A 53,585-nucleotide genomic window follows, 5' to 3' on the forward strand; every position below is an offset into this window, starting at 1 on the left:
TGAAGGCGGCCGCACCGTCGGTGCCGGCGTCGTTACCAAGATCACCGCCTGAGGCAGTTAGATCATCATGGCAGCTAGTCAGAATATTCGTATCCGACTCAAGGCGTTCGATCACCGTTTGATCGACAAGTCCGCCCGCGAGATCGTCGAGACCGCCAAGCGCACGGGGGCCCAGGTTCACGGGCCGATTCCCCTGCCGACGCGCAAGGAGCGGTACACGATCCTGATTTCACCGCACGTCAATAAGGACGCACGGGATCAGTACGAGATCCGTACGCACAAGCGGATGATGGATATCGTGGAGCCGACGGAGAAGACCGTCGACGCGCTCATGAAGCTCGATCTGGCTGCGGGCGTGGACGTCCAAATTAAATTGCAGTAAGACGAGACAAAGCGGGCTCGGTCTGTTATAGTCCGCGCCCCTGGAGAACGAAGCCCGCTGCCACGCGGGCTTCGTTCACTGGATATAACCAAACTTGAACTGTCGCCCCCTCTAGCGAGTGGCGATAAGCGAGAAGGTATTTCAAACATGGCTATTGGATTGGTGGGTCGCAAGCGCGGCATGTCTCGCGTGTTCGACGAAAATGGCGTATCCGTGCCCGTTACGGTCGTCGAAGTCGAGCCGAATCGCGTTGTACAGAAGAAAGACGTGGATACAGACGGCTATCGTGCCGTTCAGGTCACCACGGGTGAGCGTCGCGCGAGCCGTGTCACACAGGCGCGTGCCGGCCATTTCAAGAAGGCGGGCGTAGAAGCCGGTCGCGGGCTGTGGGAGTTCCGGGTCGACGGGGAATGGCCGACCATTCCCGGCGCCGCTCCGCAGCCGACCGGTGACGACGAGCAGCCCGCCGAGGCCGAGCAGGTCGAGATCGAGGTTGGTGGCGAGCTGACCGTCAGCCTGTTCTCGGAAGGGCAGATCGTCGACGTGGTTGGCCGTTCGATCGGCAAGGGCTACGGCGGCGTGATCAAGCGTCACAACTTTCGCTCGCAGCGCATGACGCACGGCAACTCGAAGGCGCACCGTGCGCCGGGCTCGATTGGTCAGAACCAATCGCCGGGCCATGTGTTCAAGGGCAAGAAGATGTCGGGCCAGCTGGGTAACGTGCGCACGACCGTGCAAAACCTGCGCGTCGTTCGTGTCGACGCCGAGCGGAACCTCATCCTGATTCAGGGTGGTATTCCGGGTGCCAAGGGTGGCGACGTAATCATCGCGCCCGCGGTCAAGAAAGCCGGCTAGCGCGGCAGTCAGACAGGCATAAGTCATGGAACTCAATCTAGCAACAGGTGGCAAGTCGGTCTCCGTCTCGGACGAGATCTTTGCACGCCCGTTCAACGAAACGCTGGTGCATCAGATCGTCACGGCCTATCTGGCCGGTGGTCGTGCAGGCACCAAGGGCCAGAAGAACCGCGCCGCGGTTCGGGGCGGCGGCAAGAAGCCGTGGCGGCAGAAGGGTACCGGTCGTGCTCGCGCCGGTACGATTCGCAGCCCGATCTGGGCTGGCGGTGGCGTGACCTTCGCGGCGGTACCGCGGGATCATTCCCAGAAGGTCAATCGCAAGATGTATCGCGCCGGCATGCGCTCGATTCTGTCGGAGCTGGTGCGTCAGGAGCGGCTGAGCGTCATCGAGTCGCTTGCGCTGGAAGCGCGCAGCACGAAGGGTCTGCTCAAGGTGCTGGCGGATCAGGATATCGAGCCGCGAGGGCTGCTGGTGGTCAATGAGGTCGACGACAAGATCGGCTATTCCGCCAACAATGTGGTGGGGCTGGATGTTGTGACCGTCAGTGGACTGGACCCGGTGGTTCTGGTCGGCGCGGACAAGGTCATCATTACCGAGGAAGCCCTGCGCACGATCGAGGAGCGTCTGGCATGAATCAGGAACGTATCTTTCAGATTCTTCGTGCTCCGCACATCTCCGAGAAGGCGAGTGTGGTCGGAGATGCGAATAACCAGGTGGTCTTCGAGGTGGCTCGCAGCGCGAGCAAGCCGGAGATTGCCGCGGCAGTCGCTGCGCTGTTCGACGTCAAGGTCGAGGGTGTGACGACAAGCAATGTGAAGCCCAAGCAAAAGCGGTTTCGCGGTCGCCCCGGTGTTCGCGCCGGCTGGAAGAAGGCTTATGTGACGTTGGCCGACGGCGAGGAAATCGATTTCCTCGACGGCGCCACGCAATAAGCGCTAAGGACAGGTAAGCATTATGGCCCTCAAGAAAGCCAAGCCGACATCCGCGGGACGCCGGTTCGTTGTCAGCGTGAAGAACAGTGCGCTGCATAACGGCAAGCCCGAATCTTCGCTGGTAGTGAAGAAGAGCAAACAGGGTGGTCGCAACAACAACGGTCGCATCACCGTGCGTCATCGCGGCGGTGGCCATCGTCAACATTACCGCCTGGTCGACTTCAAGCGCGACAAGGATGGGGTGCCGGCCAAGGTCGAGCGGCTGGAATACGATCCCAATCGTAGTGCGAACATCGCCTTGCTGCTGTACGCCGATGGCGAGCGCCGCTACATCATTGCGCCGCGCGGCGTTGACGAGGGTGCCGCGATCATGTCCGGCCCGCAGTCGCCGATCCGCCCGGGAAATGCGCTGCCGCTGGCCAGCATTCCGGTCGGGACGACCGTCCATTGCGTCGAAATGCGCCCCGGCAAGGGTGCGCAGATGGCGCGCAGCGCCGGGGCGGCGGTTCAGCTGGCCGCCCGTACCGGTGAGTACGCCGTGATTCGCTTGAAGTCGGGCGAAACCCGCCGTGTGCACGTCAACTGTCGCGCAACGGTCGGCGAAGTCGGCAACTACGAGCACAGTCTTCGTCAACTCGGCAAGGCTGGTGCGAAACGCTGGCGCGGTCGTCGTCCGACGGTGCGTGGTGTGGCCATGAACCCGGTCGATCATCCGCACGGTGGTGGTGAGGGTCGTACCAGCGGTGGCCGCCATCCGACGAGCCCGTGGGGTTGGAAGACCAAGGGCTTCAAGACGCGATCGAACAAGCGTACCGACGGCATGATCGTTCGTCGCAGCAGCAAGCGTAAGAAGCGGTAAGCCGAGTTCACAACAGGCACAGGAATAGCTATGCCACGTTCTATTAAAAAAGGCCCGTTTGTGGACCTGCATCTTGCCAAGAAGGTTGAGCAGGCCTCGGGCAGCAGCACCAAGCGGCCGATCAAGACCTGGTCGCGTCGGTCCATGGTCACGCCCGACATGATCGGCTTGACGATCTCCGTGCACAACGGACGTCAGCATGTGCCGGTGTTCGTGTCGGAAAACATGGTTGGCCACAAGCTCGGCGAGTTCTCGCCGACGCGGACCTTCAAAGGTCATCTGGGCGACCGCAAGGGATAAGGCGAGGACACGAATTATGGAATCTTTCGCCAAACTGCGTTTCGCGCGCATTTCGCCTCAGAAGGCGCGGCTCGTCGCTGACGAAGTTCGCGGCATGCCGGTTGAGCGCGCACTTGAGACGCTGCAGTTCTCGACCAAGAAGGCGGCGCATATCGTGCGCAAGCTTCTGGAGTCTGCGGTTGCCAACGCCGAGCACAACGAAGGCGCGGACATCGACGAGCTCAAGGTGTCGGTCATCATGATCGATGAAGGGCCGACGATGAAGCGGATGAAGCCGCGTGCTCGTGGCCGCGCGGACCGGATTTTCAAGCGTACGAGTCATCTGACGATTCGTGTCGCGGACAAGTAATCGGACATAAGATATGGGTCACAAAGTACATCCGATCGGGTTCCGGCTGGGCATCACCACAGAGTGGAGCTCGCGCTGGTACGCCGAGAGCGCCGGCTATCGCGACGCGTTGAACACGGATCTCGAGATCCGCGATTTCATTCGCGAGAAGTTGTCGCACGCATCGGTCAGCCGTATTCAGATCGACCGCCCCGCGCGCTCGGCTCGTATCACGATTCATACGGCGCGTCCGGGCATCGTGATCGGCAAGAAGGGCGAGGACATCGACAAGCTGCGCGCCGAAGTCTCGGCCCGCATGGGTGTGCCCGTTCATCTGTCGGTCGAAGAGATTCGTCGGCCTGAGCTGGACGCGCTGCTCGTGGCCCAGAACATTGCGCAGCAGCTCGAGCGCCGCATCATGTTCCGGCGCGCGATGAAGCGCGCGGTGGGGAACGCCATGCGCCTGGGCGCAGGCGGTATCCGTGTCAACGTCGCGGGACGTCTCAACGGCGCGGAAATCGCTCGCTCGGAGTGGTACCGCGACGGACGCGTGCCGCTGCATACGCTGCGTGCCGATATCGACTACGGTCTGGCCGAGGCGAAGACGACCTACGGGATCATCGGCGTCAAGGTCTGGATCTTCAAAGGCGAAGTGTTCGACACCGAGCCCAAGATTGACGAAAAGCCGGCCGAGTCCGGCGCGGCTGCGGGGTAAGCTGAGATGTTGCAACCCAAACGTACGAAATTCCGCAAGGTCCAGAAAGGCCGCAACCGCGGTCTGGCCCAGCGCGGCAATGAAGTCAGCTTCGGCGAGTACGGCCTGAAGGCCGTTGAACGCGGACGCCTGACCGCGCGTCAGATCGAGGCGGCTCGTCGGGCCATGACACGCCATATCAAGCGTGGCGGGAAAACCTGGATCCGCGTGTTTCCCGACAAGCCGGTTACCAAGAAGCCTATCGAGGTTCGTATGGGTAAGGGCAAGGGCAACGTCGAATACTGGGTGGCCAAGGTTCAGCCGGGTTCCATGCTGTACGAGATGGAAGGCGTGAGCCGCGAGATCGCACAGGAGGCATTTCGCCTGGCGGCTTCGAAGCTGCCGGTGAAGACGGCCTTTGTCGAACGCAAGATTCTGTAGAGGCGGCCATGAAAGCGAAGGAATTGCGCGAGAAATCGCCGGAAGAATTGAACAAGGAGCTGCTGGCGCTGCGTCGTGAGCAGTTCAACCTGCGCATGCAGCAGGCCACCGGTCAGCTGACGCAGACGCACCAGTTCGGGGCGATCCGTCGCGATATCGCGCGGATCAAGACCGTACTCCGCGATGCGGCCAAATAGGAACAGTTGAGCCATGAGCGAAACCAGCGAAATCAATAACACGGCGACCGAGCGCAACCAGCGTCTGCTGGCCGGCAAGGTGGTCAGCAATGCGATGGATAAGACCATCGTCGTGCTGATCGAGCGTCGTACGCAGCATCCGCTGTACGGCAAGTACATTCGTCGCAGCACCAAGCTGAAGGCGCACGATCCGGACAACACGTGTCAGGTCGGGGATTTCGTCGAAATCGCCGAAGGTCGTCCGGTGTCGCGCAGCAAGGCCTGGTCGTTGCATCGCGTGGTCGAAAAGGCCGGCGAATTCGACACCGCAGGATAAACACTAGCCATGATCCAGACAGAATCGGTACTCAACGCAGCCGATAACAGCGGTGCCCGCCGTGTCCAGTGCATCAAGGTACTGGGCGGGTCGCATCGCCGTTACGCGCGTGTCGGCGACATCATCAAGGTCAGCGTCAAGGACGCCATACCGCGGGGTCGCGTCAAGAAGGGCGACGTCATGAACGCTGTTGTCGTTCGTACGCGCCATGGCGTGCGCCGTGCGGACGGGTCCCTGATCCGTTTCGACACGAACGCCGCCGTGTTGCTGAACCAGAACAACGAGCCGGTCGGCACCCGTATCTTCGGGCCGGTCACTCGTGAGCTGCGCGAGAAATTCATGCGGATCATCTCGCTTGCGCCGGAGGTGCTATGAGCTCCAAACGTATTCGCACCGGTGACGAAGTCGTCGTGACGTCGGGCAAGGATCGCGGTCGCCGCGGTACCGTCACCCGTATTCTGGGCGACAAGATCATCGTCGAAGGCATCAATCTCGCGAAGAAGCACGTCAAACCCGACCCGAACGCCGGGATCCAGGGCGGCATCGAAGAAAAAGAGATGCCGTTGCACGTGTCGAACGTGATGCTTTACAACCCCGACACCAAGAAGGGTGAGCGGGTCGGTTTCAAATTCCTGGGCGAGGGTGCCGAGCGCCGCAAGGTGCGCATCTTCAAATCGTCCGGCGAAGTCGTCGACGCGTAGGCAGACAGTCATGGACAATGCAGAACAGATTCCTGCGCCCCGTCTGAAAGCGGTGTATGCCGAACAGATCGTGCCGCAGCTGGTCGAGAAGTTCGGCTACAGCAGCCCGATGGCGGCCCCGCGCATCGTCAAGATCACGCTCAACATGGGCGTGGGCGAAGCGGTCTCGGATCGCAAGGTCATCGAATCCGCGATGGGCGACATGGCCAAGATCGCCGGTCAGAAGCCGGTGATGACGCGGGCGCGCAAGTCGATCGCTGGCTTCAAGATCCGCGAAGGCTGGCCGATCGGCTGCAAGGTAACGCTGCGTCGGACGCAGATGTACGAATTTCTCGATCGGCTGGTCAACGTGTCGCTCCCGCGTATCCGCGATTTCCGCGGGCTGAATCCGCGGGCGTTTGATGGTCGCGGCAATTACAGCCTCGGGGTGCGCGAGCAGATCGTGTTCCCGGAAATCGACTACGACCGCGTGGATACGCTGCGCGGCATGGATATCGTCATCTCGACGAGCGCACGTAACGACGAAGAGGGACGGGCGCTGCTGGACGGGTTCAACTTCCCGTTTCGCAAATAGCACCGGCCCGGAGACAACTATGGCAAAGAAAAGCATGATCGCCCGCGATCGCAAGCGCATGAAGACGGTGGCGAAGTACGCTGCCAAGCGCGAAGCGATCAAGGCTCGTATCAACGACCCGGAAGCTACGCCGGAAGAGCGGTTCGCCGCTTCGCAGGAGCTTCAGGCGTTGCCGCGGGACGCAAGCCCTACGCGTGTGACGCGTCGCTGCCTGGCCACTGGTCGGCCGCGTGGCGTGTATCGCAAGTTCGGGTTGTCGCGCAACAAGCTGCGTGAAGCAGCGATGCGCGGCGAAGTGCCCGGCCTCGTCATGTCCTCCTGGTAAGCCACAGCAAAGGTATCGGTACGCATGAGTATGACTGACCCAATTGCCGACATGTTGACCCGTATTCGTAACGGGCAGTCGGCAGATAAGGAAAGCGTCGAAATGCCGGCCTCCAAGCTCAAGATGGCGATTGCCAAGGTGCTTGAGGATGAAGGCTATATTTCCGGCTTCGAACGTGTCGAAGAAGACGGCAAGGCGCAGTTGCGCGTCCGTCTGAAGTATTTTCAGGGCCACGGCGTGATCGAGCACATCGAGCGTGTGTCCAAGCCGGGGCTGCGCGTCTATCGCAGCAAGGGCGAGATCCCCGACGTCGTTGGCGGACTGGGTATCTCGATCGTGTCGACATCGCAGGGTGTGATGACCGACCGGGCCGCGCGTGAAGCCGGCCATGGCGGTGAAGTTCTCTGCTTCGTGTCGTAGACGCGCTGAGCAACGCACAGGAATTCGAATATGTCCAGAGTAGCGAAAGCCCCAGTGGCGCTGCCCAGCGGTGTGGAGTGCAATGTCTCGGCACGCGATGTCCGCGTCAAAGGCAAGAACGGCGAGTTGTCGTTCCGGCTGCCTGATGGCGTGGACCTCGAAGTGGCCGACGGTGAAGCACGCGCCAAGCCGACCGGTCGTAAACTGAATATGGCCATGGCCGGCACCGTGCGAGCGGTCGTCGCGAACATGGTCAAGGGCGTCAACGAAGGGTTCGAGCGCAAACTCGAGCTTGTGGGCGTCGGTTATCGCGCGCAGGCCTCGGGCGATACGCTCAACCTCTCGCTGGGCCTGTCGCACCCGGTGGCTTACAAGATGCCAGCGGGTGTGAGCGTTGCTACGCCGAGCAACACCGAGATCGTGCTGACCGGCGCTGACAAGCAGGTCGTCGGCCAGGCGGCCGCGGAGATCCGCAACTACCGCCCGCCGGAACCCTACAAGGGCAAAGGCATTCGGTATTCGGACGAGCGCGTTGTCCGCAAGGACGCGAAGAAGAAATAAGCGCGTCGGGTCATCAACGGCCGGCAACAGCCATAACGGATTGAATTAATACGCCATGCACAAGAAGACGATTTCGCGACTGCGCCGTGCCCGCCGGGCGCGCATGCACATGCGGACCCTGGGCGCACACCGCCTGTCGGTACACCGCACGCCGCAGCATATTTATGCCCAGATTTCGGCGCCGGATGGATCACGCACGCTCGTGTGTGCGTCGACGGTCGAGAAGTCGCTGCGCGAGGACCTGGGGCAGACCGGCAATTGCGATGCGGCACGGGCTGTCGGTCGCGCGATCGCCGAGCGAGCCAAGGCGGCCGGCGTGGAGAAGGTGGCCTTTGATCGTGCCGGGTTCGCCTATCACGGTCGCGTGAAGGCGCTGGCCGACGCAGCCCGCGAAAGCGGCCTGCAGTTCTAACGGGATTATTGAAATGGCAACACGTAACGAACAACGCACCGAAGGCGATCTGCTCGAGAAACTGATCACCGTCAATCGCGTGGCCAAGGTGGTCAAGGGCGGCCGACAGTTCGGTTTCACCGCGCTGACCGTGGTGGGCGACGGCGAAGGGCGCGTCGGCTTTGGCTATGGCAAGGCCCGCGAAGTGCCACTGGCTATTTCCAAGGCTATGGAAGCCGCGCGCAAGAGCATGATCCGCGTGCAGCTCAAGGACGGATCGACTGTCCAGCATGCGATCGTCGGTTGGCACGGCGCGACCAAGGTCATCATCCGCCCGGCCTCCGAGGGTACGGGTGTGATCGCCGGTGGCGGCATGCGCGCCGTGTTCGAAGTGGCCGGGGTGGGCAACGTGCTCGCCAAGAGCTATGGCTCGCGGAATCCGATCAATATCGTGCGTGCGACCATCAACGGTCTGCGCAACATGCACGATCCGGAGTTCATCGCGGCCAAGCGCGGCAAGTCCGTCGAAGAAATTACCGCTTAACAGGGGCGTGTGATGGCCAGCAAGCAGATCAAGGTTACTCTCATCAAAAGTCCCACCGGCCGTGTGGCGCGTCACCGCGCCTGTATTCGCGGCCTGGGTCTGCGTCGGATGCATCATACGGTCAGTGTGATGGATACGCCGGAAAACCGCGGCATGATCAACAAGGTCGTTGACATGCTCGCGATCGAGGAGTCGTGAAATGAAACTCAACGATCTTCATCCTGCCGAGGGCTCCCGCCCGGTCGGCAAGCGCGTGGGTCGCGGCCCCGGCTCCGGCCTCGGCAAGACTGCCGGGCGTGGCCACAAGGGCCAGAAATCGCGTTCGGGCGGTTACACGAAAATGGGCTTCGAAGGCGGCCAGATGCCCCTCCAGCGGCGTGTGCCCAAGCGCGGCTTTCGCAGCCCCGTGGATGCCACCGCCGAAGTGCGGCTGGACAGCCTGAGCAAACTCGAGGGCGAAGTCGATCTGGCTGCGCTGAAAAAAGCAGGCCTGGTGCCGCGTGATGCGCGCCGTGCGAAGGTCATCGCCTCGGGCGAGATTTCTTCTGCGGTAACGCTCAAGGGCGTGGCGGCCAGCGCCGGCGCAGTTAAGGCGATCGAAGGCGCCGGCGGCAGCGTTTCCGAATAACATGGCAAAGCGGCCCAACAACGCAGCGGCCGGCGCGGGCAACATGCCCAACGCCGGGAGCCTTACGGAAATCCGTCAGCGCCTGCTGTTCCTGGTGGGCGCCTTGATCGTGTTTCGTATCGGCACCTTCATTCCGGTGCCGGGGATCGATCCCGCACAGCTGGCACGGCTGTTCGAGCAGCAGTCCGGGACCATTCTCGATGTCGGCGTAATGTTCACAGGCGGGGCGCTCAAGCGTCTGTCGATCTTCGCGCTCGGCGTGATGCCGTACATTTCGGCGTCGATCATCATGCAGTTGATGACGGCGACGATTCCGTCGCTCAAGGATCTCAAGAAGGAAGGTGAGGCTGGCCGGCGCAAGATTACCCAGTACACGCGCTATGGCACGGTACTGCTGGCCGGCTTCCAGTCGATCGGCACCGGTGTGGCGCTGTGGAATCAAGGGATTGCGCAATCGGGTACCAGTGAACTGAGTTTCATTTTCACCACCGCGGTCTGCCTGACCACAGGTGCGATGTTTCTCATGTGGCTGGGCGAGCAGATCACCGAGCGCGGCGTCGGCAACGGCATCTCGATGATCATCTTCGCGGCTATCGTTGCTGGTCTTCCGTCAGCAATCGGCGGCACACTGGATCTTGTACGGACCGGCGAGTTGAGCGTGTTCTTCGTCATCGCCCTGTTCGTAGGGGCAATGGCGGTGCTGGCCTTTGTCGTGTTCGTCGAACGCGGGCAGCGACGGATTCCGGTCCATCATGCCCAACGTCAGCGTGGGCGACGGATGTATGCCGCGCAGACTCAGCATTTGCCGCTGAAGTTGAACATGGCGGGCGTGATTCCGCCGATCTTCGCGTCGAGCATCATCCTGTTCCCGGCAACCATCGTCCGTTTCCTGGGCGAGGGCGGCACTGTGGCGAACTGGGTCTCGAACGCGATCGCCCCAGGGCAGCCGCTTTACGTGCTGTTCTATTCGGTCATGATCGTGTTCTTCTGCTTCTTCTATACCGCTTTGGTGTTCGATTCACGAGAGACCGCCGACAACCTCAAGAAGTCCGGCGCCTTCATTCCGGGTGTTCGCCCCGGGATTCAGACCGCGAACTATATCGACACGGTGCTGACACGATTGACCGTGGCAGGCGCGGTGTATGTCACCGCGGTCTGCCTGTTGCCTGAGCTTCTGATCCTGCAATACAACGTCCCCTTCTATTTCGGTGGCACGTCACTGCTGATCATCGTGGTGGTCGTGATGGATTTCATGGCTCAGTTGCAGGCACACCTGATGTCGCATCAGTACGAAGGCCTGATGAAGAAGAACAATCTGAAATCGCAGGGCCGCGCCGGCATGCTCCGCTAACACTCGGAACGACGCGGTTTCAAACAGATACATAGCCAAACTGGTTGCCGCGGGCAGCCAAGTGGATGTCAGAGGTAGGACATGAAAGTTAGAGCTTCGGTTAAGAAAATCTGCCGCAACTGCAAGGTGATCCGGCGCAATGGTGCGGTGATGGTCATCTGCGCGACCGACCCGCGGCACAAGCAGCGCCAGGGTTGATCTGGGTTTCAGACAGCAACTGTTGTAAACACTGAACAGAAAGGCTATATTGGGCGGCTTTTCCGGCGTAGGGCGAACTCGGCGAGCTAGCCTGAGCCCTGCGCCCGCCCGATAGCTGGGAGAACAAACGAATGGCACGAATCGCTGGAGTCAACCTCCCGATCAACAAGCATGCGGTCGTGGCGTTGACGTCGCTCTACGGCGTCGGGTTCACGCGGGCGCGTGAAATCTGCAGCGCCGCCGATGTTGCGACCGACACCAAGATCAAGGATCTCACCGAAGGTGAAGTCGAGGCGCTGCGCTCCGCCGTGCAGCAGTACACGATCGAAGGCGATTTGCGGCGTGAGGTGTCGATGAACATCAAGCGCCTGATGGATCTCGGTTGCTACCGCGGTCTGCGTCATCGTCGTGGGTTGCCTGTCCGCGGGCAGCGCACCAAGACCAATTCGCGCACGCGCAAGGGCCCGCGTCGGCCCATTCGCCGCTAGTCTTCTTCTCGATCGAGAGTCAATAGGTAACGCTTTATGGCGACAGGGACCTCTTCCTCCACCCGCACGCGCAAGGCGCGCGCGCGTCGTAACGTCACGGACGGCATCGCCTTCGTGTATGCGACGTTCAACAACACGATCATCACCATATCCGATCGTCAAGGCAACGTGTTGGCGTGGTGCACGTCCGGTAGCTGCGGTTTCAAGGGCTCGCGGAAGAGCACGCCGTTTGCTGCCCAGGTCGCCGCAGAGCGCGCCGGTGAAGGCGCCGCTCAGTGGGGTGTGAAGAACCTGGAAGTGCGGGTCAAGGGGCCCGGCCCCGGTCGTGAGGCAGCCGTGCGCTCGCTCAATGGTTCGGGCTTCAAGGTCACGAGCATCATCGACGTGACGCCGATTCCGCACAACGGCTGCCGGCCGCCCAAGAAGCGCCGCGTCTAGTCGACACGGCGTAGCCAAGCGAACAGGTAAAGAACATGGCGAAATATACGGGACCGAAATGCAAGCTGTCGCGCCGCGCGGGGACTGACCTGCTGCTCAAGGGCCGCGGCCGCTCGCTGGAAGGCAAGTGCAAGATTGATACGCCGCCGGGTGCGCAAGGTACGCAGCGTCGGCAGCGACTGTCGGACTACGCACTCCAGCTCCGCGAGAAGCAGAAGCTGCGGCACATGTACGGCGTGCTGGAACGGCAGTTCCGGAACTACTACAAGAAGGCCGCCTCGCAGAAAGGCGCAACCGGCGTGCTGCTGCTGCAGCAGCTGGAATCCCGGCTCGACAACGTCGTTTACCGCATGGGCTTCGCCTCGACGCGCGCCGAAGCGCGTCAGCTGGTCAACCACAAAGCGGTTGCGGTCAACGAGTATCCGGTGAACATTCCGTCCTATCAGGTCAAGGCGGGCGACGTGGTCGCCATCCGCAACAAGGCCAAGCACCAGCCGCGGATACTCGAGTCCTTGCAGGTCGCCTCGCAGCTCGGTCTGAGCGATTGGGTCGAGGTGGACGAAAAAGGCCTCAAGGGTACGTTCAAATCCGTGCCCGATCGCGATCAGGTGCTGCCTGATATCAACGAGAACCTGGTCGTCGAGCTTTACTCGAAGTAATTGGCGCTGTCCTAGACAGCAAGAGGTATTTGCATTATGCAGTCCAGTGAATTGCTGAAACCGCGCCTGGTCGAGGTGGAGCGCGCGAGCGATCGCCGCGCCAAGATCGCGCTCGAGCCGCTCGAGCGCGGATACGGCCATACGCTCGGCAACGCGATCCGGCGTATTCTGCTGTCGTCGATTCCCGGCGCAGCCATCACGGAAGTAAAGATCGACGGTGTGCTTCATGAGTACACCACGGTCGAAGGTATGCAGGAAGACGTCATCGACGTGCTGCTGAACCTGAAGAACGTCGCGGTGCGGATGCACGCTCGCGACGAGGCCGAATTGCATCTTCACAAGAAGGGTGAAGGTCCGGTCACCGCCGCCGATATCACGACCGAGCACGACGTCGAGATCGTGAACCCTGATCTGGTGATCGCGCATCTGACCAGCGGCGAGCTGCGGATGAGCATGAAGGTCCGCCGCGGACGTGGCTACGAGCCGGCTCAGAGCAAGTCTGAGCCCGGCGAAGAAGATACTGGTGCCAGCGAGATCGGTGCGCTTCGTCTGGACGCGTCGTTCAGCCCGATTCGTCGGGTGAGCTATGCGGTTGAGCGCGCACGTGTCGAGCAGCGCACCGACCTCGATAAGCTGGTGCTGGATATCGAGACCAACGGTAGCGTCGAGCCCGAGGACGCCGTCCGTACGGCCGCAGCGACGTTGTACGATCAGCTGTCGGTCTTTGTGGACCTCGAGGCTCAGGAGGAATCCAGCCGCAAGGGCGAGACCGGCAAGGTCAACCCGGCGCTGCTCAAGCCGATCGAAGACCTCGAACTGACGGTTCGTTCGACCAATTGTCTCAAGGCCGAGGATATTCACTACGTCGGGGATCTGGTCCAGCGCACGGAGACCGAGCTGATGCGTACGCCCAACCTCGGCAAGAAATCGTTGACCGAGATCAGCGAAGTGCTCGCCGAGCACGGCCTCAAACTGGGTATGGCAGTCGAGAACTGGCCGCCGGCCGAACTCGAGAAGGCCTAGCCTGTCTCGCAGCACTAGATCAAGGAAGTAAGCAATGCGTCATCGCAAGAGCGGTACCAATCTGGGGCGTGAGTCGTCGCACCGCGCCGCCATGATGAAGAACATGTCCTCGTCGCTGTTCAAGCACGAGCTTATTCGCACGACCCTGCCCAAGGCCAAGGAATTGCGCCGTGTCGCCGAGCCGTTGATCACGCTGGCCAAGACCGACAGCGTGGCCAACCGTCGCCTGGCGTTCGCACGGCTGCGCGACAAGCAGGCCGTGGGCAAGCTGTTCGGCGAGCTGGGCCAGCGGTATGCGCAGCGTCCGGGCGGTTATCTGCGGATTCTCAAGTGCGGCTACCGGCCGGGCGACAACGCGCCCATGGCGTATGTCGAGCTGGTCGATCGGCCGATGGTCGACGATGCCGACGAAGACGAGGCGGCGACTCAGGACGCGTAATGGATCGTCCGGATAGTTTGTCGAGAAAAGCCGGCCTAGCGCCGGCTTTTTTTTGCCCGGCCTCCGTATGGCCTAGTTCGCGGGCCGCCACCGGTGCCGGGAGCGCGGCCCGCATGGCAGGTGTTCTGCGCAAGGGCGGTTGCTCGGCTCAGGCGTCGACCTGAACAAGCTCGGGGTTCGCGCCATCGAGTCGGAGGGCCGTTAACGTGCCGCCCCAGGCCGCGCCGGTATCGATGCCCCAGACATGATGCTCGGGCCAGGCCACGTGTTCCAGCGCAGACCAGTGTCCGAATACGATACGCTCGCCGGCGGTTGCCCGCGGGCGGGCTGCGAACCAGGGCGTCAATTGAGCCGGCGCTGCGGCGAGCGTTTTCTTATAGGCCATGTCGAGCCCGCCGTCCGGCTGAACGAACCGTTGTCGAGTCAGGGCATTGGCGATGTAGCGCAAGCGCTCGATACCCGAGAGTGAAGGGTGCCAGCGTTCCGGGGTGTTTCCAAACAACTGGGCCAGGAACTCGCGATGTTCCGACCCCCGCAAGGCAGCCTCGAGCTCATGGGCGTGTCGGACGGCGTCCTGCATATCCCACTCGGCTGGGATGCCGGCATGAACCATTGTCCATCCCAATGATTCGTCGCGATGTATCAGGGGCCGGTGACGAAGCCAGTCCAATAGTTCGTCGCGATCCGGGGCGCACAGGAGGGCTTTGAGCGAACCGTTCGCCTTGTCCAACGCGTCCGGCCGCTGGGCCAAGGCCAGCAGGCTGAGATCATGGTTGCCCAGCACTACGGTCGCCTGGTTTCCCAGGCTCCGCACACGGCGTAGAACGTCGGCAGACGCGGGTCCTCTGTTGACGAGGTCCCCCACGAACCAGAACCGTACGTCGGACGTGTTCGCTTCCAGGCGTTTCAGCAATCGGACGAGCGGTTTCTCGGCGCCGTGAATATCGCCGATAGCATAAGTACGCATCAGGCTATTGTAACCGCCGAGAGCTTGCTGCAGATGTCAGCGGCTCAAGAATCTCTTTCGTGAGAACAACGGTATCGAATCTGATGACCCCTTTGGGCCTAAGTTTTGCCATCGCGCCAATCAAGTCAGCGTCGCACTCATTAGGGCTTTGTCGGTGAGCCTGACACGGCACTGACGGGAGGCTCTGCACGTCCTCAAGTTGGTGGAGTTGCGTGGACCCATAACTAAAGATCTTGTTGCCGAAAGCCCTTAACCCGTCGGGGATCGGGCCGATAACGCAACATGAACAGAGCACGTCCGTGATAACAGCATACTGACGATATCTCTGAGCGAACTAACTAGGGAGCGGAGTGATGAGAATTTGCGAATTTTTGCTGTACTGGATCAATTTCAGCCAGTTCGGTTCCAAAGAGCGAGGCGCCACGTTAATCGAATATGTGTTGATCGTCGCCGTGATAGCAGTCGCAGTCTTCGCCGCTAGCCAAGCGGGTTTAGTAAGCGCCATCCAAGGCGTTTTCACCGATGCGCAAGACTGTATCGGTGGCACCTGCTCGTAAGCTTTCATCGCGCGAGGCTGGCGCGACTTTAATTGAGTTCGCGTTGGTTCTGCCGCTGTTGTTGCTACTTGTTCTGGCTACGCTCGGCTACGGCATCGCCTTTGCAACCCAACAAGCGGTGAACTTCGCGGCCCAGCGCGGAGCGGACGTGGCCGTTGTCGTGGATCCGGAGGCATCGGACTTTGCATCGACGGCCCAGGGTCTGGCGGAACGGCGCGTTGCCTTGGCGCTTCGTTATTTTCCGGGGGTTAGCGCCGACAGGTTCGCGCTCGAGGTGGTTGATTGCGACGAAAGCGGGTTGCCCGATGCGACGCGTGCAGAGTCGGCGTTCTGCGTGGCTGGCGATCCGGCGGATTCCGGGCGTCGCATCGTAGGAATTGCCCTGGCTCCGCGATTTCAATCCTTGTGGCCGGGTTTCCCGAATCTCGGTCGGGTGGGCATGCCGGAGTTCGTTCGGGCGAGTGGCCAAGCATTCGTAAGCGGGCCGGCGGGCGATGCGCCGGGAAGTTGATCGCAACGGTCGCCAGCGTGGCGCGGCGCTGATCGAATTCGCGCTCGTCCTGCCGCTGTTACTGGCGATCGCGGTCGGAATCGTCTACTACGGCTATGCGTTCGTGCTCCGATCTGCGTTGGAGGAGGCTGCGCGGAACGCTGTTCAGGAGGCGGTCGCGGTCGATCCGCTGCGGGCCAACTACAGCCGGTCGTTGCTGTTGAAACGGGCACAGGACGTCGCGCGTGCGTCGGTCGATTGGCTGCCGGCGTCGGTCCGCACCGCGATCACCGTTACGGAGTCCGCCAACTGCGCGAATTCAAACGAGTTCGGGGTTGAGGTAACGCTCCCCGCGGCCGATACAGACAATCAGGTGTTGCCTCAGCTCGACCTGGGCAGCTTTCGTATTCCACCGTTGCCGACCACGATCCGTGCGGTCGCCTGTGCAGTGATTTGACGATGATCAACCGACCCATCGAAGGTCAACCTGTTCTGCTGGTGACGGCAGCACAAGACATGGCCGCCTCATGAGTTCCTCGGCACTGCGCACGTTCGCATTACTGCTGCTTGTCGTGGCTGCGGTGTTCGGCGTGCTGGCCTATTACATGAATGGGCGTCTGGCGGATTCGCCCGATACCTCGGCCAACGAGCCGATGCCTGCGGCGGAGCAGACGCTGGCCGTGGTGGCGATCCGGCCATTGTCGGCCTATCGCAAGGTGACTGCCGAGGACGTGGCGCTGGTGCCGATTTCGGTCGAGCCGCCGCAATTCTTCACCGATCCGGCGGCTGTGATCGGACGTACCCCGATACGCGGCGTGGCCACGGGCGCCCCGGTGACCGAGACGGCGTTCGGCGGTGGCAGCACGCTGGCCGGGGCGATTCCGCCGGGAACCCAGGCCATGTCGCTGTCGATTTCCGACGTCATTGCCGTGGGTGGCTTCGTACAGCCCGGTGACTTCGTCGATGTGCTGGTGTACCTGCGCTCCTCGGGCGAACAGGTCGCCGACAGCCAAGCGCGAATTCTGCTCAGAAAGGCGCGTGTACTGGCCTATCAGGAACAGCTCATCACCGAGGATGCATCGAACGACCAGGGCGGGGAACGCGGCCGTCGCGAACGCACCGCCGTACTGGCCGTGCCGCAGGCCGAAACCACGCGGGTGATGCTCGGCGCGAGCCTCGGCGAGCTGCGTCTGGCGCTGCGAGGAACCGAGCGGCACGTAAATGAGGGCGATGATATGGACAGCTTGGTCGCACGTGGTGAACGGCCTGCGATGCCGGAAGCGATCGCGCCTGCCAGCGTTCGGGTGCCGGTCGACAATGAAAGCTCGGGCGACGGTGGTAACGGTGACGACCAGCTCGAGCCGCAGGTCGTCACGCTCTCCGAGTTGGCCCGTATCGAGAACCAACAGAAGACGCCGGCCCGGGCGCCGGCGCCCAGGCGCCGTTCGGTGCAACCGCGAACGGCGACGATCGAGTTGTTCGAGGGGGCGAAGTCGAGCCGGATCAGTCGACCTTATTGATTTGATGGCAGGCGTGGCGGGGCGCTGCAGCCGGCAAGGGAAATGGCATGAGGGGTAAACGATACGTGGCGGTCATGGCCGCCTGGCTGATGCTGGCCTGGGCCGGTAGCGGCTTTGCGCAATCAACGCGCGGCACGGTGACCAGCGCAGAGTCGGTGCGTGTGGGCGAAGGCCAGCAGAAGCTGGTGCGTTCGCCCGGCGTGATCGAGCGGGTGGCCATCGGCGACCCGGAGAAAGCCAACGTCAATGTGATCGACACGCGCGAGGTCATGCTGACCGGCATCAAGCGCGGCGATACCAGCCTGATCCTGTGGACACGCGGGGAGACACGGCCCACGCGCATTCCCATCGTCGTCGGTGCGGATGATCTGCCCGACGTATTGCGCGCCGACAAGCGCAGTCATCTGCGCACCCAGGTGCAGACCGATATCCGGATCGCCGAAGTCAGCCGCAGTGCGCTTCGCCAGATCGGGTTCAACTTCATCAGCAACGCAGCCGGCGAATCGGCGGTAGGGGTATCGCCGCCCGGCGCCTCGGCGGGGATCGGCGGAATCGGCAACGACCTGAACCTGCTCTCCAGTACCGGCTTTCAGCCGATCGGCGATGCGTTCAATCTCGTGTTCACCGATAGCAACAAGGACGCTGCGGGCCTTTTGAGCATCCTTGAGCGGCGCGGGCTGATGCGTACGCTGGCCGAGCCGTCGCTCGTGGCGATGAGTGGCCAGACGGCGTCGTTTCTGGCCGGCGGCGAATTCCCGATTCCGGTCACGCAGGGCGGCGGTTCGGGCGTCGGCAACAACGCGGTGACGATCGAGTTCAAGGAATTCGGCATCCGGTTGTCGCTGACCCCGACGGTGCTCGAGCAGGACCGGATTGTGCTGAAGGTCGCCCCGGAAGTCTCCGAACTGGACTTCGACTCCGGTGTGACGCTGCAAGGCATCACGGTGCCCGGCATCCGGGTGCGTCGTACCGATACCACCGTGGAGCTGGGCGACGGCGAAAGCTTCATTCTGAGCGGTCTGGTCGACCAGAACCTCGCCGCCAACGTGGACAAGGTGCCGTGGCTCGGCGATCTGCCGTTCATCGGCGCCTTTTTCCGCAACACCCGCTACAACCGTCAGAACCGCGAGCTGATCATGGTAGTCACGCCGCATCTGGTGTCCCCGCTGGCGCGCGGTACGCGCGTGCCCATGCCCGGGGAGGAATACGATCGCTATGACCCGGGCAGCGCCGAGCTGTTCTTCAAGGAAACGGGTGAATTCGAACCGCCTGCCGGCCAGACCGGCTTCTCGCGCTGAGAGTGCCGGCTGTGACCACCCAGGCACTGATGTTCGCCGGCACGGCCCACAGCCAGGCGTGGCTGCGAGCCTGCCTTGACGATGCGCTGATTGTTCTGCCGGCCGATGCGCGCCAGCCAGACGCGGTGGTGGCCGAAGTGCAGGCCACGCCCGATGTCTCGCTGGTGTTCGTCGAGCTCGATCTCGCGGATCGGGCTGAACATATCGCGCTCGTCGAGGCGCTGGTTTCCGCGTATCCGCGCCTGCCCGTTGTGGTCGTCAGTGGCCATGACAGTAGCGACGCAGTGCTGTCGGCCATGCGCGCCGGCGCCGAGGATTTTCTGGTCGTCGGGCGTGATGACGACCGTGTCGCTGATCTGATCGAGCGGGTGCTGGCACGCAGCCGGCAGACGGCGATACCGGCCGAGCCGGTCCGTGGTCATGGGCGGGTCGTATCCGTGGTCAGCGCCGCCAACGCTGCCCAGCTGGCATTTGTCGCCGGGCACATCGCCTTCGTCCTGCAGGCCGAGCGAAAGCCGGGGCAGCGGGTGCTGCTGCTCGATCTGAGCCGGCCGGGGGGCAATGCCGCGATCCTGTTCGACGGCGGTCAGAATTATACGGCCATCGATATTCTGGGCGACGTGGAACGTTGCGACGAGACACTTATCGAGAGCGCGTTTCAGAAGCTCGACAACGGCGTCTATCTGCTCGGGCTGCCGGAGGCGCTGGCCGACCACCAGCTGGCCGAAGGGCTGGGCGAACTGGACCGACTGCTCGAAGTGCTGCGTGGGCTCTTCGACTATGTCGTGGTCGATGCCGATCGCGGGCTGGGCGTGGCACCCCTGGCCACGGTGATCGGACGCGCCGATCATGCGCTGCTGTTGTCCGATCAGTCGGTACTGGCCAGCCGGCAGAGCAAGGCGCTGCTTGCCCAGCTGCACGCCGAGTCGGATGTACTCGATCACCTGCAGCTGGTGATCAACAACTATCGCTCGGACATCGGCATGGCACCCGAGCAGCTGGCCGAGCTGCTCGGTCTGCCTCTGGCGGCCACTCTGGCGGGTCGCACCACCCAGCGGCTCAAGGCGATGAACAGCGGTGAGTCCATGTTCGAATCCGCCCCGAACGATGCGTTCTCCCGCGGCGTACAGGCGCTGACCGCAGCGCTGGTCGGGCTGGCGCCGCCGCGTAGCGGCCACGGTTTTTCGCTGGGCGGGCTGTTCGGCCGGCGCCGACGCGGATGAAACCTGTGGCATACACCGCTGCCCTCGTCTTGACGGCGGCTCATGTCGGGGTTGAGCGGCGAGGGCGCTCATGACCGATACCAACTTCCGGCTCACCGATCGCTACCAGCAGCTCAAGAGCCAGCTGCATCTGCATCTGATCCGCCTGCTGGAGGATCGGGGCATCCAGATCAGCCAGTGGTCGGATGCCAAGGCGGCCGAATTCATTCGTGGCCAGGTGCGGGCGTATGTGAACGAAAACCGGGTGCCGATCAACCAGGCCGAAACCCATCTGCTGGCCGACGACACGCTCGACGAACTGGTCGGGTTCGGACCACTGCAGCAGCTGATCGAACAGGACGATGTGGACGATATCGTGGTCAATGGCCCCCGCAGCGTCTATACCGAGCGCAACGGCAAGCTGGTCAGTGAAGCGGTTCGTTTTTCCAGCGATACGCATATCCTGCGCGTCGCCCAGCGCATTCTCGCGCCCCTGGGCCGGCGCCTGGACGAATCCACGCCGATGGTCGATGCCCGTCTGCCCGACGGCAGCCGTGTCAATGCCATTATCCCGCCGCTGGCCCTCGACGGGCCGTGTCTTTCGATTCGACGTTTCCGCAAGCAGGCGCTGACCGAAGACGAACTGGTCGCCAGTGGGGCGGTATCGCAACCGGTGCTGGATTTTCTGCGTGCCCGGGTGGCCGCGCGCGACAACATCATCGTCGTCGGCGGGACCGGTTCGGGCAAGACCACGTTCTTGAACATGATCAGCCAGTGGATCGCCCCCGGTGAGCGCATCCTGACCATCGAAGACGCCGCCGAGCTACGGCTCCATCACGGCCATGTCGTACGCCTGGAGACGCGCCCGCCCAACCTCGAAGGCGAACGCGCCGTATCGGCGCGCGATCTGGTACGCAACGCGCTGCGCATGCGTCCGGACCGAATCATCGTGGGTGAAGTGCGCGGTGACGAAGTGCTGGACATGCTCCAGGCCATGAATACCGGGCATGACGGGTCGATGACCACGCTGCATGCCAACAGCCCGCGTGATGCGGTGCACCGACTGCAACTGCTTGCCGGGTTTGCGGGCTTTGCCGGCGATGAGCGCAGTTTCCTGCATCAGGTCGCCTCGGCGATCGACGTGGTCATACATGTCGCACGGCTGGCTTCGGGGCAGCGCCGAGTGATGTCGGTGCAGCGGATCGGTGACGTCGAGCAGGCGTCGTTGTCGCTCGAGCCGGTGTTCGTGTTCGATGCGGAGCAGGACCGGCACACGATGGTCGGGGCTGCCACATGACCGCCTGGGTCTACGGCGCGCTGGCGCTCGCGATACTCGCCGTGGCGCTCTGGATCTATGCCGAGTCCGGACGCGTTTCGGAACGCGAACGCTTGGCCCGGCGTCTCGGCGATACCGATCCCACAACGGCCGACGCGCCGGGCGAGGCCGTCGGTCGCGGCGACCCGACGCGGCTGCGCAACCCGCTGATACGCCTGATCGCGCGACACTGCTGGGCGGCCGGCATGGAGGTCGACAGCCAGCGTATCGCGATGGTGATTCTCGTTGCCGGGGCGCTGGCGTTACTGCTTATCGTGGTGTTCGGCCTGATTGGGCTTGGGCTGGTCGGTATCGGCATTATGCTGGGCTGGTTCTCGATCGCCCGGCGCCGGCGTACGCGTCGGCGCCGTATCAACACCCAGCTGCCCAACTTTCTTGGCTATCTAGTGCGGGCGTTGACCGCGGGCAACACGCTGGAGGAGGGGATACATAGCGCGGCCATGGAGAGTGCGGAGCCGATCCGCAGCGTGTTTCTGAGCGTGTCGCGCCAGGTTCGGCTGGGCGCGAGTATCGAGGACACGCTGGCCGAAGCCGCCGCAATGCACGATCTGCGCGCGCTGCATATACTGGCGATGAGTGCACGGGTGAATCGACGCTACGGCGGGTCCATGCGTCGCGTGATAGCCAGCCTCATCGAAACGATACGTCAGCAGGAGGCTGCTGCACGCGAGCTCAAGGCGCTGACCGGCGAGACCCGGTTTTCAGCCTATGTGGTCGCCGCCATACCGATCGCGATCAGTCTGTTCTTCTATCTGCAGAATCCGGCCTACTATGCGGCCATGCTGCAGAGCTCGGGTGGGCGCCTGGCCGTGGTGCTGGCACTGGGGCTGGAAGCGCTCGGGCTGGCGATCATCTGGCGTATGATGGCCCGCCTGCAGGAGCCTGAAACATGAACCTCGCTGCGCTCGTCGTGGCGATAGCGGTGGCCAGCGGCGTGCTGGCGGTCGGCATGCTGTTCCTGGCGATCCTGACCGGCGCCCAGAATGCGCGTCTGCGCCGTCGCTACCAGGGCGAGCGCCTGCGTCACGAAGGCCGCGTGCGCGACAATCGTCAGCTGTGGATGGAGGGCATGGCCGAGAGCGGCCAGCGGATCGACCGACTGCTGAAAAAGCCGGACGAGACCCGTCGACTGCTGGCGCAGGCCGGCTGGCGGGACGTCCACGCAAGACGGTTGTTCTACGCCGGACAGTTCCTCCTGCCCACTCTCGTCGCTCTGGTGGCCTTGCTGGTGTTCGGTGGCCTCGGATTGCTCGCCGGTTCGGCGCGCTCGCTGCTCGGCCTCATGGTGCTCATCATTCTGGCGTTGCTCGCACCCCGCTGGTATCTGCGTGCCAAGGCGGCTCGGCGACGTGAACGCATCCGCGCCGAGGTGCCGCTGTTCATCAACCTGCTGGTGCTGCTGTTCGAGGCCGGACTGAACCTGCGCCAGGCGTTGTCGAGCCTGGTGCGCGACGGCGCGCCCACCATGCCCGCGCTCGTGGACGAGCTGGCCCCGCTCCTGCGCCAGATCGAAGCCGGGGCCGACGCGGACCTTTTGCTCATGGAAACGGGCAAGCTGCTGGCGATCGACGAACTGGACACGGTGCTCGGCATCCTGCGCCAAGTCGAGCGCTACGGCGGCGAGATCCGCGAACCGCTGCTCGAGGCGTTGGACGTGCTGCAGGCAAAGCGGTCGATGGCACTGCGTGAGCAGGTCAACGTCATGTCGGGCAAGATGACGGTCGTACTCGTGACCTGTTTCTTTCCGCCGCTGCTGATCTTCATCGCCGGACCGGCCTTCATGTCGATTGTGGCGACGCTCGGAAATCTCTAGATGCCTGTGACCGAACATCGTCTCGCCGCATTCTGTCTATGCCTGGTCGTGCTGGTGCTGGCCGGCTGTGCCAGCGATCGCAGTGCCTCGCCTCGTGTGGCCGGCACCCCGCTGGCGCAGGCACGCGGGGCCGACGAAAACGCCAAGCTGTATACCGATCTGATACGACAGCTGATTTCGCAGGATCGACTGTATGCCGCACTCGCACACCTGCAGGCACGCGAGCAGGAGTTCGGCGTCGACGATGAGCTGAGGCTGCTGCGTGCCGACATCCTGCGCAAGATGGGAGAGCGTGAATCGGCCGAGGCGCTGTACAAGAAGTTGCTGGACACTGACTACGACGCACAGGCCAATCACGGCCTGGGTCTGATCTACGCGAATGACGACATCGCCCGAGGTACACGGTATCTGCAGCGTGCGGTCGATGCGGCACCGACCAATGCCCAGATGCGAAACGATCTCGGCTATGCCCTGCTGCGCGAAGGCCGCATGGGCCAGGCGCGCATAGAACTGACCACTGCCTATCAGCTGGACCAGGACAACGAATTAAACCGTAACAATTACATTCTGTTATTGTTGAGCGAAGGGCGAAATACACGGGCCGCCCGAATCGCTGCAGCCAGCGGCGTGTCGGACGCCACGATGGCGCAACTGCGCACGGAAGCGGGCCAGTTGACACCGTCCGCGGCGATCACGCCTGCGGGCAAGCCTCGGCCGAGTGATACCCCCGGCGCGATCGGGACTGGCGCGCCGGCGCCGCCCGTGCGGCAGACCTCGCCTTCGGCGGCGGGCGTCGGCGGCGGAGGCGGTTGAGACATGACCGGCCCGCGGTTGGGTCGGCGCGACGAGGGGGTTACATGAAAATTCATTGGCTTGGCCGTATGATCGCGATAGCCGGCGCAGTGGCCTGTGCGCCGGCGCTGGCCGCGGACGTCACTGACGTCGGGCCCACGGTACACAGCGCATTGGAGATGCAGCGCAGTGGACAGCAGTCCGCTCCGGTGCGGCCGATGCTCAAGGATGTCGCCGATCGCACCTATGAGCGTTACCTGGAAAGTTTCACCTACCCAATACCTGAACAGTTCGATCGCGACGCTTCGTTTTCTGCAGACGGCAGCGGTTAGCCGGATTCGGTCCGTGCGGCACCCGGCACTCTCGGCATGTCCGTGACCCGGTCTCTTTCTATCGCTCGCCTGCTCGCCGTGCTGCTGGGCGCGGTGTGTCTGGGTTTGATCCTCTGGGCGGGCGCTCAGGCGAGTACGGCGCTGGTCGAAGCGCGTACGGCCAAGCTGTATGTCGCCGAACAGGGAATTGCCCAGGCCACCGCTCCTCTGATTCAGCAGGACCGGATCCCCAACAGCCTCGTACGCAGGGTGCAGATGCTGGTCGACGATCCGGCGCTCAATCTTTCGTTTGTTACCGTTCGCAACGCCGCCAATATCACCTTGGTTTCGCGTGGCCGCCTTGGCGAGACCGGGCTGAGCTGGGTGCCGGTGGGCAGCGGTCAAGCCTGGCGCGGGTGGCTGTACAGGCTCGGCTCGGCTGAAGCCAACCGAGCGGTGATGCGTGACGGCGAGCGAGTCGGCGTGGTCCACTTCGGCGTGCCGTGGACCGGCGTTTTCTACCGGGCCGGTTTCCCACTGTTCATCTGGGCCACGGCGTTGCTGGCGGGCGCAATCGGCCTTCTGGGCGCGGCATTGAGACTCACGAGCCCGACAGCCTCACCCGCGGTAACCGCTGCGTCGCCGCACGGCCGGCCCACTCGGTCTTCCAGGAAACTGTCGGGCGGGATGTCGCGCTTGTCGCCTCGTCGACGTCGTAACGAGGCCGAATTCGAACCGATCGCGCCGACGAGCGGTTACGGCGCCGCGTCGCCGTCTGCGCCCGAACGGCATCCGGTAACGGAGCCGGCGCCGGCCGACGCCTACACCGCCGGTAGGGCGGTCGGTGCGACAGCGCCCGCGCCGCCGCCGCCGGTGCCGTCGCCGTCCCGCACTGGGCCTGCCCAGGCAGCCGTGCCAGTGCAAGATGCCGTGCCCGCCGCACCCTCAAACGTAGCGGGTCCCCGGGCCGCCTCGTCGCCGGTCTTCGAGGCCCCGCAGCTGGATGCACGCCCGACGCTGGGCGACAGCACGCTCGATCTGCGTTTCTTTCCGATCTGGCGGGGGGCCGGGGCCGATCGCGAGCTCGCTGGCGCACGCGCGGCGATGGCCTGGCGCGCCGGCGACGCGGAACTGGTTGATCCGGCCACCCTGACCCGTCTGGCCGAGCGGGAAGGCGCGTTGCGTGCATTTACCCAATGGATCGCCAGACGCTTGTCGATGCTGCACGGCAATTGGCGAACATTGGAACTGCCCACCGTGCCGATCGTGCTGCCGATCCCCAGTGCCATGCTCGGGTTCGCTGATGCCGAGGCGGTCTGGCGAGATGCGCTCAGACGCACTGATCGCGATCCGGACGACCTCGTGCTCGCGCTGGAGGACACTGCATCGGCGACGCGTGCCGCGCTGCCTCTGCGACGTTCCTTGCCGTTGCGCGAACGGGACCGAATGGCCTTGCCGCATGCATGCGATCTGCTGTCGCTGAGCCCCGAACGCGTCAACGACGACGATACGGACTGGTGCCGCTTCTTCGATACGATCGAGGCGTCGGTACTGTTCGGGCCGGTCGACGATCCGGAGCGCTATACCGAGATGCTAGGCCACGCGCGAGTGCTGTGGTTCAGCGAGCGCGACAGCGAGGTCAGATCGCCCCGGTCGTTCGCACGATTGCTGGCACGACATCCGGTGGCGGCTTTTTGACCGACGGCCCGTGCGCCGATTCAGCGCTCGGTGCGAGCGATGGCCGCATTGCTCAATCGGGCGAAATCGGATGCGGCCAGACGCTCCGGCCTGAGCGTCGGTTCGATATCGCAGGCGACGATCTCGTCGGCGCTCAGATAGGCGCGTAGTGCGTTGCGCAAGGTCTTGCGGCGCTGGCTGAACGCCGCGGTCACCATGCGATCGAACAGGTCGATATCGTCAATCGCAAACGCTGGCGGGCGAGGCGTGAGTCGTACCACGGCCGACATCACTTTCGGTGGCGGAGAAAAGGCGCCCGGGCCAACATCGAACAGATGCTCGGCCCGAGCGCGTGCCGCGATGCCCACGCTCAAGCGACCATAGTCGCGACCGCCGGGTGGGGCAGTCATTCGATCCACCACCTCTTTCTGCAACATGAAATGCATGTCGGTGATGGTCTGCGAATAACCGAGCAGGGCGAACAGCAATGGCGAGGAAATGTTGTAGGGCAGGTTGCCGACCAGTCGCAGCGGGCCGCCGCGCGCGCGGGCTAGTTCGGCATAGTCCAGGCGCAGCGCATCACCCTCGATCACTTCCAAGCCTGGTTGCGTCTCTGCGCGCCGGTTGAGCTCGGCCACCAGATCGCGATCGATTTCGATGACGCTGAGCTGTTTCACGCGTTCGAGCAAGGGCGTTGTAAGCGCGCCCTGTCCGGGGCCGATCTCGACCAGCCGATCGTCGTGTGCCGGCGCGAGCGTGGATACGATCCGGGCGATGACGCCCGGGTCGTGCAGGAAATGCTGGCCGAAGCGCTTACGCGCCATGAGCGACGGCTCGGCTCATATGCAGTGCGGTCGCGATCGCGGCCTGCAGGCTGCCGGTATCGACCGCCGGCGTACCTGCCAGTTCGAGGGCTGTGCCGTGGTCGACCGAGGTTCTTACGATCGGCAGTCCCAACGTGATATTGACCGTGCGGCCAAAGCCCAGGTGCTTGATCACCGGCAGCCCCTGGTCGTGATAGAGGGCGATCACCGCGTCGGCATCGGCGAGCCGATGCGCCGTGAACAGCGTATCCGCGGGTAGTGGGCCCACCAGATCGAGGCCTTCCGCGCGCAGGGCATCCAGTGCCGGCCGGATGGTGTCGATTTCCTCGCGGCCGAGATATCCGTCTTCACCGGCATGCGGATTGAGCCCGGCGACCAATACTCGCGGCGCCGGGATACCGAAGCGTGTACGCAGCGACTCGACCGTGACACGCGCGGTATGGGTGAGCGAGTCACGGGTGATCGCAGCCGGGACGGCGGATAGCGGGATATGCACCGTGACCAACGCGACGCGCAGACTGCCGTCGTCGGTGGCCAGCATCATTACGGGCCCATCCCGGCCACAGCGCTCGGCCAGATACCCCGTATGGCCGGAAAACACGATACCGGCATCGTTGATGACTGCCTTGTGGACCGGGCCGGTGACAAGCGCCTCGCAGTCCCGGGCCAGACAGCGCTCGACGGCCCGGTCGAGCGTGGCCAGTACATACGCCGCGTTGCGCCGGTCCAGCTGTCCGGGCACGGACTCGACCGCGCAGTCGATGGGCTCGACGATCAGATGGCCCGGACGGTGGGCATGAGCGGGGGCATTGTAGTCGGGTGCAGAGATCGTTAGGGGCAGACCGAGCTGTTGCGCTCGCGCGCTCAGAACAGATGGGTCGGCGATAGCAATCAGTTCGCAGGCATGCGCCTGCTGAGCGACACGCACCGCCAGATCAGGGCCGATGCCGGCCGGTTCGCCGGGCGTTAATACGATGCGCGGTGTTGCAGTCACGAACAGCTCGCTAGCGGGGCCAAGGCGTGGTCGCGGAACCGCTCGGCGCCCTGGTGTATCGAGATGGCGCCGACCGTGGGCGTAGGTGAGGGCGTATCAGCCGCCGGTCGTCGGCTGATAGTTGGGCATGCGGATATCGACATAGGCTTCATCGCGTAGCTTGCGTAGCCACAGCTCGCCTTCTTCGCCGGACTTCTGCTCGCCGAGCGCCATGCGCGCCTGATTGCGCATGGCTTCGCGGGTCTGGTCGCGCTGGCGTCGATCCTCGACCTTGATCAGCTCATAGCCTTCCTGGGTCTGGAAGATCTGGCTGACTTGGCCGTTGTTCAGCGAGGCAAGCTGACGCCGGCTGTTCGGGTCCAGCCGCGCCGGCTGCACCCAGCCGAGTTCGCCCCCCTGGTTGGCGGTCGCATTGTCGTCGGAGTATTCACGTGCCAAGGCCGCGAAATCGTCGCCTGCGGCCAGGCGCTCCTTGATCTGGCGTGCCAGTTCGCGGGTGCGCTGATCGTCGCGGATTTCGTTGGGCTTGAGCAGAATATGCCGGGCCTTGATCTCGTCGACCATCACGCGCTGGCCGCTGTCCAGCGGGGACTGACCGTCACCGCGCAGCGACTGGTTCTCCAGATACCGATCGACATCGTCATCGGTAACCACCACCTTCGACATGACTTCCTGGCGGCGCAGCTTCGAAACCATGAGCTCCTGCTGGACCTGCTCACGCAGCTGCGGCACCGTCATGGACGGATCGGCGGCCACGGCCTGATTGAACTGGGCCATGCTCATGTTGTTCTGCTGGGCAATGCGGGCGATGCCCTGGTCGATCTCCTGGTCGCTGACCTGGATGTTCTGTTCCTTGGCGCGCGCGACCTGGAGCTTGGTCATGATCAGCTGATCTAGGATCTGAGAGCGCAATACGTTCGGCGGCAACTGGTCGGCACGTCCACCGGAGCGTGCACGAACCTGGGCCACCGCCGAGTCGAGTTCGCTTTCGAGTACGACGTCGTCGCCGACCACGGCCACGATGCGGTCGATCGTCTGCGGGCCCTGCGGCGCCGCAGGCGCGGACTGCCCGGGCGACGACAGCAGGGAGAAATCGCTCAGCGAGCCCTGGGCAAACGCCGGGGCGGCGGCCAGTGTCAGGGGCAGCGCAGTCAGGGCGAGTCGGCGAAGGATAGTGTGTGTCATGGGAACCGGATGGTATCAAACGAGCTGTCGGAGCGACGACTGTTGTCGTTTGCGTCGTAGACGTCGTTATCGACGAACGAGCGCACGGTGTCGCCGAACTCGCCCAGGCCGTTGAGCACGAACTGGAACATGATGGCGTTATCGAACGAGCCATCGTCGTTGCCGACATAGCGGCGCCAGGCCACGCGGCCGGCCCAGCAGCACGACGGGCGATACTCCAATCCGGCCAGCGTCTCGACGTTTTGACTGCGTTCGAGCGAATAGTTCCAGCGCCCGAGTACATCGAGGTTGCCAGTCACCGGCGCGCGCACGCCTACCGCCGTCTGCTCCAGGCTTTCGTACTGGCCGGGGATGATGTCGATCTCGTTGTCGGTGCGGTCGGCGCGGCGCAGCGGGCGGAAGTCGCGATAGCGACGATACGCCAGGTCGAGCTGATAGCCGGTGTCGGTGGTGTAGCTGGCCGCGGCGATTGCACGATTGACCCGGCTGTCGTCCGGATCGTACTGGATAGTCGTCTGGGTACGGATATGCCGAGTCGGGCGCAGTTCGACGCCCGCCACGTAGTCGGAGCCGCGTTCGCCGTAGCCGATCTCGCCCGAATTGGGCACGTTTACGCGCAGATCGCGAAAACCGGTCACGCGGCCCAGGTCGAACTTGGCCACGGTGCGCCCGTCGTCGGGCGAGATGATTCTGGAGGTGAGTCCGATCGTGAGCTGATTGGCATCCCCGATACGGTCGTCGCCGACAAAGCGATTGTCGGCAAACAAGCGGTCGTAGTGCAGATCGGCGACGCCGGAATCGAAAACGGGGATGTCGTCCTGGTTTTCATAGCCGGTATACAGATACTGCAGACGCGGTTCCAGGGTCTGGATCCAGCCGTCGCTGAATGCCCGTGCAAACCGTAGGCCGGTCTCCGCCCTGAACTGAGGGATGTCTCGGTAGAGCACGTCGTCGTTGTAGTCCGCGGCGTCGATACGGGTGGAGTCGTCGAACCCGCGCAAACGGTACTGAGTGATGCGGTAATTGGCCTCGCTGTCGGCATACCAGCCGCCGCGATCGATGCCCCACAGCAGACGCGGCTGTGCATCGATACGGTAGGCGTCGATGTCGTCATCGCGCTTGAAGTTGGAAAATTCCGCGTTCAGACCCGCCCGGAAGGGCGATGACGGCGAGAGCAGTTCCAGCCGTGCCTGCGGCAGCCGCCGGTAGGGATCGTTGTCGAAGGCGCGATCGAAGTCGTCGTTGTCGTCCTTGGTGTTCTCGAGCGTCTGGAAGTCCTGGGCCAGCAGGGTGAAACGCACGCCGGTGTCAGCCATGGTCAGACGCACTGCCCGCTCGAGCTGCGAGCTGGAGGTGCGCGACAGATCCGAGCTCAGATCGTCGAAGTACTGGTCGTCGCTGACCTTCGTATAGTTGGCCTGAATGCCGACATACGGATTGAACCGGCCGATATGTTCGTAGTGGAACAGGCTGCGGTCACTGCCGTATTCGTTGTCGCTAGGCAGGTATTCGCCGTCGAACTCGCCGGCGTGGTGTCTGTACAGGTAGCGGAACTGACCGCCGAGCTGCAGACCGCGATCGGCGAGAATGCGCGGCACGATGGTCGCGTCGTAGTTGGGCGCGATGTTGATGTAATAGGGCACAGCCAGCTGAAAGCCGGAATCGCTGGTCGAGCCGATGGTCGGCGGCAGCACGCCGGTATGGCGCTTGTCGTCGATCGGGAAATTCAGATACGGGGAATAGAACACCGGCACGCCGTAAAAGCGCATGACGGAGTTGAACGCTTCACCGCGGCCTTTCTCGCGATCGAGTTCGATCCGGTCGGCCGACAGCAGCCAGGCTTTGGTTTCGCCGGCACAGGTCGTGTAGTCGGCATCGGTCAGCTCGTAGTTGCCGCCGCCCAGGGCGGTCACGGTGCCGGCCTTGCCTCTCCCGCCGTTACTGGTGATCGAATAGGTCGCGGCGTTGAACTCGCCGGTCTCGTCGTCGATCTGGACATCGCCGTTGTCGGCGGTCAGATAGATACCGGGCCGGTAGTAGCGCAACCCATCGCGAGCCTGGGCACGCCCGGTATTGCGATCGTAACGAACGAACGGGGCCTCAAGCGCCTGGCCATCGCGTTCCAGACGAACGTTGCCGGTCGCTTCGGCGACCTCGTTCTGGAGGCTGGCCTGGTCGGCGACCAGCGTCGACTCCGCGCCGGCCTCGGGCAGGGCCATCGGCGGCGGCACCACGGGGCACCCCATTTCCGCTGCAATGCTAGGCTCTGCCACCAGCACGCCGGTCAGCACCAGCGATGCTCCGAAGATAATTCGCCGGCCGACCGGGTTCGGGCGGCACCCACGGCCACCGAGACGACCGGAATGATCAATCAGGATACGAATCACGGCGGAATACTGGACCGGTTGGCGCGACGACGCATGACACGATCGAACCATCGCGGCGCCGCAATAAGCGATTGTGTTCGCAAGCGAACCCCCTGTCGGCTCCGATTATGCGCACGCACGCGCCCCCCCGCAATGCGCGAAGCGTCGGACACAGGTGCGGGTGGACTGCCGGGCCTGCTGTCTTGAGCGGCGACAGCGATCCCCGTCGGACCGCGCTCCAAGGCTGGGTGGAGACGCAATTGGGCGAGCGGCTCGATTGGACGGTGGCCTCGGCCGATGCGTCCTTCCGTCGATATTTCCGTGCCAGCGCGCAGCGCGACGGCCAGCCCGTCTCCTGGATCGCCATGGACGCGCCGCCCGAGCGTGAGAACAACGCCGCGTTCGTGGCCATTGCCGGGTTGATGGCCAAGGCCGGTCTGAACGTGCCGCGGGTGCTGGCCCACGAGACGTCGCAGGGCTTTCTGCTGCTGACCGACCTGGGCACGCGCACCTATCTGGATGTGCTCGACGACGACAACGCCGATGCCCTGTTCGGCGCGGCGGTGGGCGCGCTGCTCGACTGGCAGGCCGCCAGCCGAGCGTCGATGCTGCCCGACTACGATCGAGCCACGCTCGCCGCCGAGCTGGCGTTGTTCACCGATTGGTATCTGCCGTATCACCTCGATCATGCGCCGACCGCTGGCGAACGGGCCGATATCCAGACCGCGTTCGAGTTCATCCTCGACAACGTCTGTGCCCAGCCGCGCGTATTCGTGCATCGTGACTTCATGCCGCGCAATCTGATGATCAGCGACCCCCTGCCGGGTGTACTCGACTTCCAGGACGCGCGCTACGGCCCGGTGACCTACGATATCGCCAGCCTGTTCCGCGATGCGTTCATCAGCTGGCCGGCCGATCGGATCGACGGCTGGGTGCGCCACTACTGGGACGCCGCGCGGCAGCGCGGGATACCGGTGGGCCAGGATCATGCGCAATTCGTCACCGATCTGACGCTCATGAGCGCCCAGCGGCACCTGAAGGTGCTCGGTATTTTTGCGCGTATCGCCTATCGCGATGGCAAGCCGCGGTATCTGGCCGACACACCGCGTTTTGTTCGTTATCTTGAGCCGGCCGTGGCCCGTTTCGACGCGCTCGCGCCACTGGGCCCGCTGCTGGCAAGGCAGCCGGCATGAAGGCGATGATCCTGGCGGCCGGCCGCGGCGAGCGCCTGCGCCCGCTCACCGATATCACCCCCAAGCCGTTGATCGACGTCGGCGGCGTGCCCTTGATCGGCCACCATCTGCGCGCGCTGGCGCGTGCCGGCTTCGCCGAGGTGGTGATCAATGTCGCCTGGCTGGCCGATCGGATCGTCGACGCGCTCGGCGACGGGGCCGACTGGGGGCTGTCGATCCGCTACAGCTACGAAACGCCGGGAGAACTGGATACCGGCGGCGGCGTGCGGCGCGCGCTGGCCCTGTTGGGCGACGCCCCGTTCGTGCTGATCAGTGCGGATGTCTATAGCGATTTCGACTATGCCGGGTTGCCGGTCCTCGCACCGGACATCGACATGCACACCGTGCTGGTCGTCAACCCGCCGCATCACCCGGCGGGCGATTTCGCGCTGGCCGGCGGGCGTGATGGGGGAGTGCTGACGCTGGGGCCGCCGTGCCTGACCTATGGCGGTATCGGCGTCTACAGGCCCAGCCTCTTTAAGGGTGAAGAGAGCGCGCGTTTCGCCCTGGTGTCGGTCATGCGTCGCGCGATCTCGGCCGGTCGCGCCACCGGCCAGCGCCATGCCGGCGTGTGGGTGGACGTCGGGCGTGCGAGTGCATTGGATCACGCGCGGGCGCTGGCCGGTCAAGCCGGGTTTTCAGCGTGATGCCGCGGCACTGTTAGAATCCGGCGGTCCGCGCCGTCTTGGCTCGGGCGGCTGCGGTCTCCGCGGCCGGTTCGTCGATCATCGAAACGGAGATGCCGAATGTCGGCCAGTCGCCATAATTGCCATTGCCGCGGGTCGGTACGCGCGTTGTCATACATGTGCCTCGCCGGTCTCGCCCTGGCGATCGTCGTGCTCGCAGGCTGTGCCAGTGCGCCCACGGGCGCGCCGAGCGCGCCGGACGAAAGCGTGCTGCAGCCGGCCGAACAGGCCCTGGCCAAGGCCCGTGCCGCCCAGGCCGACACCTTCGCTCCGCGTGCCGTGGACGCCGCCCGCCGGCGTATCGCCACTGCGCGCGACATCCTCTATACCGCCGCACTGGCACGCCGCCCGCTGACCGATGAGGAAAGCGGCCGTGTCGATCAGCTGGTCGACGCCGCCGAACTCGATGCGCGTTCGGCCTTGGTCGAAACCCAGGCCAAGGCGGTCGAGACCAAGCTCGACGAGCTGCGTAGCGGCGGTGGCAGTGCGCCTGCGAGTCATGCCGGCGGCTCCGCCGGTGCCATGGGAGTTTCGCCGTGAAGCGTGTGATCGTATTGAGCCTCGGACTGTTGCCGCTGGTGACGGGCTGTTCGATCTTCCAGGCCGATCCGGTCCCGCCGAGCCCGGCCCTGGTCGGCGTCAGTGGGCAGGATGCCGCCTGGGCGAGCCAGATCAAACGGCGCCCCGATGGCGCCAGCTTCGAGCCGTTGGTCGATGCGCGTGAGGCGGTCGAGCAGGCCCGCAGCCAGCCGCAGGTCGAATCCTTTGACGCGCAGTCGCTAGCCGACGCCGAACAGGCACTGGCCAGCGCCGAGGCTGGTTGGCAGCCGCTGGCCGAGGCCAAGCGTCGTCCCGCGGACAAGCTCGCCGCCGTCGCCGACGACGCCCATCGGGCACAGCGCCTGGCCGAGATCGCGCGCTATACCGCGGTGCGCGAAATCAAGCTCAAGGAGTTGCTCGCGCTCAACGAGCAGATCGAGCAGCAGCAGGCGCGTACGGCGCCGGTTCGTGGTGGCTCGGGCATCGCGCGCGGCGCCGCCGGCGCGGACAACCTCATCGGCCAGCGTGTCGTGCCCGATCGGCTGGGTGATATCGAATTCCAGACCGGAACCGCCCGCTTGACCGGTCCGTCACAGGCCGTGGTCCAGCGTCTGGCGGCCTTGATGAAAAACAATCCCGACTACGGCGTCGCCGTATTCGGGCATACCGACAACATGGGCCCGTCAGACGCCTCGCTTGAACGTTTCGTCCAGGCCAATCCCGGACTGGAGGAGCAGGCGCCTACCCGCGAGCAGCAGGTGCGTGCATTCAACCTCGCGCTGTCAGCCGCGCGGGCGCGTGCCGTTGCCCAGACGCTGGTCAACGACGGCGTGGAAGCTCGGCGTATCGGCGCCCGGGGTTTCGGTGATACCCGCCCGGTAGCCGCCAACAACACGGCCGACGGCCGGCGTGCCAATCGCCGTATTGAGGCGATCATCGTGCCAGGGCCGGACAGTCAGGCGGCCCGACAGGGCGGCTGACCGGAATCACGCGGACGGTCCGTTGTCCGACCGGGCCGCCGTCGGCCGAGCGCCTGCGCAGGCCGATCGACGGTGGACAGGTTTGACCGGCGTCCGCCAAGGCGCGCACATGGCGCAACGCGCGCCGGGACTACCCGGGCCAGCAGGCATGCCGGCAGCGTGTGTCGGCACGCGGGCAGCATCGGCTGGCGGGCACGGGCACGACTCGGCGCGCACCAGATGCCGGCCGTGGACATTGTCGCGCTAGAGGCTTCGGATCACGCCGACGGCCAAGCCTTCGAGCACCAATGTCTCGCGGCGCGTATCCACCACGATATCCGTGTACTGCGGGTTGGCGGCGACCAGGCGGGCGATATGCCCCTGGCGCGACAGGCGTTTGACCGTGACCTCGTCGTCCCATCGAAACACGGCGATGTCGCCATCGCGTACATCGCTAGCGCGGCGGACGCCGAGCAGGTCGCCGTCGAGTATACCTGCATCGATCATGCTGTCGCCGGTGACTCTCAACAGGTAATCCGGTGCCTGCAAAAACAGACCGGCATCGATCTGGCAATGACGCTCGACGTGTTCGACCGCCAGAATCGGCTCACCGGCGGCCACCCGGCCGACGACAGCCAGCGACAAGGGCGCCGCGCTGGCAGATGTATCGTCCTCGATCAGCCGAATGCTGCGGCTGCGGTTGGGGCTGAGCTCGATGGCCCCTTTTCTCGCGAGCGTGCGCAGATGGGCCTGTGCCGCATTGGCCGAGGCAAACCCGAGGGCCTGTGCGATTTCAGCTCGCGTGGGCGGCGTCTGCCGTTCGGCAATGGTTTGGCGTATGAAATCGAACACACGCCGCTGCTTATCGCTGAGAGGCTCCATGCTGTAAATATATCCAGTTGGGGTGCTCGGTTGCAATAGTCTTGACACTTGCAAAAATATTTGACAACGCCCGTCGGCTGTCCATAGAATTGCGTCATTGCTGCAGCGCAGCAAAGCAATAATTATTTTTTCAGGAGGGCTTTCGAGCATGAATATTCAGAACATCGTTGCCGACGTTCGCAGCCGTGTCGAAACCGCCGGTCGCAATTACCAGGACGCCTTCAAGGCGTATGTCGATGCGCAGCGTAAGGCGGTCGGCGTGGTCACCAAGAACGGCCAGACCCTGGCCAACACCGAGATCGGCGCCGCCAAGAACGTGTTTGCCGCCGCTCGTGCAAGCTTCGACAAGGCGCGAGCCGACGGCGTTCGCAAAGTCGCTCGCAGCCCCCAGGCCTACGTGCCCAATGGGCGCGACCAGATCGTGTCGGCCTATAAGGATACGATCGATCTGCTGGTTCGTACCGGCAACGAGCTGACGGATGTCGTGAGCAGCGGCTACAAGAGCGTGCTCGGCAAGCTCGGGAGCACCCCGGCGTCAACGACGCGCACGACCAAGGGCAAGAGCAAGTCCGTATCGACCAGCGCTCGGTCGACTGCCGCCAAACGCGCCTCCGGTGGATCGAACGGCACCGCCAAGCGTGCAAGCGCGGGTACGAGCACAACGACGGCCAAGCGCAAGACCGCGTCGACGCGCAAGCGCTCGAGCACAGCCGGTACGGCCAAGGCATCGAGCACGACCAAGTCGTCGACCACGGCCAAGAAGGCTAGCCCGGCGACGAAGTCGGCCCCGCGCAAGCGCAAGGCCTCGACCAAGACGAGTGCTTCGCAGGCCTCCGCACCGGCTCCGACCAGCAACGACAGCAGCAGCGACAGCGCCTCGTAAGAGTCGTCATCGTTGACACAAAAAGCCCGGTCACCGCGAGGTGGCCGGGCTTTTTCATGTCCTGCTCAAGGCGCCGTGGCCGGCCGCTGCGGTCAGTGTTCGGCGATGCCGGGGGTGAACAGGATCTTGCCGGTCCGTGCGCTGTCCTGAAGCGCCTTGAAAGCCGCCTTGTAGTGCGACAGATCGTAGGTGCCGTAGACATCGGCGCGCAGACGGCCTTCCCGCAACATGTCGGCGAGCTCTTCGATGCGCTGGCGGACGCGCTCGGGCCCGACCTGTGCTATCCAGCGGGTCAGCCAGAAACCGCGTACGTCGATTCCCCGAAACACGAGGTCCTGGGCCGGTACGTCACAGGGCGCGCCGGCCATGGCACCGTAGTTGACGAGCTGCCCGCCGTCGGAGAGTGCGCCGGCCAGTGCCGCGGTCGCTGGTCCACCGACGGCGTCCAGCGCCAGCGGCGTGCTCAGCCCACCGGTTACGGCGAGGATGTCGGCGGCGAGATTCTGGCCCCGATCCACGATGACTTCGGTCGCCCCGCGTTCCTTCAGGCGCATGATCAACCCGCCGCCACGCCGTACGATGGCCACCGTGCGCAGATTCCGTCGGCTGGCGATCTCGAGCACGTACTGGCCGACCGCGGAGTTGGCGGCATTGAGCAACACCCAGTCATCGGCGGCCAGCTTGGTGATGTCGCTGAGCAGCGCCGAAGCAGTCAGTGGATTCACGGCCAGCATTGCCAGCTGTAGCGGGTCGACGTCGTCGGGCAGTGCGAACAGCCCGGTCGCGTCCACCGTGACTTCCTGTGCCCAGCTGCCGTGGCCGAGCGGCAACAGCACCACATCGTCGAGCTTCAGGTGCGACACGGCCTCGCCTTTCTCGACCACGCGGCCTACACCCTCGAGCCCCGGTGTGGCCGGCAGTTCGGGCCGATATCCGTATTCACCGCTGATCAGCAACAGGTCGGCCGGGTTGATCGGCGCGGCCTCGACCCGCAGGCGTACTTCGCCCGCCTCGGGACCCCGGCTGGGGCCATCGACCAGGCTCAGCGCGTCCTTCGGACGGCCGAATTTCGAAAATTCAAGCTTTTTCAATCAAGTCTCCAGACGTCTCGCGCATTCGGCCCAGCGTGCATGCCTCTGGGGGAGCCAGCGGGGCCGATCAAATCACGGGTCTGGCGATGACCAGGCCCGGTCCCACAATCCAGTTTACCAGTGCCACGGCGCGGCGGCAGTGTTGCCGGGCGGGCGAGTGACGGCGCGCTTATCGCGCGATACCGGCCGTGCGTTACGCGTAGGATCGGCGTGCTGATATCGGACAGCCAGCAGCGTCGGATTGACGCAGCGTGGTGATGTTCAGCGATGTGCGCGGGGATTGCTGACGGGGCCGCGGGATGCGCTCGCTGAATCGGGCCGATTCTGAATCAGAGCAGCGGATCAGCCGGTCGGTGCGTCCTTGTCGTATTCGATCATCGCGTAGGCGGAGTGGTTATGAATCGACTCGAAATTCTCCGACTCCACCACGTAGTAGCGGAAGCGATCGTCGTCGTTGAGGCGCTTGGCGATATCGCGCACCACGTCCTCGACGAATTTCGGATTTTCGTAGGCGCGCTCGGTCACGGCCTTTTCGTCCACCCGCTTGAGGATGCCGTACAGTTCACAGGAGCCTTCCGACTCGGCGATATCGACCAGTTCTTCCAGCCAGAAGAATGAATCGGCGCGTACGCGGATGGTGATCAACGAGCGCTGGTTATGGGCGCCGTAGTCGGAGATGTCCTTGGAGCAGGGGCACAGCGTGGTGACCGGTACCTTGACCTCGACATACAGATCCGTCCGCGAACCGCGCTGGTCGCCGATGAAACGCACGTTGTAATCCATCACACCCTTTTCGCGCGTGACCGGGGCGTACTTGTCGACGAAGTAGGGAAAGGCCATCTCGATATGGCCGTTGTCGGCTTCCAGGCGCTCGGTCATCTCGCCGAGCATGGCCTTGAACGATTCGACGGTGATCTGATGTTCGTGCGCGTTGAGGATCTGCACGAACCGGGACATGTGAGTGCCCTTGAAATGGTGGGGGAGGTTCACGAACATCCCGAACGTGGCGACGGTGCTCTGATGACCGCCGACCCGCTGCGCGATCGAGACCGGATGACGGATATCGCAGATGCCGACCTTGTTGATGGCCAGTTCGCGCGGGTCGGTACGACCCTGTACGTCTTCGATCTGGTCGCTGGTCAACTGACCCCGACCGTTGTCGGCCGCGCTCGCGCGCTCGCTCTGGGTTTTTGCAACGCTGCTCATCTGGATGCCATCCGGGTCAAAACAAGTCGGCCGGCTGCCGAATCGAGCCGGGCATCATAGCGCGCGGGCACAGTCTCGACAAAGCCGTTATCTGCCGGTCAATGGGGACGAGGGCTGGCCCGTACAAGTACCTCATCCGGTTCGCCGTGTCGCGACGCCGGCGATTGGTACTATCCGCAGCCGTGGTTCCCCGGCACCGGCGGAAGATTCAGCCAACCGGTGCGTCGACTCTGCCCGCGGCGGGCAGGGCGCGGACGGTCAGGGCCGTACTAGCCCGGCGGCCAGGAGAATTCGCGCCCGCCGAGCACATGAAGATGCAGATGAAACACGCTCTGGCCCACGGCTGCACCGTTGTTCATGACCAGACGAAAAGCCTCGCCATACCCCTGATCGGCAGCGATCTGGCGTGCGGTGAGCATTAGATGACCCAGCAACGCCTGATCGTCGGCCTCGGCGCGAGCGAGCATCTCGATAGGCTTTTTCGGGATCACCAGTATATGCATCGGCGCCTGCGGATTGACGTCACGAAAGGCCAGGCAGTGTTCGTCCTCGTGCACGATATCGGCATCGATTTCGCGGTCGATGATTTTCGAGAAAATGGTATCGCTCATGAACAGTCTCGTTGTGCTGGGCGGAATCGGTCATGCTGGTCGCCAAAGGCGTGTAACCGGCAGTGGCGTGGCGCCCCATGCTCGGTTTACCGTGAGGTGTGCGACCAGCGTGCAGCATAGCGCGGCGGGCGAGGGCGATCTATCAACAGGGACAGGACGATCAATGAATTACCTTGTGACCGGCGCGACCGGGTTCATCGGACGTTTTCTTATCGAGAAACTGCTGGAGCGGCGCGGGGCGACGGTCTACGTACTGATGCGTCGCGCCAGCGCAGATCGTTTTGCGGGTCTGCGCGAACGGCTGGGCGCCACCGATACCCAGCTGGTACCGGTCTGGGGTGACATTACCCGCCGTGGCGTCATCGACTCGGAAGCGCTGACGCATCTGACCGGGCGCATCGATCACGTGTTTCATCTGGCCGCGGTGTACGACATGAGCATGTCGGATGCCCAGGCCAACCGGGTCAACAACGAAGGCACGGCGAACATCGTCGCCCTGGCCGGGGCGCTGGCCAACGAGGCCGCTACCAAACCCTGTTTCCACCATGTCTCGTCGGTGGCGATCGCCGGGGCGGACTACCAGGGCGTGTTCACCGACCAGATGTTCGATGAAGGCCAGACGGTGCGCCACCCCTATTACCGCACCAAGTTCCAGTCCGAAGGCATCGTGCGCGAACATTGCAAGGTGCCGTGGCGGGTTTACCGGCCGGGGATGGTCGTCGGTCACTCCGAAACCGGCGAGATGGACAAGGTCGACGGGCCCTATTATTTCTTCAAGCCGATCAAGCGGATTCGCGACAACATTCCGAAATGGCTGCCGCTGGTTGGTATCGAGGGCGGCCAGATGCCGGTCGCGCCGGTGGACTACGTCGTCGATGCCATGGTCCATATCGCGCACAAGAAGAATCTGGACGGCAAGGCGTTCTTCCTGATTCAACACGAGCCGCCGAGCGCCGGGCGCATGCTGCGTATATTCCTGCGCGCGGCGCACGGTCCGGATATCGTGCGCAATCTGCCGACCCATGAATGGCCTGCCTCGATCGAGCATCAGCTCAAGCGGCTGGCGTCGTCGCTGCCGTTGGCCGAGTGGATGGAGAAGCGCCTGTCGAAGACGCTGGGCGTGCCGCTGTCGATTCTGGGGTACGTGAACAATCGCGCGGTGTTCGACGACGTCAACACGCGGGCCGCGCTCAAGGGTAGCGGCATTCACTGTCCGCCCCTGGCCGACTACGCCGAGACGCTCTGGCGATTCTGGGAAATGCACATGGATTGCGACGTGCACGTGCCCGAAGCACTGCTGCGCCGCATGAACGGCAAGGTCGTGGTCATCACCGGCGCTTCCAGCGGCATCGGCTTCATGGCGGCCAAGAAACTGGCACGGGCAGGTGCCAAGGTATGCATGGTCGCGCGCACGCCCGAAAAGCTGGAGGAGACCCGTCACATCATCCAGAAGATGGGCGGCGAGGCGTTTGCCTATCCATGTGACCTGAACAAGATCGAGGCCATTGACGAGTGCACGCGCCAGATTCTCGTCGATCATCATCATGTCGATGTATTGATCAACAACGCCGGCCATTCGATACGTCGCTCGGTATTCGAGTCGCTCAACCGGTTCCACGACTACGAGCGCACGATGCAGCTGAACTATTTCGGCGCCATTCGCATGATATTCAACCTGCTGCCCTCGATGGCCAAGCGGCGAGCCGGCCATATCATCAACATCTCTAGCATCGGTTGTCTGACCAATGTTCCGCGGTTTTCGGCCTATGTAGCTTCGAAATCGGCGCTGGACGCGTTTTCGCGCTGTCTGTCGCCCGAGGTGGCCTCGCGCAATATCAATCTCACCACCATCTACATGCCGCTGGTGCGCACGCCGATGATCGCGCCCACTAAGATCTACGATTACGTGCCCACGCTGACGCCGGAGCAGGCCGGCGACATGATCGTGGCCGCCATCCTGGAAAAACCCAAGCGCATCGCTTCGCCGCTGGGCACCACCGCACAGATCAGCTATGCGTTGTGGCCCAAGGTCAACGACTTCGTGCTGCACAAGGCGTTTCACATGTTCCCGTCGTCGAAGGCCGCGCGCGGGCGCAAGGGTCTACGCGAAGCCGACGAAAAACCCAATATCCCTGGACGGGTGCTGGCCGCCCTGTTGCCTGGGCCTTACTGGTAGGCCCGAGCCGGCCGCCGATACGAAAAAGCCGCCTTGAAGGGCGGCTTTTTCGTGCGTGCTGACTCGTTGGTCGGCGTGTGCTCAGTCGCCGTTGTCGGCGTTGCGCAGGTCGCGTCGCTCGGCCACCGATCGGGCGAGCTGGGCCAGCAGTTTCTCGGTATCGGCCCAGTGCAGACAGGCATCGGTGATGGACACCCCGTATTCGGGTTTCACGCCCGGCACCAGCTTCTGATTACCCTCGTTCAGGTGCGACTCGATCATCACACCGAAGATCGCGCGGCTGCCGGCGGCCAGCTGCCCGCCTACGTCGTCGCCGACTTCCAGCTGCTTCTTGTGCTGCTTTCGGCTGTTGGCATGCGAGAAGTCGATCATCAGGCGGCCGGGCAGCTGTGCCTGCTCGAGCAGAGCGACGGCTGCGGCTACCGAATCTGCGTCGTAGTTCGGTCCGTTGGAGCCGCCGCGCAGGATGATATGCGTATCTCGGTTGCCCTCGGTGGCGAAGATCGCCCACTCGCCGGGCTTGGTCAGCGACAGGAAGTGATGCGGATGATGCGCGGCGCCGACCGCATCCACCGCGATCTTGATCGAACCGCCGGTGCCGTTCTTGAAGCCGACGGGGCACGACAGCCCCGAGGCGAGCTCGCGATGGCCCTGGGATTCGGTCGTGCGTGCGCCGATCGCGCCCCAGGAGACGAGGTCCGCCAGATATTGCGGTGTGGTCAGATCAAGGAACTCCACGCCGGCTGGAATGCCGTCCTCGGCCAGCCGCCAGAGAAGCTCGCGCGCCTGACGAATACCCTTGTTGATCTTGAAGGAGTCATCCAGATCGGGGTCGTTGATCAGCCCTTTCCAGCCGACGGTGGTGCGCGGCTTTTCGAAGTACACGCGCATGACGATCAGCAGATCGTCGCCGAAGCGATCGCGTGCCGCCTTGAGCTTGGCGGCATATTCGAGCGCGGCATCGATATCGTGGATCGAGCAGGGCCCAACCACCACGAGCAGGCGATCGTCCCGACCATGCAGGACGTCCTGGATCGCCTCGCGAGCATCGTGCACGGTCTCCGACGCGGTCTCGGTCACGGGGAACTCCTCGCGCAGATCCTGCGAAGAGACCATCTTCTGGGTGCCGGTGATACGGAGGTTGTCGGTTTCGTACATCATGAATTGGGCCAGTCCGGGCGCAAACGCCGGGTAAAACAAGGCCAGGAGTCTAGCAGAGGTCGTACGCGGTGGGTTCGTGACCTGCCGTATCGTTCAATTCCGTGGGTGTACGGCGTAGCCATGCGAGCTGTGCGGCCGCGACGAACGCCGTTCCGGCAAGTGTGTATCGCAGCGCGGGGTGAGCGGCGTCGTTCCGCGCATCGGTGAATAATGAGGCTCAAGACGCGAATTTCGTAGCCACTGCGGCGCTTTTACCCAATCGAGGAGCCGGTGGCCAAACCGCCGATCCGCAGGCGAGCTGGTCGATACGCTCGGCGCTAGCCCGGTAAACGCTCGAATGAACAACTGAATCGTGCAAGACGGGCGCACCGGCCGATGAACGAGACCGGCCCGCCGAATGGCGCGGGCCGGGCGCCGTATTCGGACGACCGACCGCGGATGTCGGTTGAGCGCAGCGCCGTGGATGACGCAGCCTCTTGTATTTGCGGAACAACATACCGCTATGCGGCATTATACATCTATTTGTATACGGGATACCGTTGACTGGATCAGTGCTGCGTGCTTACATCCGAACCATAAGCGCGGTCGTCGATTCGAGTCGATCGCATGATCACAACGAGGAGGAGATCTCATGGTCGGATTCAAAGGTTCGAACGCACCCTGGCGTGGATTGGCGACGGCGCTGGTGGGTGCCGGGCTGGTATTGAGTGCCGGCGCACAGGCCCGCCAGCTTACCTATGCCTCCTATCTGCCGCCGACCCATCCGACCAGTGAAGATGGTATCCAGAAGTTCATCGACATCGTTCAGGACAAGACCGACGATGAAGTGACTTTTGCGTTCTATCCCTCGGAAGCGGCCGCTTCGGCCAAGACCATGCTGTCGGCCATCAACGACCAGCTTATCGATGCCGGGTTCATCGTATCGGTGTATTTTCCGACCTCGTTGCCGGTGAATACGGTGCTTTCCGATCTGTCGTTCTTCAACGACGACAATGCGATCACGGCGGCCGCGGTCACCGACACGATTCTCAACGACTGTCCGCAGTGCCTGGACGAGTACAAGAAATACAATGTCCATTTCCTGGCGACTTATTCCACGCCGCCGTATCAGGCGATGTGCAAGGCGCCGATGAAAAACGGCTTCGATCCCAAGGGGCTGCGCATGCGCGCCCCGGGTGCGGAAGTCGGTCGCTGGGTCAGCGAGATCGGCGGTGTGCCGGTCAACATTCCCAACAACGAGTCTTACGAAGCCATGGAACGCGGCCAGGTGGACTGCGTAATCGGCGCCGTGGCCTGGTTGAAGTCGCTGTCGCTGGGTGAAGTGGCACACAGCGTCGGTACGCTGCCAATGGGTGGTTTCCAGGGCGGGTCGCTGTTCAATATCTCCGAAGAGGTCTGGCAGGGCCTGGACGCCCAGACCCAGCACATCATGCAGGACGCGGCCCTCGAGGCGCTGGCATCGACGGTTTACTCGTACACGGCCGAAGAGAAAGAGGCCCGTGAAACCGCACTCAAGGACGGCGTGAATTTCGTCGACGCCTCGCCCGAACTGGTCAAGCAGCGCGACGAGTTCATGCAATCGCAGATCAAGCAGGCAGCTGCGACGGCCAGCTCGCGCGGCGTCAAGAACCCCGAGGCGATCGTACAGGCGTTTCTCGACAACATGGACAAGTGGCGTGCCCGTATCGAGGGCAAGAATCTGAGCGAACAGCAATACTACGAGTTGCTCAAGACGAACCTGCTCGCCGACGCCGGCAAGTGACGTAGTCTGGCCCGGCCGGGCTGGCCGGGCCTCTCGGATAGGTCTGGGTGACGTATGAGTAATGAGACGCTGCAACCCTACCGTGGGGTCAGGGTGCTGGATCTGGCTCAAGGTCTGGCCGGCCCTTATGCGGCCGGGATGCTGGCCGCCATGGGCGCGGACGTAGTCAAGGTCGAGCCGCCCGAAGGAGACTGGGCACGGCTGATGGGCGAGGTGCGCGAGGGCCACAGCACCATGGGCCTGCCGGCGAACTGGGGCAAACGCGCGATTTGCGTGGACGCACGCCAGCCGGCCGGCAAGGCGGTGCTGCGGCGCCTGGCGGCGGAGGCGGATGTCGTGGTCGAGAGCTTTCGCCCGGGTGTCATGACCAAGCTCGGTCTGGACTACGCTTCGCTGGAGGCCGCGCGGCCCGGCATCGTGCTCGCTTCGATCTCCGGTTTTGGTCAGGATGGACCGTATGTGGCCCGGCCGGGCACCGATACCATCATTCAGGCGTTTTCGGGCATGGCGTCGATGAATCGCGATACCACGGGCACGCCCCGCCGCGTGGGAATGCTCGCCGTGGATATGGTGACCGGCCTGTACGCCGGCTACGCCTTGTCGGCCGCCCTGTTCGACCAGCGCGTGCATGGTCAGGGGCGGCATCTGCAGATCTCGCTGCTGCAAGCGGCGGCCGCTTTCCAGATGACTGCGTCGTTGCAAAGCCAGATGCGTGACGGACGGGCCGGTACGCCGGTGACCTCGCCCTCGGGCTTCTATCCGACCCGCAATGGGATGATGGCTGTGGCCTGTCTGCGTGACGGCATGTTCCTCGCGCTTGCCGACGCACTGGATCGGTCGCAGTGGGCGCACGATGCGCGCTACGCCGACAACGCCGGCCGCATTGCTCATAACGACGAGCTCAACGCCGAGCTGGCAGCCATCTTTGCCACGCGTGACCGCGAGGAGTGGATCGAGCGGCTCAACGCGGCCGGCGTGCTGTGCGGGCCGGTCAACGACTATGCCGACCTCGCCGGCGACCCGCAGGTGCAGCACATGGGACTGTTCACCGAGATCGATACCCCCGGGCTGGGTCCGCTGCCTCTGGCGGGTTTGCCATGTGCCGGGTTGTCGCCGGCCGATCAGCGGCCGGATCCGCCCATTGGCGGCCATACCCGTCAGGTGCTGGTCGAGGCCGGTTATACGCCCGAGGAGATCGGTTCGCTGATCGACAGCGGCGTGTGTCTGCATGCCGCCCAAGAGCAGACAAACTGATGCGCGCGGTGGTCTGCAACCAGTTGGGCAGCTATCGCGACCTGGTGGTCGCCGAGCGTGAGCGCCCCGTGGCCGGGCCTGGCCAGGTCCTGATCCGCTGTGCCTATGCCAGTGTGTCTTTCGCGATCACGTTGGTGGTCGCGGGCAGCTACCAGCGCAAGTCCACGCCGCCGTTCATTCCCGGCAGCGAAGTCTCCGGGGTGGTGGCCGCGACAGGCGAGGGCGTCGACGAGTTTGCCGTGGGCGATCGAGTGGTGGCGATCGTGCGTGAAGGAGCCTATGCCGATTATGTGGTGGCCGATACGCCGACGATCTATCGGGTGCCCGACGATCTGGCACTCGATCTGGCGGTCAACGTGCCCTTATCTTTCGGCACCGCGCACGCCGGGCTGATCACCCGCGCCGGGCTCGTCGCCGACGAAACACTGCTCGTACACGGAGCGGCCGGGGCGCTCGGCATGGCCGCGGTACAGATCGGGCGTATGACCGGCGCCCGGGTCATCGCTACCGCCAGTACCGATGCCAAGTGCGATGCGGCCCTCGTGGCCGGCGCCGATCATGCGATCAACTATGCCACGACGGGCTTTCGCGATCCCGTCAAGGAGCTGACCGGCGGCGCAGGCGCCGACGTGGTGTTCGACCCGGTCGGTGGCGACGTGCTCAACGAGTCGATCCGGGCAACCGCGGTCGAAGGTCGGGTCGTGGTAGCCGGCTTTGCCGGCGGTACGATTCCGCAGGTTCCGGCCAATATCCTGCTGGTCAAGAACATCAGTCTGCTCGGGCTCAATTTCAGCGAGTATTTCGGCTGGGGTGTACGGGATCGCAGCGTCGAGTTCGCGCCCCGGCTCAAGCAGAGCATGGCCTTGCTGCTCACGGCGGCCGCCGAGGGTCGGTTGCATCCGAGTATCGGTCATCGCAGTCCGCTCGAAGATGTCGTGAGCGCGATCGATCATATCGTCGAACGCCGCGCGGTCGGCAAGGTCGTGCTCGTCATCGACGATCAGGCCGCGGCATGAAGCGTGTTCTCGAGGGCTTGTCGCGGCTGGCCGGGTTGATCGCGAGTCTGGCCGTGGTGGCGATGATGCTGCACGTGACCATCGCCGTCGTGCTGCGCGTCGGCTTCCGGGCGCCGGCCAGCGGCACCATGGAGATCGTGAGCTATTTCTACATGGTCGCGGCCGTGTTCCTGGGCATCTTCGTGGCTGCCTGGCAGAACGCGCATATTCGTGTCGATGTGATCGCGAACCTGTTTCCGGCTCGTATCCAGCAGGTCACCGACCGGCTGGCCGAACTGGTCATGCTGGCGTTTTTCGTGTTCTTTGCCTGGGGTCTCTGGCGCACGGCCTTGCAGAAGACCCAGCAGCGTGAAGAGGTGGACGCCATCTTTGCCCATCTGACCGTCTGGCCCAGCCGATGGCTGGCCGTGGCGGGGCTTTCTCTGGCCGCCCTGGTGGTGATGTGGCGCCTGGCCCGGATGCTCACGGGTCGGCCGACCCGCGAGACCGACGAGGGCCTGGTAATCGACGACGACGAGGCCTTGCGATGAGTCCGGTCACGATCGGGCTGGCCTGTATCGGGCTGCTATTGTTCCTGATTGCCATTCGGGTGCCGATCGGCGTGGCACTGGGATCCAGTGCGGCGGTGGGCATCTATTTTCTGCGTGGGCTGACCGCAACGCTGTCGTCGCTCGGTGCCGCGACCTTCGACTTCGTGGCGCACTGGTCGCTGACGGCGATCCCGATGTTCATTCTCATGGGGGCGATCGCCTTTCATTCGGGGCTGACCGCGCATCTGTTCCGGGCCGCCCGGGCCTGGCTGTCGTTTTTGCCCGGCGGACTTGCGATCGCGACCAATCTGGCCAGTGCCGGCTTTGCCGCAGCCTCCGGCTCGAGTGTGGCCATGGCCGGGGCCATGTCGCGTCTGGCGGTGCCCGAGATGCTGCGTGCCGGTTACGACAAGGGGCTGGCCACCGGCGTGGTGGCCGCGTCGGGAACACTGGGCGCGCTCATTCCGCCGTCGATCCCGTTCATCCTCTACGCGGTGTTCATGGAAGCCTCGGTCAGCCGGCTGCTGCTGGCCGGACTGCTCCCCGGCCTACTGACGCTGGTCGCCTATACCGGCTTGATCATGATTCGAGTCAAGCTCAACCCGGCGCTGGCGCCGCGCAGCCAAGAGACCTTCTCTCGACGCGAAAAGTGGCGGCTGCTGCTGCGCGCCTGGCCGTTGCCGTTGATCGTGGCCGGCGTGGTCGGCGGATTGTATTCGGGCACTATCACCGCGACGGAGGCGGGCGCGTTCGGTGCCTGCGTGGCGGTGCTCGCCTCGATCCTGGATCGGTCGTTTTCGTGGTCGATGCTGCGCGTGTCGGTAGTCGAGACCGTACGCACGACTGCGGCGATCTTCCTGATCGCCATCGGTGCGGTGTTGTTCTCGCGCTTTCTAACGCTCAGCCAGATTCCGATGCAGATCGGCATGCTCGTGGACGCGTACTCGGTGAACATGGTGGTGTTCTTCGTGCTCACCTCGGCGTTCTATCTGGTGTTGGGCATGTTCCTCGACCCCATCGGCCTGATGCTGGTGACGCTGCCGATCCTCGCACCGGTCATGCACAGTCTGGGTGTCGACGAGATCTGGTTCGGGGTCATCGTGGTCAAGTTCATCGAGATCGGTCTGCTGACACCGCCCATCGGACTGAACCTGTTCGTCACATCCGCCGCGGTCGGCGACGCCGTGCCGTTCGACCGCGTGGTACGCGGCACGCTGTGGTTCTTGTGCGCCGAGGCGGTCGTCATGATCCTTCTGTTCACCTTCCCGTCGATCTCGCTGTTCATCCCCAACTTGATGAGCTAGCGCAGTCGGGCGAACACTTAACCAGGAACGATATGCTCAAGATAGGGACCGGGTCCGGCTGGTGGGGCGATCGCATCTCGCCGGCCGTCGAGCTCGCCGAGAAAGGCGATCTGGATTATCTGTGTTTCGAGACCATGGCCGAGGCCACGGTGTCCACGGCACAGGTGCGCAAGCGCCGTGACCCCGATTTCGGCGGTTTCGACACCTATCTGGACGATCGCATGGCCGCGGTGCTGCCGCACTGCATTCGGCGCGGCACCCGGATCGTGTCCAATCAGGGCTGGGTCAATCCGGTGGGCGCGGCCCGGGCGATACGCGCACACCTGGACCGGCTGGGGGCTCACCACTGGAAAGTCGCCGCAGTCACGGGATCGATCGTCAGCGATCGGATCGCCGAGCTGGCCGGACCGATCATGGAGACCGGGCGCGAATTCGACAGCATCGAGGGCGAGATCGTGAGCGCCGAGGCCTATCTGGGGGCGGCCGGGATCGTACAGGCGCTGGCCGACGGAGCCGATATCGTGGTCACCGGTCGCGTGGCTGACCCAGCGTTGTTCCTGGCGCCGATGATGCACGAGTTCGGCTGGCGCGCCGACGACTGGGACCGGTTGGGCGCAGGCGCCGGAATCGGCCACCTGATGGAATGCGGCGCGCAACTGACCGGCGGCTATTTCGTCGACCCCGGCTACAAAGACGTCCCTGAACCGTGGAATCTGGGTTTTCCCATCGCAGAAGTTGAAGCCGACGGTGCGGTGGTGTTCGGCAAGCTGCCCGACACGGGCGGCGTGATCGATCGTCATACCGTGCTCGAACAGATGTTCTACGAAGTCCACGATCCGGCGCGGTATATCACGCCGGACGTAGTGGTCGATTTCACCGGAGCCCGTATCGAGCCGATGGGGCTCAATCGTGTGCGTGTGACCGGTATCACGGGCACCCCGCGAACCGATACGCTCAAGGTCTCGATCGGGGCCCAGGAGGGCTTCATTGGCGAGGACCTGTTCGTCTATGCCGGGCCGGGAGCGCTGGACAAGGCATATCTGGCCGAGCGCATTCTGCGGGAACGGTTTCGTATCGTGGGACTGCAGGCCAGCGACCTGCGGTTCGACTTCATCGGCGTCAACGCGGTCCATGGCCCGATGAGTCCGGTCCCGGCCACGCCACCCTACGAAGTTGCGGTCCGCGTGGCCGCGCGCTGTCGGACACGTGCCGAAGCGCTCAAGATTGGTCGGGAGGTCGACGGCATGGCCGTGTCGGGTATCGGCTCGACCGGCAAGCGCGTGCCGTTCGCCGAGCGCGTGCGCGAAGTCATCGGCATCTGGTCGACGCTCATCGACCGTGACCAGGTCAGCCCGCAGGTACAGTTCATCGAGGCCGGATCATGAATCACCCGGATAGTCACAACGTGACGGTACGAGAACTTGCTCACACCCGTTCCGGCGACAAGGGCGATACCTCCAATATCGCGGTGATCGCCTACCATCGGGCGAGCTATGCCCTGCTGGCAGAGCAACTCACCGTCGAGCGGGTCGGCGCCCATTTCGCGGGCGTGGTCGAAGGCGAGATACGCCGATACGAGGTGCCGGGCCTGTCGGTGCTGAACTTCGTGTGCGAGGGCGCCCAGGGCGGCGGCGTATCACGGAGCCTGCGCCTGGACAACTACGGCAAGACCCTGGCTTCGGCGATGCTCTCGATCGGCATCGATCTCCCGCCCGGGTTCGATGCTTCAATATTGCGCGGTCCGGGCGGCGCGGCCTCCGGCTAGCGCACCATCCAGGCGACATGAAAAAGCCCCGCTGATCGGACGATCAACGGGGCTTTGTCCGAATCGGCGCCGCCGCCGATTAATCAGCGTATCAGAGCACGCCTTTCTGCTTGGCGGTATGCGTGGCGATCACGTCCATGAGCGTGGGCGACAGACAGTCATACGGCTCGAGGCCGATATCGTGCAGGTGGCGGCGCACCTCGCCCATCTTGTCCGGGTCGGCCCCGGCCTCGATGATCGACGACACGAATGCGGCGAACTGCGGCGGCTCCCAGCCGTCCTCGCTCGACAGCTCGGTATGGACGAAATCCAGCCCGTAGAACGGATGATCCGAGTTTTCGATACGGCCGTACATGTGCGTGCCGCATTCGCTGCAGGCATGGCGCTGGATCGCGGCCGACGAATCCACCACCTTGAGTTTTTCCTCGTTAGCGGTGACCTTGACGCTGTCTTTCGGTACCACCGCAATCTGGGCAAACTGGGCGCCGTCAGGCTTCCAGCACTTGGTACAGCCGCAGACATGGTTGTGGGCGCACTGGGACGATACGCTGACCTCCACCGGGTTGCTGCTGCACTTGCAGCGCAGGGTGCCGCCGGAAAAACCATCGGCGGCCGGCGTCATGCCGTTATCGACAGAGGGATGTATCGTTGTACTCATGAGAACTCCTCGCTTGTGCGCTGATAAATGTTACTTTATTACGTGCAATCCGAGCGTGTGCCCGGTCTGTTCACAACATTACTCCGCTGCGGGCCGAGGTCAAACGCAAATAATGTTATATTATTTCACTTTGCCGGTCGCGATCGACGCGAGACTCACGTTCCGTAGCCGGCCGGTCGTGCCGATTTCTTCTCGGAGCCGATCATGGGCGAGCCTCTCACCTTGAGCACCACAGGGCTCACGGCGTGGCTGGTCACTGGGCTGGTCATACAGGCGGTGGTCTGCGCCGCCCAATGGCGGCATCTGAATCGCTTGCAGCGCTCTGGTCAATTCGCCGGGCGTGCCTGTCGCTATGGCCAGCGGCGCGCGGTGTTCCAGGGGCTCGTATTCGCCGAACGGCTGGCGCGAATCGGGCTGTGGCTGGGTACGGGCTGGCTCGTCGTCCTCCATGGCCTGGTCGCCACGGGCGGCTATCTGTCGGGTGTCGCGTTCGCGGTGGTTTTTGCGATGGCCGATCAGGCGTTGCAACGGGTGCTGCCGTGGGCGCGCTGGTACTGGGTCGAGCGGGCCGCCGGGGTGTCGACCACAACCGCCGCCACGGTGATCGGCGACGCCGCGCGGCAGTGGCTGACACAGACGTTCACGGCGTTTGCCGGGGCCGTGTTCGTGCTCTGGCCGTTCTACACGCTCGGCAGTGCATGGCAATGGCCGGCAAGCGGATTGTGTGTTGTGGTCGGGGCGGGCGTGCTGCTCTGGCTGCGTCCGCAGGTCATCGAACCGTGGTTTCATCGATTCACCGAATTACCGGCCGGCGACCTGCGCAGCCGCCTGGCCGCGCTGATGCATCGCTGCGGCGCCGAGCTCGACAGCGTCCTGGTCATGGATACCTCTCGCCGATCGCGTCTGGCCAATGCCCAGTTCACAGGCTGGGGCCGACGCAAGCGGGTGGTGCTGTCGGATACTCTGGTTGCGCAACTCGACCCGGCCGAGCTGGAGGCCGTCATGGCCCACGAGCTCGGCCATTTCCAGTGTGGCCATTTACGCCGCTATTACGGGCTCCAGGCCGTCCTGCTGTGGCTGGGCTGGTTTGTGTTCGGCACGCTGGCGCCGTCGTTCCTGGCAAGCACGGAGCCGGCCTTTGCGGCCGCCGGCGCCTATCTGCTGTTGCCGGCGCTGGCCTGGCCTTTGTCACCGTGGTTCGCCGCCCTGCGCAGGCGGTACGAGTACGAAGCAGACGCCTTTGCCGCGCACCACGCCGGTCGCGGGGCGCTGCTCAGTGCGCTGGAACGCCTGTTCGCGAACAATCTGGGCGCACCCACCATGGCCCGGGGCTATGCGCTGATGTATGCCACCCATCCGCCGGCCGACCGTCGTCTGGCACGGCTGCGGCCCTAGCCGGCCACACGACGGCCCGCCTTTGCTGCACCTGCGCAATGTGTCAGAAACGGGACGACATGTCGCTCGATCCGGGACATTTGTGAACCCGATCGGAAACGCTCAGGCGCTTGATTCGTCTGTTTTTCCCGGAAATCGCCCGGTGCATCGACAGTGCGAGCGGTTGGCATACGCTTTGCTGTGATTGATGTAACCCGCGCGTAGGGACGCGCTGGGCAGATGCGGCGACCACCGCTTGCAATGGCCTTAGAGCCAGTCAACAGAAGTCCGGGCTCGACGCCACGGTCGGACGCCGAAAAATAACGATTACGAGCAAGGGGAGATCAACATGCGTGTGAGGAAACTAGCGCTTTCGGCGGTGGGTTCGCTGGCGCTGCTGGGCACGGTACCGGCGGCGCAGGCCATTGATATCCAGGCCGGCGACTGGACGTTCACGGCGACCGGCGAGATCAACGCCAACTATGTCTATACCGCCTGCGACAACCAGTCGACGCCCACCAACTTCGGCGGCACGGTCGCCGGTAATGTGGTCGGTGCCTGTAACGTGGCGGGCCCCGTCGGCGAGAACGATATTTCCGGCATTCGCACCGGCCTGCTGCCCGGCCAGCTGGTCTTCACCGCCGCGACCCAGCAGAACGGCTGGGATATCTCAGGCACCTTCGGTCTGTATCCCGGCATCGTCACCAACGACAACCTGTCGCCGAACGTCGGTCCGGGCAATAACGTGGGCCTGGGGACCACCGGTCTCGACATCCGCCAGGTCTTCCTCAAATTCGGCAACGCCGAGTTCGGTACCGTCAAGGCCGGTCGCGATTTCGGCCTGTTCGGCTTCGACGCGATCATCAACGACATGACCATCCCAGCCGTGGGCGTGAGCTCGGTGGCGGTGGCCTCGCCGGGCAACACGACGCTGGGCTCGATCGGCTTTGGCTATATCTATACCGACACGCTCAGCCAGATCAACTACACGACGCCGGACATGGACGGCTTTACCTGGACGATCGGTATCATCCAGACGATCGATTCGCTGACCGCCGGCAGCACGATCGGCATCGGCGAGACCGCACCCGGTTTCCAGACCCAGTTCAAGTATGCTT

Annotated in this window: 66 protein-coding genes (1 of these 66 running past the window's edge); 55 read left to right on the forward strand and 11 right to left on the reverse strand. The window is 63.8% G+C overall.

Annotated elements, in window-relative coordinates:
- Nucleotides 1-67: 67 nt before the first annotated feature.
- The 28 genes from rpsJ (at nt 68) to rplQ (ending at nt 14,045) form a co-directional block, all read left to right on the forward strand.
- Complete coding sequence (gene rpsJ / locus T31B1_RS11380) at nt 68-382, forward strand: 30S ribosomal protein S10 (RefSeq protein ID WP_006913628.1); 315 nt, start codon at nt 68-70, stop codon at nt 380-382.
- Between the two features lie 147 nt (nt 383-529).
- Nucleotides 530-1,237, forward strand: a complete 708-nt coding sequence (rplC, locus tag T31B1_RS11385) for a 50S ribosomal protein L3 (RefSeq protein WP_353249623.1) — start codon at nt 530-532, stop codon at nt 1,235-1,237.
- Between the two features lie 25 nt (nt 1,238-1,262).
- The gene (rplD, locus tag T31B1_RS11390; protein WP_353249624.1) at nt 1,263-1,871 is read left to right on the forward strand and encodes a 50S ribosomal protein L4; all 609 of its coding nucleotides are present in this window, start codon (nt 1,263-1,265) and stop codon (nt 1,869-1,871) included.
- The gene (gene rplW, locus T31B1_RS11395; protein ID WP_353249625.1) at nt 1,868-2,170 is read left to right on the forward strand and encodes a 50S ribosomal protein L23; all 303 of its coding nucleotides are present in this window, start codon (nt 1,868-1,870) and stop codon (nt 2,168-2,170) included. Before rplD ends, rplW begins: the two co-directional genes overlap by 4 nt.
- Nucleotides 2,171-2,192: 22 nt before the next feature.
- Nucleotides 2,193-3,029, forward strand: coding sequence for a 50S ribosomal protein L2 (rplB, locus tag T31B1_RS11400; RefSeq protein ID WP_353249626.1), 837 nt, complete (start codon nt 2,193-2,195; stop codon nt 3,027-3,029).
- A 30-nt stretch (nt 3,030-3,059) separates the two neighbouring features.
- Nucleotides 3,060-3,329: a 30S ribosomal protein S19 gene (gene rpsS / locus T31B1_RS11405; protein ID WP_353249627.1), complete on the forward strand. Its 270-nt coding sequence runs from the start codon at nt 3,060-3,062 to the stop codon at nt 3,327-3,329.
- Nucleotides 3,330-3,345: 16 nt separating this feature from the next.
- Entirely contained in the window at nt 3,346-3,678 is a 333-nt protein-coding gene (gene rplV, locus T31B1_RS11410) for a 50S ribosomal protein L22 (RefSeq protein ID WP_353249628.1), read from the forward strand.
- A gap of 13 nt (nt 3,679-3,691) precedes the next feature.
- Complete coding sequence (gene rpsC, locus T31B1_RS11415; protein WP_353249629.1) at nt 3,692-4,372, forward strand: 30S ribosomal protein S3; 681 nt, start codon at nt 3,692-3,694, stop codon at nt 4,370-4,372.
- Between the two features lie 6 nt (nt 4,373-4,378).
- On the forward strand, nt 4,379-4,792 hold the full coding sequence (gene rplP / locus T31B1_RS11420) for a 50S ribosomal protein L16 (protein ID WP_353249630.1): 414 nt from the start codon (nt 4,379-4,381) through the stop codon (nt 4,790-4,792).
- Between the two features lie 8 nt (nt 4,793-4,800).
- Nucleotides 4,801-4,989 carry a 50S ribosomal protein L29 gene (rpmC, locus tag T31B1_RS11425; RefSeq protein WP_353249631.1) on the forward strand — a complete coding sequence of 63 codons (189 nt, stop codon included), beginning with the start codon at nt 4,801-4,803 and terminating at the stop codon, nt 4,987-4,989.
- Between the two features lie 13 nt (nt 4,990-5,002).
- Entirely contained in the window at nt 5,003-5,305 is a 303-nt protein-coding gene (gene rpsQ, locus T31B1_RS11430; protein ID WP_353249632.1) for a 30S ribosomal protein S17, read from the forward strand.
- 9 nt (nt 5,306-5,314) lie between these two features.
- Nucleotides 5,315-5,680 (forward strand): 50S ribosomal protein L14, encoded by a 366-nt coding sequence (gene rplN / locus T31B1_RS11435; RefSeq protein ID WP_353249633.1) that lies wholly within the window; start codon nt 5,315-5,317, stop codon nt 5,678-5,680.
- Nucleotides 5,677-6,006: a 50S ribosomal protein L24 gene (gene rplX / locus T31B1_RS11440; protein WP_353249634.1), complete on the forward strand. Its 330-nt coding sequence runs from the start codon at nt 5,677-5,679 to the stop codon at nt 6,004-6,006. Before rplN ends, rplX begins: the two co-directional genes overlap by 4 nt.
- Before the next feature lie 10 nt (nt 6,007-6,016).
- Nucleotides 6,017-6,580, forward strand: coding sequence for a 50S ribosomal protein L5 (gene rplE / locus T31B1_RS11445; RefSeq protein ID WP_353249635.1), 564 nt, complete (start codon nt 6,017-6,019; stop codon nt 6,578-6,580).
- Nucleotides 6,581-6,599: 19 nt separating this feature from the next.
- Nucleotides 6,600-6,905 carry a 30S ribosomal protein S14 gene (gene rpsN, locus T31B1_RS11450; protein ID WP_353249636.1) on the forward strand — a complete coding sequence of 102 codons (306 nt, stop codon included), beginning with the start codon at nt 6,600-6,602 and terminating at the stop codon, nt 6,903-6,905.
- A gap of 24 nt (nt 6,906-6,929) precedes the next feature.
- Complete coding sequence (gene rpsH / locus T31B1_RS11455) at nt 6,930-7,325, forward strand: 30S ribosomal protein S8 (protein WP_353249637.1); 396 nt, start codon at nt 6,930-6,932, stop codon at nt 7,323-7,325.
- A 30-nt stretch (nt 7,326-7,355) separates the two neighbouring features.
- Complete coding sequence (gene rplF, locus T31B1_RS11460; RefSeq protein WP_353249638.1) at nt 7,356-7,886, forward strand: 50S ribosomal protein L6; 531 nt, start codon at nt 7,356-7,358, stop codon at nt 7,884-7,886.
- A gap of 55 nt (nt 7,887-7,941) precedes the next feature.
- On the forward strand, nt 7,942-8,298 hold the full coding sequence (gene rplR / locus T31B1_RS11465; protein ID WP_353249639.1) for a 50S ribosomal protein L18: 357 nt from the start codon (nt 7,942-7,944) through the stop codon (nt 8,296-8,298).
- Between the two features lie 13 nt (nt 8,299-8,311).
- Complete coding sequence (rpsE, locus tag T31B1_RS11470) at nt 8,312-8,821, forward strand: 30S ribosomal protein S5 (RefSeq protein WP_353249640.1); 510 nt, start codon at nt 8,312-8,314, stop codon at nt 8,819-8,821.
- 12 nt (nt 8,822-8,833) lie between these two features.
- Nucleotides 8,834-9,019 (forward strand): 50S ribosomal protein L30, encoded by a 186-nt coding sequence (gene rpmD / locus T31B1_RS11475; protein WP_353249641.1) that lies wholly within the window; start codon nt 8,834-8,836, stop codon nt 9,017-9,019.
- 1 nt (nt 9,020) lies between these two features.
- A complete protein-coding gene (gene rplO / locus T31B1_RS11480) occupies nt 9,021-9,449 on the forward strand; it encodes a 50S ribosomal protein L15 (RefSeq protein ID WP_353249642.1) in 429 nt (142 codons plus the stop codon).
- 1 nt (nt 9,450) lies between these two features.
- Complete coding sequence (gene secY, locus T31B1_RS11485; RefSeq protein ID WP_353249643.1) at nt 9,451-10,800, forward strand: preprotein translocase subunit SecY; 1,350 nt, start codon at nt 9,451-9,453, stop codon at nt 10,798-10,800.
- Nucleotides 10,801-10,881: 81 nt separating this feature from the next.
- Nucleotides 10,882-10,998 (forward strand): 50S ribosomal protein L36, encoded by a 117-nt coding sequence (gene rpmJ / locus T31B1_RS11490; protein ID WP_353249644.1) that lies wholly within the window; start codon nt 10,882-10,884, stop codon nt 10,996-10,998.
- 131 nt (nt 10,999-11,129) lie between these two features.
- Complete coding sequence (rpsM, locus tag T31B1_RS11495) at nt 11,130-11,486, forward strand: 30S ribosomal protein S13 (protein ID WP_353249645.1); 357 nt, start codon at nt 11,130-11,132, stop codon at nt 11,484-11,486.
- 36 nt (nt 11,487-11,522) lie between these two features.
- Nucleotides 11,523-11,924, forward strand: coding sequence for a 30S ribosomal protein S11 (gene rpsK, locus T31B1_RS11500; protein ID WP_353249646.1), 402 nt, complete (start codon nt 11,523-11,525; stop codon nt 11,922-11,924).
- Between the two features lie 35 nt (nt 11,925-11,959).
- Complete coding sequence (gene rpsD, locus T31B1_RS11505) at nt 11,960-12,583, forward strand: 30S ribosomal protein S4 (RefSeq protein ID WP_353249647.1); 624 nt, start codon at nt 11,960-11,962, stop codon at nt 12,581-12,583.
- Between the two features lie 36 nt (nt 12,584-12,619).
- Complete coding sequence (locus tag T31B1_RS11510; protein ID WP_353249648.1) at nt 12,620-13,606, forward strand: DNA-directed RNA polymerase subunit alpha; 987 nt, start codon at nt 12,620-12,622, stop codon at nt 13,604-13,606.
- A 34-nt stretch (nt 13,607-13,640) separates the two neighbouring features.
- Nucleotides 13,641-14,045, forward strand: a complete 405-nt coding sequence (gene rplQ, locus T31B1_RS11515; RefSeq protein WP_353249649.1) for a 50S ribosomal protein L17 — start codon at nt 13,641-13,643, stop codon at nt 14,043-14,045.
- Nucleotides 14,046-14,193: 148 nt separating this feature from the next.
- Here rplQ and T31B1_RS11520 read toward each other — a convergent pair whose 3' ends face one another.
- Nucleotides 14,194-15,012 (reverse strand): symmetrical bis(5'-nucleosyl)-tetraphosphatase, encoded by an 819-nt coding sequence (locus tag T31B1_RS11520; RefSeq protein WP_353249650.1) that lies wholly within the window; start codon nt 15,010-15,012, stop codon nt 14,194-14,196.
- A 353-nt stretch (nt 15,013-15,365) separates the two neighbouring features.
- Between T31B1_RS11520 and T31B1_RS11525 the strand changes: the two genes are divergently transcribed.
- From T31B1_RS11525 to T31B1_RS11580, 12 genes are all read left to right on the forward strand, one after another.
- Nucleotides 15,366-15,569 (forward strand): Flp family type IVb pilin, encoded by a 204-nt coding sequence (locus T31B1_RS11525; RefSeq protein WP_353249651.1) that lies wholly within the window; start codon nt 15,366-15,368, stop codon nt 15,567-15,569.
- Nucleotides 15,535-16,080, forward strand: a complete 546-nt coding sequence (locus T31B1_RS11530; protein WP_353249652.1) for a TadE/TadG family type IV pilus assembly protein — start codon at nt 15,535-15,537, stop codon at nt 16,078-16,080. Before T31B1_RS11525 ends, T31B1_RS11530 begins: the two co-directional genes overlap by 35 nt.
- On the forward strand, nt 16,064-16,516 hold the full coding sequence (locus T31B1_RS11535) for a TadE/TadG family type IV pilus assembly protein (RefSeq protein WP_353249653.1): 453 nt from the start codon (nt 16,064-16,066) through the stop codon (nt 16,514-16,516). Before T31B1_RS11530 ends, T31B1_RS11535 begins: the two co-directional genes overlap by 17 nt.
- Before the next feature lie 70 nt (nt 16,517-16,586).
- A complete protein-coding gene (cpaB, locus tag T31B1_RS11540) occupies nt 16,587-17,579 on the forward strand; it encodes a Flp pilus assembly protein CpaB (RefSeq protein ID WP_353249654.1) in 993 nt (330 codons plus the stop codon).
- Nucleotides 17,580-17,626: 47 nt separating this feature from the next.
- Nucleotides 17,627-18,877: a type II and III secretion system protein family protein gene (locus T31B1_RS11545; RefSeq protein ID WP_353249655.1), complete on the forward strand. Its 1,251-nt coding sequence runs from the start codon at nt 17,627-17,629 to the stop codon at nt 18,875-18,877.
- 11 nt (nt 18,878-18,888) lie between these two features.
- Nucleotides 18,889-20,100 carry a CpaE/TadZ family protein gene (locus T31B1_RS11550; RefSeq protein WP_353249656.1) on the forward strand — a complete coding sequence of 404 codons (1,212 nt, stop codon included), beginning with the start codon at nt 18,889-18,891 and terminating at the stop codon, nt 20,098-20,100.
- A gap of 70 nt (nt 20,101-20,170) precedes the next feature.
- Nucleotides 20,171-21,376 carry a TadA family conjugal transfer-associated ATPase gene (locus T31B1_RS11555; protein WP_353249657.1) on the forward strand — a complete coding sequence of 402 codons (1,206 nt, stop codon included), beginning with the start codon at nt 20,171-20,173 and terminating at the stop codon, nt 21,374-21,376.
- Nucleotides 21,373-22,308 (forward strand): type II secretion system F family protein, encoded by a 936-nt coding sequence (locus T31B1_RS11560; protein ID WP_353249658.1) that lies wholly within the window; start codon nt 21,373-21,375, stop codon nt 22,306-22,308. Before T31B1_RS11555 ends, T31B1_RS11560 begins: the two co-directional genes overlap by 4 nt.
- A complete protein-coding gene (locus T31B1_RS11565; RefSeq protein ID WP_353249659.1) occupies nt 22,305-23,228 on the forward strand; it encodes a type II secretion system F family protein in 924 nt (307 codons plus the stop codon). Before T31B1_RS11560 ends, T31B1_RS11565 begins: the two co-directional genes overlap by 4 nt.
- Nucleotides 23,229-24,041 carry a tetratricopeptide repeat protein gene (locus T31B1_RS11570; RefSeq protein ID WP_353249660.1) on the forward strand — a complete coding sequence of 271 codons (813 nt, stop codon included), beginning with the start codon at nt 23,229-23,231 and terminating at the stop codon, nt 24,039-24,041.
- A gap of 44 nt (nt 24,042-24,085) precedes the next feature.
- Nucleotides 24,086-24,352 carry a DUF3613 domain-containing protein gene (locus tag T31B1_RS11575; protein ID WP_353249661.1) on the forward strand — a complete coding sequence of 89 codons (267 nt, stop codon included), beginning with the start codon at nt 24,086-24,088 and terminating at the stop codon, nt 24,350-24,352.
- A gap of 36 nt (nt 24,353-24,388) precedes the next feature.
- A complete protein-coding gene (locus tag T31B1_RS11580; protein WP_353249662.1) occupies nt 24,389-26,029 on the forward strand; it encodes a hypothetical protein in 1,641 nt (546 codons plus the stop codon).
- A gap of 20 nt (nt 26,030-26,049) precedes the next feature.
- Here T31B1_RS11580 and rsmA read toward each other — a convergent pair whose 3' ends face one another.
- From rsmA to T31B1_RS11600, 4 genes are all read right to left on the reverse strand, one after another.
- Nucleotides 26,050-26,832 carry a 16S rRNA (adenine(1518)-N(6)/adenine(1519)-N(6))-dimethyltransferase RsmA gene (gene rsmA / locus T31B1_RS11585; RefSeq protein ID WP_353249663.1) on the reverse strand — a complete coding sequence of 261 codons (783 nt, stop codon included), beginning with the start codon at nt 26,830-26,832 and terminating at the stop codon, nt 26,050-26,052.
- On the reverse strand, nt 26,822-27,826 hold the full coding sequence (gene pdxA / locus T31B1_RS11590; RefSeq protein ID WP_353249664.1) for a 4-hydroxythreonine-4-phosphate dehydrogenase PdxA: 1,005 nt from the start codon (nt 27,824-27,826) through the stop codon (nt 26,822-26,824). The genes rsmA and pdxA overlap by 11 nt, the downstream gene beginning before the upstream one ends.
- 96 nt (nt 27,827-27,922) lie before the next feature.
- Nucleotides 27,923-29,011 carry a peptidylprolyl isomerase gene (locus T31B1_RS11595; RefSeq protein WP_353249665.1) on the reverse strand — a complete coding sequence of 363 codons (1,089 nt, stop codon included), beginning with the start codon at nt 29,009-29,011 and terminating at the stop codon, nt 27,923-27,925.
- Nucleotides 29,008-31,245, reverse strand: coding sequence for an LPS-assembly protein LptD (locus tag T31B1_RS11600; RefSeq protein WP_353249666.1), 2,238 nt, complete (start codon nt 31,243-31,245; stop codon nt 29,008-29,010). The genes T31B1_RS11595 and T31B1_RS11600 overlap by 4 nt, the downstream gene beginning before the upstream one ends.
- A gap of 335 nt (nt 31,246-31,580) precedes the next feature.
- On the opposite strand from T31B1_RS11600, the gene T31B1_RS11605 reads away from it, so the two are divergent.
- From T31B1_RS11605 to T31B1_RS11620, 4 genes are all read left to right on the forward strand, one after another.
- The gene (locus T31B1_RS11605) at nt 31,581-32,570 is read left to right on the forward strand and encodes an aminoglycoside phosphotransferase family protein (protein WP_353249667.1); all 990 of its coding nucleotides are present in this window, start codon (nt 31,581-31,583) and stop codon (nt 32,568-32,570) included.
- Nucleotides 32,567-33,256: an N-acetylmuramate alpha-1-phosphate uridylyltransferase MurU gene (gene murU / locus T31B1_RS11610; RefSeq protein ID WP_353249668.1), complete on the forward strand. Its 690-nt coding sequence runs from the start codon at nt 32,567-32,569 to the stop codon at nt 33,254-33,256. The genes T31B1_RS11605 and murU overlap by 4 nt, the downstream gene beginning before the upstream one ends.
- Nucleotides 33,257-33,412: 156 nt before the next feature.
- A complete protein-coding gene (locus T31B1_RS11615) occupies nt 33,413-33,835 on the forward strand; it encodes a hypothetical protein (RefSeq protein ID WP_353249669.1) in 423 nt (140 codons plus the stop codon).
- Nucleotides 33,832-34,815 carry an OmpA family protein gene (locus T31B1_RS11620; RefSeq protein WP_353249670.1) on the forward strand — a complete coding sequence of 328 codons (984 nt, stop codon included), beginning with the start codon at nt 33,832-33,834 and terminating at the stop codon, nt 34,813-34,815. Before T31B1_RS11615 ends, T31B1_RS11620 begins: the two co-directional genes overlap by 4 nt.
- Before the next feature lie 243 nt (nt 34,816-35,058).
- On the opposite strand, the gene lexA is transcribed toward T31B1_RS11620, so the two are convergent.
- Nucleotides 35,059-35,676, reverse strand: a complete 618-nt coding sequence (gene lexA, locus T31B1_RS11625) for a transcriptional repressor LexA (RefSeq protein WP_353249671.1) — start codon at nt 35,674-35,676, stop codon at nt 35,059-35,061.
- Between the two features lie 148 nt (nt 35,677-35,824).
- On the opposite strand from lexA, the gene T31B1_RS11630 reads away from it, so the two are divergent.
- Complete coding sequence (locus T31B1_RS11630) at nt 35,825-36,559, forward strand: hypothetical protein (protein WP_353249672.1); 735 nt, start codon at nt 35,825-35,827, stop codon at nt 36,557-36,559.
- A gap of 92 nt (nt 36,560-36,651) precedes the next feature.
- On the opposite strand, the gene T31B1_RS11635 is transcribed toward T31B1_RS11630, so the two are convergent.
- From T31B1_RS11635 to T31B1_RS11645, 3 genes are all read right to left on the reverse strand, one after another.
- The gene (locus tag T31B1_RS11635; RefSeq protein WP_353249673.1) at nt 36,652-37,650 is read right to left on the reverse strand and encodes a zinc-dependent alcohol dehydrogenase family protein; all 999 of its coding nucleotides are present in this window, start codon (nt 37,648-37,650) and stop codon (nt 36,652-36,654) included.
- Between the two features lie 342 nt (nt 37,651-37,992).
- Nucleotides 37,993-38,856 (reverse strand): GTP cyclohydrolase FolE2, encoded by an 864-nt coding sequence (gene folE2, locus T31B1_RS11640; protein ID WP_353249674.1) that lies wholly within the window; start codon nt 38,854-38,856, stop codon nt 37,993-37,995.
- Nucleotides 38,857-39,125: 269 nt separating this feature from the next.
- Complete coding sequence (locus tag T31B1_RS11645; RefSeq protein ID WP_353249675.1) at nt 39,126-39,467, reverse strand: histidine triad nucleotide-binding protein; 342 nt, start codon at nt 39,465-39,467, stop codon at nt 39,126-39,128.
- A gap of 163 nt (nt 39,468-39,630) precedes the next feature.
- Here T31B1_RS11645 and T31B1_RS11650 point away from each other — a divergent pair, with 163 nt between their 5' ends.
- The gene (locus T31B1_RS11650) at nt 39,631-41,643 is read left to right on the forward strand and encodes an SDR family oxidoreductase (RefSeq protein ID WP_353249676.1); all 2,013 of its coding nucleotides are present in this window, start codon (nt 39,631-39,633) and stop codon (nt 41,641-41,643) included.
- A gap of 81 nt (nt 41,644-41,724) precedes the next feature.
- Here the strand turns inward: T31B1_RS11650 and T31B1_RS11655 are convergent, their stop codons facing one another.
- On the reverse strand, nt 41,725-42,804 hold the full coding sequence (locus T31B1_RS11655; protein ID WP_353249677.1) for a 3-deoxy-7-phosphoheptulonate synthase: 1,080 nt from the start codon (nt 42,802-42,804) through the stop codon (nt 41,725-41,727).
- A 631-nt stretch (nt 42,805-43,435) separates the two neighbouring features.
- On the opposite strand from T31B1_RS11655, the gene T31B1_RS11660 reads away from it, so the two are divergent.
- Genes T31B1_RS11660 through T31B1_RS11690 form a run of 7 tightly spaced genes read left to right on the forward strand, consistent with a single transcriptional unit; the run spans nt 43,436 to nt 50,435 of the window.
- Nucleotides 43,436-44,566 (forward strand): C4-dicarboxylate TRAP transporter substrate-binding protein, encoded by a 1,131-nt coding sequence (locus T31B1_RS11660; protein ID WP_353249678.1) that lies wholly within the window; start codon nt 43,436-43,438, stop codon nt 44,564-44,566.
- 54 nt (nt 44,567-44,620) lie between these two features.
- Nucleotides 44,621-45,820 carry a CaiB/BaiF CoA transferase family protein gene (locus tag T31B1_RS11665; RefSeq protein ID WP_353249679.1) on the forward strand — a complete coding sequence of 400 codons (1,200 nt, stop codon included), beginning with the start codon at nt 44,621-44,623 and terminating at the stop codon, nt 45,818-45,820.
- A complete protein-coding gene (locus T31B1_RS11670) occupies nt 45,820-46,836 on the forward strand; it encodes an NADPH:quinone oxidoreductase family protein (protein WP_353249680.1) in 1,017 nt (338 codons plus the stop codon). Before T31B1_RS11665 ends, T31B1_RS11670 begins: the two co-directional genes overlap by 1 nt.
- Nucleotides 46,833-47,366 (forward strand): TRAP transporter small permease, encoded by a 534-nt coding sequence (locus tag T31B1_RS11675; RefSeq protein WP_353249681.1) that lies wholly within the window; start codon nt 46,833-46,835, stop codon nt 47,364-47,366. Before T31B1_RS11670 ends, T31B1_RS11675 begins: the two co-directional genes overlap by 4 nt.
- Nucleotides 47,363-48,670, forward strand: a complete 1,308-nt coding sequence (locus T31B1_RS11680) for a TRAP transporter large permease (protein ID WP_353249682.1) — start codon at nt 47,363-47,365, stop codon at nt 48,668-48,670. The genes T31B1_RS11675 and T31B1_RS11680 overlap by 4 nt, the downstream gene beginning before the upstream one ends.
- Before the next feature lie 32 nt (nt 48,671-48,702).
- Nucleotides 48,703-50,055, forward strand: a complete 1,353-nt coding sequence (locus T31B1_RS11685; RefSeq protein ID WP_353249683.1) for an acyclic terpene utilization AtuA family protein — start codon at nt 48,703-48,705, stop codon at nt 50,053-50,055.
- The gene (locus T31B1_RS11690; RefSeq protein ID WP_353249684.1) at nt 50,052-50,435 is read left to right on the forward strand and encodes an AtuA-related protein; all 384 of its coding nucleotides are present in this window, start codon (nt 50,052-50,054) and stop codon (nt 50,433-50,435) included. Before T31B1_RS11685 ends, T31B1_RS11690 begins: the two co-directional genes overlap by 4 nt.
- Before the next feature lie 91 nt (nt 50,436-50,526).
- Here the strand turns inward: T31B1_RS11690 and gfa are convergent, their stop codons facing one another.
- Nucleotides 50,527-51,093 (reverse strand): S-(hydroxymethyl)glutathione synthase, encoded by a 567-nt coding sequence (gene gfa, locus T31B1_RS11695; RefSeq protein WP_353249685.1) that lies wholly within the window; start codon nt 51,091-51,093, stop codon nt 50,527-50,529.
- A gap of 204 nt (nt 51,094-51,297) precedes the next feature.
- On the opposite strand from gfa, the gene T31B1_RS11700 reads away from it, so the two are divergent.
- The gene (locus T31B1_RS11700) at nt 51,298-52,488 is read left to right on the forward strand and encodes a M48 family metalloprotease (RefSeq protein ID WP_353249686.1); all 1,191 of its coding nucleotides are present in this window, start codon (nt 51,298-51,300) and stop codon (nt 52,486-52,488) included.
- A 328-nt stretch (nt 52,489-52,816) separates the two neighbouring features.
- Nucleotides 52,817-53,585: the 5' portion of a porin gene (locus T31B1_RS11705; protein WP_353249687.1), read on the forward strand. It continues 545 nt past the right edge of the window; the window shows 769 of its 1,314 coding nt (coding positions 1-769); it begins with the start codon at nt 52,817-52,819; its stop codon lies off the right edge, out of view.

Origin of the sequence: Salinisphaera sp. T31B1, from assembly GCF_040361275.1 — a bacterium.
In the GTDB taxonomy this organism is placed as follows: Bacteria; Pseudomonadota; Gammaproteobacteria; order Nevskiales; family Salinisphaeraceae; genus Salinisphaera.

Coding starts and splice junctions, on each gene's coding strand:
- rpsJ (WP_006913628.1), top strand. CDS start 68: ATGGCAGCTAGTCAGAATATTCGTATCCGACTCAAGGCGTTCGATCAC.
- rplC (WP_353249623.1), top strand. CDS start 530: ATGGCTATTGGATTGGTGGGTCGCAAGCGCGGCATGTCTCGCGTGTTC.
- rplD (WP_353249624.1), top strand. CDS start 1,263: ATGGAACTCAATCTAGCAACAGGTGGCAAGTCGGTCTCCGTCTCGGAC.
- rplW (WP_353249625.1), top strand. CDS start 1,868: ATGAATCAGGAACGTATCTTTCAGATTCTTCGTGCTCCGCACATCTCC.
- rplB (WP_353249626.1), top strand. CDS start 2,193: ATGGCCCTCAAGAAAGCCAAGCCGACATCCGCGGGACGCCGGTTCGTT.
- rpsS (WP_353249627.1), top strand. CDS start 3,060: ATGCCACGTTCTATTAAAAAAGGCCCGTTTGTGGACCTGCATCTTGCC.
- rplV (WP_353249628.1), top strand. CDS start 3,346: ATGGAATCTTTCGCCAAACTGCGTTTCGCGCGCATTTCGCCTCAGAAG.
- rpsC (WP_353249629.1), top strand. CDS start 3,692: ATGGGTCACAAAGTACATCCGATCGGGTTCCGGCTGGGCATCACCACA.
- rplP (WP_353249630.1), top strand. CDS start 4,379: ATGTTGCAACCCAAACGTACGAAATTCCGCAAGGTCCAGAAAGGCCGC.
- rpmC (WP_353249631.1), top strand. CDS start 4,801: ATGAAAGCGAAGGAATTGCGCGAGAAATCGCCGGAAGAATTGAACAAG.
- rpsQ (WP_353249632.1), top strand. CDS start 5,003: ATGAGCGAAACCAGCGAAATCAATAACACGGCGACCGAGCGCAACCAG.
- rplN (WP_353249633.1), top strand. CDS start 5,315: ATGATCCAGACAGAATCGGTACTCAACGCAGCCGATAACAGCGGTGCC.
- rplX (WP_353249634.1), top strand. CDS start 5,677: ATGAGCTCCAAACGTATTCGCACCGGTGACGAAGTCGTCGTGACGTCG.
- rplE (WP_353249635.1), top strand. CDS start 6,017: ATGGACAATGCAGAACAGATTCCTGCGCCCCGTCTGAAAGCGGTGTAT.
- rpsN (WP_353249636.1), top strand. CDS start 6,600: ATGGCAAAGAAAAGCATGATCGCCCGCGATCGCAAGCGCATGAAGACG.
- rpsH (WP_353249637.1), top strand. CDS start 6,930: ATGAGTATGACTGACCCAATTGCCGACATGTTGACCCGTATTCGTAAC.
- rplF (WP_353249638.1), top strand. CDS start 7,356: ATGTCCAGAGTAGCGAAAGCCCCAGTGGCGCTGCCCAGCGGTGTGGAG.
- rplR (WP_353249639.1), top strand. CDS start 7,942: ATGCACAAGAAGACGATTTCGCGACTGCGCCGTGCCCGCCGGGCGCGC.
- rpsE (WP_353249640.1), top strand. CDS start 8,312: ATGGCAACACGTAACGAACAACGCACCGAAGGCGATCTGCTCGAGAAA.
- rpmD (WP_353249641.1), top strand. CDS start 8,834: ATGGCCAGCAAGCAGATCAAGGTTACTCTCATCAAAAGTCCCACCGGC.
- rplO (WP_353249642.1), top strand. CDS start 9,021: ATGAAACTCAACGATCTTCATCCTGCCGAGGGCTCCCGCCCGGTCGGC.
- secY (WP_353249643.1), top strand. CDS start 9,451: ATGGCAAAGCGGCCCAACAACGCAGCGGCCGGCGCGGGCAACATGCCC.
- rpmJ (WP_353249644.1), top strand. CDS start 10,882: ATGAAAGTTAGAGCTTCGGTTAAGAAAATCTGCCGCAACTGCAAGGTG.
- rpsM (WP_353249645.1), top strand. CDS start 11,130: ATGGCACGAATCGCTGGAGTCAACCTCCCGATCAACAAGCATGCGGTC.
- rpsK (WP_353249646.1), top strand. CDS start 11,523: ATGGCGACAGGGACCTCTTCCTCCACCCGCACGCGCAAGGCGCGCGCG.
- rpsD (WP_353249647.1), top strand. CDS start 11,960: ATGGCGAAATATACGGGACCGAAATGCAAGCTGTCGCGCCGCGCGGGG.
- T31B1_RS11510 (WP_353249648.1), top strand. CDS start 12,620: ATGCAGTCCAGTGAATTGCTGAAACCGCGCCTGGTCGAGGTGGAGCGC.
- rplQ (WP_353249649.1), top strand. CDS start 13,641: ATGCGTCATCGCAAGAGCGGTACCAATCTGGGGCGTGAGTCGTCGCAC.
- T31B1_RS11520 (WP_353249650.1), bottom strand. CDS start 15,012: ATGCGTACTTATGCTATCGGCGATATTCACGGCGCCGAGAAACCGCTC.
- T31B1_RS11525 (WP_353249651.1), top strand. CDS start 15,366: ATGAGAATTTGCGAATTTTTGCTGTACTGGATCAATTTCAGCCAGTTC.
- T31B1_RS11530 (WP_353249652.1), top strand. CDS start 15,535: ATGCGCAAGACTGTATCGGTGGCACCTGCTCGTAAGCTTTCATCGCGC.
- T31B1_RS11535 (WP_353249653.1), top strand. CDS start 16,064: ATGCGCCGGGAAGTTGATCGCAACGGTCGCCAGCGTGGCGCGGCGCTG.
- cpaB (WP_353249654.1), top strand. CDS start 16,587: ATGAGTTCCTCGGCACTGCGCACGTTCGCATTACTGCTGCTTGTCGTG.
- T31B1_RS11545 (WP_353249655.1), top strand. CDS start 17,627: ATGAGGGGTAAACGATACGTGGCGGTCATGGCCGCCTGGCTGATGCTG.
- T31B1_RS11555 (WP_353249657.1), top strand. CDS start 20,171: ATGACCGATACCAACTTCCGGCTCACCGATCGCTACCAGCAGCTCAAG.
- T31B1_RS11560 (WP_353249658.1), top strand. CDS start 21,373: ATGACCGCCTGGGTCTACGGCGCGCTGGCGCTCGCGATACTCGCCGTG.
- T31B1_RS11565 (WP_353249659.1), top strand. CDS start 22,305: ATGAACCTCGCTGCGCTCGTCGTGGCGATAGCGGTGGCCAGCGGCGTG.
- T31B1_RS11570 (WP_353249660.1), top strand. CDS start 23,229: ATGCCTGTGACCGAACATCGTCTCGCCGCATTCTGTCTATGCCTGGTC.
- T31B1_RS11575 (WP_353249661.1), top strand. CDS start 24,086: ATGAAAATTCATTGGCTTGGCCGTATGATCGCGATAGCCGGCGCAGTG.
- T31B1_RS11580 (WP_353249662.1), top strand. CDS start 24,389: ATGTCCGTGACCCGGTCTCTTTCTATCGCTCGCCTGCTCGCCGTGCTG.
- rsmA (WP_353249663.1), bottom strand. CDS start 26,832: ATGGCGCGTAAGCGCTTCGGCCAGCATTTCCTGCACGACCCGGGCGTC.
- T31B1_RS11595 (WP_353249665.1), bottom strand. CDS start 29,011: ATGACACACACTATCCTTCGCCGACTCGCCCTGACTGCGCTGCCCCTG.
- murU (WP_353249668.1), top strand. CDS start 32,567: ATGAAGGCGATGATCCTGGCGGCCGGCCGCGGCGAGCGCCTGCGCCCG.
- T31B1_RS11615 (WP_353249669.1), top strand. CDS start 33,413: ATGTGCCTCGCCGGTCTCGCCCTGGCGATCGTCGTGCTCGCAGGCTGT.
- lexA (WP_353249671.1), bottom strand. CDS start 35,676: ATGGAGCCTCTCAGCGATAAGCAGCGGCGTGTGTTCGATTTCATACGC.
- T31B1_RS11630 (WP_353249672.1), top strand. CDS start 35,825: ATGAATATTCAGAACATCGTTGCCGACGTTCGCAGCCGTGTCGAAACC.
- folE2 (WP_353249674.1), bottom strand. CDS start 38,856: ATGAGCAGCGTTGCAAAAACCCAGAGCGAGCGCGCGAGCGCGGCCGAC.
- T31B1_RS11645 (WP_353249675.1), bottom strand. CDS start 39,467: ATGAGCGATACCATTTTCTCGAAAATCATCGACCGCGAAATCGATGCC.
- T31B1_RS11650 (WP_353249676.1), top strand. CDS start 39,631: ATGAATTACCTTGTGACCGGCGCGACCGGGTTCATCGGACGTTTTCTT.
- T31B1_RS11655 (WP_353249677.1), bottom strand. CDS start 42,804: ATGATGTACGAAACCGACAACCTCCGTATCACCGGCACCCAGAAGATG.
- T31B1_RS11660 (WP_353249678.1), top strand. CDS start 43,436: ATGGTCGGATTCAAAGGTTCGAACGCACCCTGGCGTGGATTGGCGACG.
- T31B1_RS11665 (WP_353249679.1), top strand. CDS start 44,621: ATGAGTAATGAGACGCTGCAACCCTACCGTGGGGTCAGGGTGCTGGAT.
- T31B1_RS11670 (WP_353249680.1), top strand. CDS start 45,820: ATGCGCGCGGTGGTCTGCAACCAGTTGGGCAGCTATCGCGACCTGGTG.
- T31B1_RS11675 (WP_353249681.1), top strand. CDS start 46,833: ATGAAGCGTGTTCTCGAGGGCTTGTCGCGGCTGGCCGGGTTGATCGCG.
- T31B1_RS11680 (WP_353249682.1), top strand. CDS start 47,363: ATGAGTCCGGTCACGATCGGGCTGGCCTGTATCGGGCTGCTATTGTTC.
- T31B1_RS11685 (WP_353249683.1), top strand. CDS start 48,703: ATGCTCAAGATAGGGACCGGGTCCGGCTGGTGGGGCGATCGCATCTCG.
- T31B1_RS11690 (WP_353249684.1), top strand. CDS start 50,052: ATGAATCACCCGGATAGTCACAACGTGACGGTACGAGAACTTGCTCAC.
- gfa (WP_353249685.1), bottom strand. CDS start 51,093: ATGAGTACAACGATACATCCCTCTGTCGATAACGGCATGACGCCGGCC.
- T31B1_RS11700 (WP_353249686.1), top strand. CDS start 51,298: ATGGGCGAGCCTCTCACCTTGAGCACCACAGGGCTCACGGCGTGGCTG.